The organism is Paenibacillus sp. P5_B5 (genome assembly GCF_056400365.1).
Genome location: NZ_JBFULK010000007.1, coordinates 1 through 57,671, shown reverse-complemented (window position 1 = coordinate 57,671; position 57,671 = coordinate 1). Strand labels below are relative to the sequence as shown.

Here is a 57,671-nt window from a genome sequence, read left to right as displayed (position 1 = left end):
CGCTTCAAAGAGAATGTACGAGTCGACGACATACATGTCATTTACAAAATATTTGCTAATGCAACTACTGTAGTCGCACAAGGTGTGCCCTTGTATCGCTTTACAAAGCATGGTGGGAATATGACTTCTTTTATTTATGACTCTAGTCTTTCACCAACGATTCTAGAGGAATATCTTTCTGCCTTTCGAGAGAGAACGGAATATTTATCAAAGAAAGTGCCGGAAATTGCACCAAGAGTAAAATATTCTGAACTATCTTATATGATCTCAATGTGTGACAAGATCATTCGGAACCGCATTACCGATTGTTCACCCTTGTATCATAGAATGGTTGAAACATTATATCAAAATTATGATGAGTTGAACTGCAGTGCTTTCTTAACGGAAAGAGAAAAGGATATTTTACAACGAGTTACGACTAACAAGGTGAAGTAGGAGCATTTTGCAGACAGTAGAAAAACCACCTAAGTAGCAAACTGGCGTCGGTACTGAACAGGCGTCAGTTTTTTAATTTCCTTTTCGGTCGACTTGCAGTAGAACAAGAGATTAAGTGGATATCATTCAGATATTTTATTGTACGGGCTTCATGGTTGTATGGGGTGTGGGGTTCAAATTTTGTTAAGACAATGTTGCGAATAGCCGCAGAACGTAATACCATAAAGGTTGTAAATGATCAGGTCTTTGTTTTCTTATTTAGATGAACAATCAAACATTATTTCTTGAATAGGGGAAACAGATAATGAATAACAAATTTGCATTAGCACCGGAGTATATGAAGCAATTTCAATGTATCGGTGCAGAATGTGATGATACTTGCTGTGCAGCTTGGAGAATTACAATAGATAAAACAACTTATGATAAATACCAAAATGTCACAGCAGTGAAACTAGTAGATCAGCTAAGAGATAGCGTGACATTAATGGAAAGTGATCAAAGAAATGAACTTGTCTATGCCAGAATGAGTTTAGACCCTAAATTAGGCACATGTACGATGTTAGAGAATGGACTATGCAGTATTCAAGCTGAACTTGGAGAATCCTATTTATCTAAGACCTGTGCAACCTATCCGCGTAGAATTCATTACGTGGATGAACTGCAGGAGATCTCAACAGAAATTTCATGTCCAGCATCTGCTCGATTAGCTCTGTTAAATCCAAGTGGAATCCAGTTTATTGAAATGGATGGAGTAACAGGTGAAAACCTGCATATGGGGAGATTGAAGGTTAGGGATATAGAAGCTAATAATATTAAAGCTTATTTTTGGAATATGAGAGTAGCCATAATCAACATTTTGCAGAACCGTAGCTTTTCAGTTCCTCATCGACTGATTATTGTTGGACTTTTATTAGAGCGTATTCAGGAGCTCGTGGTTCGGGAGTCCTTCAATGAAATTGATGCCGAAATTGAAGCTTACATGCAGTATTATAAGTCTGACACTGAGCTTGCAGACTACAATTCTTTCCCATCGGACAATATGTTTCAATTGAATTTTCTTAACAAGCTTATCATTGATTTTACCGATACATACATTGCACAACCCAAATATAAGGAGTGTATAGAGGACTATTTAAGCGGAATGAGTATGACCAATGACCCTTCAGCTGAGAGTATCCTTGCTCATTTTGAAAAGAGTATTCAAACTTATTACAAGCCATTTATGAAAAATAACGAATATATTTTAGAAAACTACTTGGTCAACTATGTATTTTCTCATCTCTTCCCTTTATCCCATGATAAGAACATTTTTGAGGAATATATCATATTGGTTATCCATTTTTCTTTAATCAAATTACATCTTATTGGGATGTCGGCACATTATCAATGTCTTGATTCAGAAATTGTGGTCAAGCTGATACAGCGATTCTCCAAAAACTATGAACATAATAGTGCTTATATTAATCATGTGTATGAAGCTATTAAAGAGAAAGAATACAATTATATGGGTTACATGTCTCTATTGATCAAAAATTAAAGATTTAACAGTAGGGGGTCCCATGGATAAGTTAATTTCACTCTGTATGATCGTTAAGAATGAAGAAAAAGTCCTTGCACGCTGCTTAGATAGTGTTCAAGGACTAGTTGATGAAATCATTATTGTAGATACCGGCTCAACGGATACGACTAAAGAAATTGCGGCGCAATATACAAAACATGTGTTTGAATTTGTATGGATCAAGGATTTTGCAGCTGCTCGTAATGAGTCGATTCGAAGAGCGACATCGAAGTGGATTTTGGTTCTAGATGCTGATGAATATGTTGAACGTAACGATATACCCTTACTGCGTGATTTTCTACTAAATCAGGATGTTAGTGGGAGAACGCTTGTTAATATTTCGGTAATTAATTACATGGGGTCCAATTTAATAAGGAGTAATGCAGTTGAATCACTGGCTTCTAGAATATTTTCTGCACATCAAGGCATTTATTACACTCAGCCTATTCATGAACAATTAACCATTGATAAAGGGACACTAAGACCAATTAATTTCAAATTTCGTGTATATCATACTGGGTATACAGATGAAACAAGAATGTTGAAAAATAAATCAGAACGTAATCTAGAAATACTCAACAAAATAAAAGAAACCCGCGCTTTTAGAGCAGAGGATTACTTTGCTCTTGCTAATGAATATGCAGCATTGATGGAATATGATAAAGCCATAGATTACTATAAACTTGTACTTGAACAGATTGAGCCAACTGCAGATTGGTATAAATTGTGCTTGTATAAAATGATTGATTCTCTACTCATGCTTCGTAATTATCAAGAAGCATTTAAATTAATCGAAGAAGGTATAAACAAATGGATAAATTATCCTGACTTTTTTTGTCTTAAAGCCAATGTTCTTAATCAACTTGGTTTTTTTGATGAAGCTAAAGGGTTATTTGAACATGCCATGCGAATTGCAAATGAGAACGGAAAGAAAGATTTGAATTTTTGGCTTATTAGTCCAGATTATGGATATACGATTCCGATTCAAAGAATAGCTGATTATTACTACAGGAAACAGGATATACAGCAAACAATCTTGTATTTAATTCAAATCGTATCGTCTAATCCGAAACAAATAGAGTCACTTATGAAGCTAATCGCTATGCTCTCTCAAACTAACGATACTAGCTCTACAACTACGGTATTGCATTCACTTTATCCAAATCAATCGTTATCAGATTTAACGATTTTATTTAATATTTCCCTTAATATAGGCGACCTGAACTTATCGGAATATTACTTAAAAGCAATTCGGGACTCTAGTAAGGATATTTCTTCTAAAGACATGTTGCGATATTCTGTTTTATCGAATAATCAGGAATTATTTAATCAATTTCCTAAGAGTATGACGGATATTAGTGAATTTGATAGTCCAAATACCATTCCCTTCTTCCTAGCAGCATTATTATGGAAGCAAACGACCTATGTTCCTCCAATTCCTGAAGATAATGATTTATATTTTGTGAGACAGCTCATAACAACTACTATTAGTGGAGACGTATCTCCAATCACTCCCTCAGATGAAGAAATCAGGCTGCTATTCGAATTGTTCACCGAAATGTTCACTTATAAGCTCTATAACACTTATGATCAGCTACTGCAACGAATAGACAGCTCGAAGCTAATCAACCTATTAGCTGACTACTTTTACCGCAACAATTTCTTGGATCTAGCGATTGATTACTATTCTATCCTCCTAGACGCTAATGAGTTGCAAGCTCAGGGATATGTGAATTTGACTTTCCTACATTTTAATCTGGATGAAGTGGAAAAAGGATCGGCATTTTTGCAAATGGCAATTGAACTTAAGCCTGATGAGGTATCTTTATACACAATTTATTGTACATATAGCAAAGACCGCAGTATGATTGAAGTCTATAAGAACAAGTTATTTGAGAAGTTTCCACAATATAAGGAAATGCAGATCTTTATAGAGTTATAAAATCAACAGTTTCCACAACACTTATCCACAAATTGTGGATAATGTGCACAACTTTGTGCATAACTCTGTGTGTAAATTTTTCAAAAGCCGTATTTTGAGGTGATTCAGGGTTTTGAGGATGTTATTAACATTGTGGGTATTATAATTTTTTAATTGTTTTATATACAGTTTGAAGTTATTGACATCAAGCAAATGAGAGTGGTATATTACGAAATGTAAGCATAAGCTTATGTTATTTGATTACGAAGGGAATGTTCTTAATGCAAGGTACAGTTAAATGGTTTAACGCAGAAAAAGGTTTTGGTTTTATCGAAGGTGAAAACGGTGGGGATGTATTCGTACACTTCTCAGCTATTCAAACTGATGGTTTCAAATCACTTGACGAAGGTCAAGCAGTTGAGTTCGACATCGTTGATGGCGCACGTGGACCACAAGCAGCTAACGTAATCAAACTTTAATCATCCGGTTCCGAAATCCTAGAGGGAAAGCGTGTTATCTGAAGGATTCGAAGTGAACGACGAGATGGCTTCAAACATATATGCTTTTCTTTTACAAGGTAAATCGTGATCCAGAAGCATCCTAGGGCAATCGCTCTAGGATGCTTTTCTATTTATGGAGCGTATCCGTCTTCAAGAACAGAATAATACCTTCTTTTATTGTGTGATTAATATTAGTTTTTTTGAATAACAAGTTCTCGATTTATGGACAAGTTTATTAGTTTAATTTTGAAGAATGCCTTCGAATATAGTATAATGTGATCAAGAAGGAGGAGTTAGATATGAGATATAGCGTACGCGGAGAACATTTGGAAGTTACAGAAGCCTTAAGAGACTATGTAGAGAAGAAGCTAAGCAGGCTAGGTAAATATTTTGAAACTCCCCTATCCTCTGAAGTAAATGTAACATTAAGTGTGGTTAAAGGCATGCAGTCAGTCGAAGTAACAATTATGTTACCTGGAATGCTGCTACGTGCTGAAGAAAAAAATAGTGATATGTATGCTGCTATGGATTTAGTAACAGACAAACTAGAAGGTCAAATTCGTAAACACAAAACAAAAACGAATCGTAAAATTCGTCAAGAAGGCGGCAAACGTGATTTGTTCAAAATGGACTTCACAGCTTCTAATGGAAATGTTGACGAAGAGGATGACCTGGAGCTCGTAAGAACGAAAACTTTTGATTTCAAACCAATGGGAATAGAAGAAGCAATATTACAAATGAACTTAATTGGACATAGTTTCTTTGTCTTTTCGAACATGGATTCTCTCAAAGTTAACGTGGTATATCGCCGTGATGACGGTAAATATGGTTTGATAGAGCCAAGATAACAATAAATAACATTGAACTTAAGCTTGGTCCTTCGGGATCGAGCTTTTTAAATTATATTAAATGAATCAATTTCATAATACCTTTAGCTGCTTCAATCAAGGCTATATATAGATCAAAACGGTCTAATTTGTCTATATATAGCTTCAATTTAATGGGTTCAATCAGTTATGAAATTGATTCAAATATATAAGTTTTGCAAAAAATGACATGGCATGATTTGCCTAGCTCTGTTGCGACTAGAGCGACAAACTGTTACAATTTATACAAATTGTTTTTTTTGAGGAAGGGGTTCGCCCATGCTGGGATTTGTCAAGAAAGTGTTCGGGGACTATAACGAGAAAGAGCTCAAACGGATGCGTAAAACCGTTGAACAGATCAACTCGTTAGAAGGTCAAATTGAAGTGTTGTCGGACGAGCAGCTTAAAGCTAAGACAGTAGAGTTTCGCGAGAGATTAGAGAAGGGTGAAACGATAGACGAATTGCTGCCTGAAGCTTTTGCAGTTGTACGTGAAGCGTCTAAACGTGTCCTTGGCAAGCGTCATTACGACGTGCAGTTAATCGGTGGTATGGTGCTTCATGAAGGTAAAATCGCTGAGATGCGTACAGGGGAAGGTAAAACATTAGTAGGTACGTTGCCCGTTTATCTAAATGCACTTAAGGGCGAAGGCGTTCACGTGGTAACGGTGAATGATTACTTGGCTCAGCGTGATAGCGCGGAGATGGGACAAATTTATGAGTTCCTTGGCATGACGGTTGGCGTTAACCTCCATGATCTTTCTTCTGAAGAGAAGAGAGAAGCTTATGCCTGTGATATTACGTATGGTACGAATAATGAATATGGGTTTGACTACTTGCGTGACAATATGGTCCTGTATAAGGAACAGATGGTACAACGTCCTCTTTCTTTTGCAGTAATTGATGAGGTTGACTCTATTCTAGTTGATGAAGCGAGAACACCACTCATTATTTCCGGTCAAGCAGCGAAGTCAACGGATATGTATTATGCAGCGGATCGTTTCGTGAGTCGTTTGAAAGAAGAAGAAGATTACACGATCGATATCAAAGTGCGTTCTGTAGCTTTAACTGAAGCTGGGGTCACTAAAGCAGAGCGTGCATTTGGCATAGATAATATGTTTGATCATCAGAACGTACAGCTTAACCATCATATTCAACAAGCACTTAAAGCGCATGCGATTATGAAACTTGATGTTGACTATGTTGCGAGTGAAGGCGAGATTGTCATTGTTGATGAATTTACGGGTCGTCTGATGACGGGTCGTCGATATAGCGATGGACTGCACCAAGCGATTGAAGCTAAGGAAGGCCTGGAAGTACAGAACGAGAGTATGACACTTGCTACGATTACGTTCCAGAACTATTTCCGGATGTATCGCAAGCTGTCAGGTATGACAGGTACAGCGAAGACTGAGGAAGAAGAGTTCAAGAAAATTTACGGACTCGATGTTATTATAGTACCAACGAACCGACCAAACATCAGAAAAGATATCCCGGATGTCGTGTATAAATCGGTCAAAGGAAAGTTCACTGCAGTTGTTCAAGAAATTATTGAACGTCATAAGAAGAATCAACCTATTCTTGTGGGTACGGTTTCCATCGAGAACTCAGAGATTCTATCCGATATGCTCAAAAAGAAAGGTATTCAGCACAAAGTGCTTAATGCTAAGTATCATGCTGAAGAGGCTGATATCATTTCACAAGCTGGGCAACCAGGAGCTGTGACGATCGCTACGAATATGGCTGGTCGTGGTACAGACATTGTGCTTGGTTCAGGTGTTCCTGATGCTGGTGGCTTGCATATCATGGGTACAGAACGTCATGAGAGCAGACGGATTGATAATCAGCTGCGTGGTCGTGCTGGTCGTCAAGGTGACCCGGGTTCAACGCAGTTCTATTTATCACTAGAGGATGAGCTTATGCGCCGCTTTGGTGCAGAGAACATTATGGCTGTCATGAACAAAATGGGCATGGAAGAAGATCAGCCAATTGAGAGTAGACTGGTGAGCCGTGCAATTGAAGGTGCACAGAAGCGCGTTGAGGGTAACAACTTCGATTTACGTAAAGTCGTTCTTCAATATGATGATGTTATGAACCAACAACGGAATATTATTTATAAACAACGTCGTGAGATTCTTGAATCCGAGAATATTCGTGAAGTTGTTGAGGGAATGATTCATTCTGCATTTGACCGTCTAGTGAAAGCACACTGTCCACAGGAGCAAATTCCTGAGGAATGGGAACTGCAGGACGTGGCTGACTATGCGAACAACTTATTATCTGAAGATGCCGTAACAGATAAGACGTTGTGGGGCAAAGAAGGCGAAGAGATCGTTGAATACATCGAAGGCTTGATCAAAGCTAAATACGATGAGCGTGAAGCAACGATCGGTGAAGAGAATATGCGCGAGTTCGAGAAGGTTGTCGTGCTTCGTGCAGTAGATAGTAAGTGGATGGATCATATCGATGCCATGGATCAGCTTCGTCAAGGTATTCACTTGCGTGCTTATGGTGGTACTGATCCACTTCGCGAATACCAATTTGAAGGCTTCGAAATGTTCGGCGAAATGGTTGAGAACATTCAAGATGAAGTCGTTAAATATATCATGAAGGCGCATGTTGAGAGCAATCTTGAGCGTCAAGTGGTGGCAGAGGGTCAAGCAGTTGATCCAAAAGCTGATTCCGCTGGTAAGAAGCCAGTTGTGCGCAAGGAAAGTGACCGTATCGGTCGCAATGATCCTTGTCCATGTGGTAGCGGTAAGAAGTTTAAGCAATGTCATGGTGTGAATGCGAAGTAAAGAGACTCATACGTCCTTAACAGGACGGAGATGTTGTTTCATCTGATTTACATTAGCAAAATATACATTAGCAAAGTTCGGAGTCTTGTGCGTAATCGCCTGACGCCGAACTTTTGCGTACAGAAGAGGTGTAGGTTATGTTTGAACCAGAGGTTAAGAGCAGCTTGCGCGATATGGCGAAGCGATTAATAGAGCTTAGGGGGTCTCTTTGACTTAGATCATAAGTTAGAGCAGATCGAGGATTATGAGGTCAAAATGGGGGCACCCGATTTCTGGGAAGATAACGAACGGGCGCAGAAGCTAATTGCTGAGGTCAACGTAATTAAAGGCTCCGTTGACCAGTTTCAGTTGTTGTCGAGCGAGTATGAGGAGCTCGAGTTGATGTTTCAGCTAGCCGAGGAGGAGAGCGACGAGGACATGGCTGCCGAGGTGACGAAGTCAATCGGCGATCTTGTTCGCAAGCTCGAGGACTTCGAGCTGGGGCTACTTCTTAATCAGCCGTATGATAAGCTGAATGCGATTCTTGAGCTTCATCCTGGAGCAGGCGGAACGGAGTCTCAGGACTGGGCAGAGATGCTGCTGCGGATGTATCGCCGCTGGGCAGAGAAGCGGGACTTCAAGGTTGAAGTGCTTGACTACCTTCCGGGTGATGAGGCTGGTGTTAAGAGCGTGACCTTGTTGATTAAGGGATACAATGCTTATGGTTATTTGAAGGCAGAGAAAGGTGTGCATCGACTTGTGCGTATCTCACCATTCGACTCAGCAGGACGCCGTCATACTTCATTCACCTCCTGTGATGTCATGCCAGAAATTGACGATGATATGGAAGTGGAAATCCGAACAGAAGATTTGAAAATCGACGTATACCGTGCATCTGGTGCGGGCGGACAGCATATTAATACCACTGATTCTGCAGTACGGATGACGCATCTTCCAACGGGTATTGTTGTAACCTGTCAGGCGGAACGTTCTCAAATTAAGAACCGCGAGCGTGCGATGAAGATGCTTCGTTCTAAGCTCTATGAGCGGAAAATTGAGGAGCAGGAGAAGCACCTAGCTGAAATTCGTGGCGAACAGACAGACATCGCGTGGGGAGCTCAGATCAGATCTTATGTATTCCACCCTTATTCCATGGTTAAGGACCACCGTACTAGTGCGGAAACAGGCAACGTAGGTGCGGTAATGGATGGAGATGTCGATATGTTTATTGATGCTTATTTACGTAAACAAATCGGGAATAAGCCCGAGTAGAATAAAGAATCTATAATAACGTAACTATCAGAGCAAGATATCCTCAAACTCCAAGAGAGGATGTTTTGCCTGTTTTTCTTAGTGGTATAGAATTTATATCTTTCGACTCATAAATTCTAAGTACCACCTTAAGAAACGTATCCGTCCTGTATAGACGGTGAAACCGTTTCTTCTTGGTGATATAGAATTTATATCTTTCGACTCCTAAATTCTAAGTATCACTTTAAGAAACGCATCCGTCCTTGTAAAGACGATGAAACCGTTTCTTCTGAGTGAAAAATGGGCATTCGTTCGTTAGCCTTATATAAGTGAGGATGGTTTGATTTGAAAGTAAACGCAAATAAAAAACAACAGATTTCAATAAATTCACGATTATATGTATGGATGGAATACGGATTTTTAATTGTAGGTTCGTTTATTCTTGCCTGTTCCTTCAATTTCTTCCTTAACCCAAATCAGATTGCTTCAGGTGGTATATCGGGTGTATCGACGATCATACAGGATTTGACTGGACTTAATCCGGCGATTTGTCAATGGATATTTAATATTCCTTTATTTATACTTGGATGGGCTATACTTGGCAAAAGCTATGGAATGAAGGTATTAGCGGGAACGATTCTTCTTCCATTCTTTGTATTGATTACAAACCAAACGGAGCCTCTTACAGATAACCTGTTGTTAGCTTCCATCTTTGGTGGACTTGGTGTAGGTCTCGGGATTGGAATTGTATTCCGTGGACGAGGCTCAACAGGCGGGACAAGTGTCGCAGCTCAGATCCTTCACCATTACACGGGGATATCTTTAGGTGTATGCGTTGCTATATTTGATGGCTTGGTTATTTTGCTTGCGGGATTTGTATTCTCGCCAGAGAAAGCCATGTACGCTTTAATTGCACTATTTGTTACAACCAAAACAATCGACCTCGTGCAAACGGGACTTCAGACGTCCAAAGTCGCTTTCATTATTACCGATCATATAGAAGAAATGAGTTCGTCAATTCTGAATGATCTCGACCGTGGTCTCACTCAGCTAAGTGCTGTCGGTGGCTATACAGGGGATAAGAAGACGGTCTTAATGGTTGTCGTATCACAGAATGCGGTCATCAAGCTCAAACACATCGTACGATCGATTGATTCGAGTGCCTTTGTCATTCTTAGCGATACAGCGGAAGTACTTGGTGAAGGCTTTAAACAACATGGCAAATAATCAAAAAAGCTTACTCCTGATTATAACTGGGAAGTAAGCTTTTTTGATGATACGTAGAAACATTTGTCTTCCATGTTGTAGGATCGGAATAGATCTCATGTAAGATTAGTAAGACGAATTTTCTTGGATTCTTATCATACAAAATAGGCGTCTATAGTTATCAGAAAAATTCAATAAAAAAATTACTATTATGAAAAAATATAAATTGAATTTTTATGTATGCTTATGTATAATAATACATATCTTTTTTGTATACGTACGGGGGGAAATCAGATGAATAAAAATCAGAAGATTCGAGCGGCAATAGTAGGTGCTACTGGTTACGGTGGTGTCGAACTAATTAGGTTATTACAAGCACATCCATGGGTGGAGATTACATCGGTTATCTCATCCTCAAGCCCAGGTGCTGGAATAGCAGAAGGTTTTCCACATTTAACGGAGATTATGACAGGTACACTGGATGCAGTGGATCCTGATTTAATAGCAAGTAAAGCGGATGTAGTATTCTTAGCAACACCTGCTGGTGTAGCTGCTGAAATTGCGCCTAAGTTTCTCGAGGTAGGCTTGAAAGTAATTGATATTTCAGGTGATTATCGAATTAAGGACCCAGCATTATATGAACAGTGGTATAAGCACAAAGCAGCAGATGCTTCTTATATACAAGAAGCTGTATATGGGCTAAGTGAAGTATGGGGAAACGATGTGAATGAGGATGTCAGGTTATTATCCAATCCGGGTTGTTTTGCAACATCAGCTTTACTAGGATTAATTCCAGCAGTTGCGGCAGGATGGATTGACCTTAAATCTATCATTATTGATGGTAAATCAGGTGTATCAGGAGCAGGTAGAGGACTTAATTTGTCGGTGCATTTTGCTGAAGCAAATGAGAATTTTTCGGCCTACAAGTTGAATAAACATCAGCATATCCCAGAAATCGAGCAGGCACTTGGTCTTATAGCAGGGCAGCCAGTAGTGACGACTTTTACTACACATCTCGTCCCAATGAATCGAGGTATTATGACGACGATGTATGCCTCAGTAATAGATTCTACTCATAGTGATGCCGATTTTGTTGAGCTATATCGCCAGTATTACGAGGGACGTCCATTTGTGCGTGTTCGTAAAGCGGGTACATGGCCTGCAACTAAGCAAGTAACAGGCTCCAATTATTGTGATATTGGTTTTGCAGTTGATGAACGGACAGGGCGCGTAACTATCATTTCAGTAATTGATAATGTTGTGAAGGGTGCAGCAGGGCAAGCAATTCAGAACTTAAATTTAATGATGGGCTGGGATGAATCAACAGGACTACAATTCACACCGGTTTATCCATAGGAAAGAGGAAACAACATGGGAGCACAATTTACTATAGTGCCTGATGGCTCTATTACAACGCCACAAGGATTCCGCGCAGGTGGATTGCACTGCGGACTTAAGAAGACGAATCGCCATGATTTGGGGGCGATCGTATGTGAGGTGCCGGCAGTTGCGGCGGGTGTGTATACAACCAACGTATTTCAAGCGGCACCACTGACAGTAACGAAGGAGAGCATCGGGCTTTCCGGAGGGAAATTGCAGGCGATGCTCGTTAACAGCGGCAATGCGAATGCTTGTACAGGCGATCAAGGCGAAGCTGACGCCATCGAAATGCGCGATAAGTTCGCTGCAGCGCTTGGTGTAGATCGGACGCTAGTTGGAGTAGCGTCGACTGGGGTCATTGGCGAGCTATTGCCGATGGAGAAGGTGCGCATAGGGATAGACAATATGCCTGCGAAACTGAAAGAGGGCGGCGGCGAAGACTTCTGCCAAGCGATCTTGACGACTGATTTAGTGCAGAAGATGACATGCGTTCAGCTTACTGTTGGCGATTCAGTGGTTCACATTGCTGGAGCAGCCAAAGGGTCGGGTATGATTCACCCGAACATGGCGACAATGCTCGGTTTCATGACAACCGACGCATTAATTGATCACACGCATCTGCAGCAGTTATTGCGTGAGATGACGGATTCCACGTTCAACATGGTGACCGTGGATGGCGACACCAGCACGAACGACATGGTCGTTGTGCTAGCAAGCGGACTCGCAGCAGGCGGCAGCGAGTCATTAACGCCATCGCATCCTAACTGGGATGCGTTCGTAGCGGGCTTCCGCTTCGTGGCCGAGTACCTCGCCAAAGCGATCGCCCGTGATGGTGAAGGTGCGACGAAGCTCATCGAGGTCAGCGTCATTAACGCTGACAATCAGCACGCCGCAGGTGCCATAGCGAAGACGATCGTCGGTTCCTCGCTCGTGAAGTCAGCTTGCTTCGGCGCTGATGCGAACTGGGGACGTATCATTGCAGCGGTTGGCCGCGCAGGTGAGACAGTTAACGTGAATACCGTTGATATTCGCTTGGGTGAAATATCTGTGTTGGAACAATCAAGACCAGTGAAGTTTGATGAAGAGCTTGCACTTGAGTATCTCAAGGGAGACCTTGTTAACATTCATGTAAACTTGAATATGGGTAATGCAAGCGCAACAGCATGGGGCTGTGACCTAACTTATGACTATGTACGGATCAATGCGGCTTACCGCACTTAGTAGTTTTTGATTTAAATATGACTGATTTAATTATTTCTTATTAAGCGAGTTCAATCTAACTTAGATTAAAGCGAAGCGGTAATCTATCGACATACTTAGCAGAAGCACATATAAGGGGAAACGAAGCATATGAACCATTTGAATCATCGAACATTCGTTATGAAATGCGGCGGTTCAACACTAGCAGCTTTACCAAGTCAATTCTTTGAGGATCTCAAACAGCTTCAAGACGAAGGAATCACACCTGTTATTGTGCATGGCGGTGGACCTGCAATCTCGGAGATGCTAGATCGATTAAGCATCGAATCTGTGTTTATCGAAGGCTTACGCAAAACAGATGATGCCGTGCTTGATGTTGTGGAATCGGTCCTTGCAGGACGGATCAATAAGCAGATCGTTCGCCGGATTCAACAAGCTGGTGCCAGAGCGCTTGGCTTGTCAGGCGTAGATGGTCAGCTAATCGAAGTGAAGCCTGTGGCGAATGCAGATCAGGTTGGTCTAGTTGGGGATGTAACAGCTGTTAATAGTGAGCTCATCAAGGGCATTGTGGCAATGGGCTATATACCCGTGATCGCACCTATTGGTGTAGCTCCTGACAGCTCACTACGCTTCAATATCAATGCGGATACAGCAGCAGGCGCGGTTGCTTCACACATAGGCGCCGCACAGATGATTGTGGTAACAGATGTACCAGGTATTATGCGAACTGTTGATGGTGTGAAGCAAGTGCTGCCAACTGTAATCGTTGCGCAGATTGAGCAAATGATTGAATCCGGTGAAATATACGGTGGTATGATTCCGAAAGTACGGGCTGCCGTTCAGTGTATACAGGGCGATGTTCAGGAAGTTGTTATCGTGCATGGGGAAGAGCCGCATGTACTCAGCCGAGTACTGCAAGGCGAGTTAATTGGAACACGGATTAAATTAGCGTAATTTTAGCGTAAATCTAGCGCAAACCTATCATGATTTTATCGTAATTGAAACGCATAGCATTCATTCATTTTTTGGGGAGGTTAGTACAATGGGGCAAGAAGAGCAAAGCTATTTATTTCCGACATTCTCTCGGTATCCAATTCATTTAGTGAAAGGTGAAGGCAGCCGATTGTGGGATGATCAGGGCAAAGAGTATATCGATCTTATGGGCGGCATCGCTGTAACGAATCTGGGCCATGTGCCAGCGAAAGTGAAAGAGAAAGTGATCGCTCAGCTTGAAGAACTCTGGCATTGCAGCAACCTGTTCCACGTACCCCATCAAGAGAGATTAGCACAATTACTAACCGAGAATAGCTGTACAGATGCTGTATTCTTCTGTTCAACAGGAGCAGAAGCGAACGAAGCAGCGATCAAAATTGCAAGACGTTACGCACAGAAAGTGTTAAATACAGAGCGCTATGAGATCATTACCTTCCACCAATCATTCCACGGACGTACGCTTGCAACCTTGACTGCAACTGGTCAAGACAAGGTGCAGGTCGGCTTTAAGCCGCTTATGCCTGGATTTGTATATGCAAATTATAATGATCTTGAGTCAGTACGTGCTCTGGTCAGTGATCGTACTTGTGCCATCATGCTAGAATTGGTGCAAGGTGAAGGTGGCGTTATGCCAGCTGATCCTGAATTCATCAAAGGTGTCTCGAAGCTATGCGAAGAGAATGGGTTACTCCTGATCGTCGATGAAATTCAGACCGGAATAGGTCGTACTGGGAAGCTATTTGCTTATGAACACTACGATATTGAGCCGGATGTTATTACATTAGCCAAAGGTCTTGGAAGCGGTCTTCCTGTAGGGGCAATGCTAGGCAAGAGCAAACTGATCCCTGCATTTACGGCAGGTTCACATGGCTCAACGTTTAGTGGATTGCCAACAATCATGGCAGCAGGAATCGCCACAATGGAAATTATCCTTGAAGAACAGCTACCAGCACGTGCCGCTGAGCTTGGCGATTATGTAATCGAATTGTTAAATGAGAAGCTTGCTAACAATCCACTTGTTAAGGTCATTCGTGGTAAAGGATTGTTAATCGGGATCGAGTTTACAGGACCTGTAGCGAGTCTAGTGACTGAAATACATGAAGCGGGTGTTCTTGTTATTACAGCAGGCACGAATGTGATACGACTTGTACCTTCATTAACCATTACGAAGGAAGAGCTAACAGAAGCTCTAAGTACGATGTGTTCAGTTATTACAACTAGTTCTGCTACAACTACAACAGCTTAGATTAACCTATAGGTGATTGAAGAAGGGAATGAAGATATAATGATAACTTTGGAGCAAACCGAAATGGTTAAGAGCCTTAAGGGTCGTGATTTTCTTGCTTTAGCTGATTATTCGACAGAGGAGCTAGAGTATTTAATACAGCTTGGAATCGAATTGAAGCATAAACAAAAAACGGGTGTTCCCCACGAATATTTAAAAGGTAAAACATTAGGCATGATTTTTGAAAAATCATCCACTCGGACGCGTGTATCTTTTGAAGTTGGTATGTTTCAATTAGGCGGTCATGCACTATTTTTAAGCAAAAATGATATTCAACTCGGACGGGGTGAATCGACTTGGGATACGGCGCAAGTTATGTCACGTTACCTAGACGGTATCATGATTCGTACCTATGGTCACCGCAATGTGATTGAGCTTGCTCGTGGTTCTGCGGTACCCGTTATTAATGGGCTTACGGATGCAGCACATCCTTGCCAAGCGTTGACTGATTTTATGACTGCATATGAGCAAAAAGGTACCTTACGTGGTTTGAAAATGGCCTACATTGGTGATGGTAACAACATGGTTCACTCACTAATGGTCGGTGCAGCTAAGTTAGGTGTTCATATTTCAGTTGCAACACCAGTAGGCTATGAGCCTGATGCTGCGATCACAGAGCAAACGAAGGAATTTGGTAAGTTAACAGGAGCGAACGTTCATGTATGTCACGATCCGCGTGAAGCAATCGAGAACGCAGATATTGTGTATACAGACGTATGGGCAAGTATGGGCTTTGAAGCGGAGCAAGCTGAGCGTATGAAAGCATTCGAAGGCTATCAAGTAAATGAGAGTCTCGTAAAATACGCTAAGTCAGACTATCTATTCATGCACTGCTTACCTGCTCATCGCGGTGAAGAAGTAAGTGAAGGGGTAATTGACGGACCGAATTCCGTTGTCTTCGATGAAGCAGAGAATCGTCTTCATATCCAAAAAGCCATTATGGTTGCTGTAATGTAGGAATGTAAATCATTCTAAACATTCTAAATCATTCAACCAATATCTATTAAACTTAAGCTAAATTCACACATAACAGTTGGGAGAGACGAATCATGGCAAAAGAGAAAATCGTACTTGCGTACTCAGGCGGACTAGATACATCAGTTATTTTGAAATGGCTTAAAGAAACTTATGATGCAGAAATTATTGCATTTACAGCAGATATCGGACAGAAGGATGAGCTTGATGGTCTAGAAGCTAAAGCATTAGCTACAGGCGCATCTAAAGTATATATTGATGATCTACGTGAAGAATTCGCGTCAGACTTTATTTACCCTATGTTCCAATCAGGTGCACTATATGAAGGACAATATTTACTCGGCACTTCAATTGCCCGTCCTTTGATTGCGAAACGTATGGTTGAAATTGCACGTGCAGAAGGTGCGACAGCAATAGCGCATGGCGCAACAGGTAAAGGTAATGATCAGGTTCGTTTTGAGTTGACTGCTGCGGCGTTAGCACCGGACTTGAAAGTGATTGCGCCTTGGCGTTTAGAGAGCTTCCGTGAAGAGTTCCCTGGTCGTGCAGAAATGATCGCTTACGCTGAGAAACACGAGATTCCAGTTCAAGCTTCAGCAGCAAAGCCCTATTCGATGGACCGCAACTTGCTACATATTTCATTCGAAAGCGGTATGCTCGAAGACCCTTGGTTTGATGCAAGCGCAGAGTCTAATGAAGGCATGTATGTATTATCTGTTTCTCCAGAAGAGGCTCCTGATCAAGCAGAGTACCTTGAGCTTGGCTTCGAGCAAGGCGATTGCGTTAGCTTGAATGGTGATAAGATGAATCCACTGCAAGTCATGGATAAATTGAACGAGCTAGGCGGCAAGCATGGTATTGGACGCGTGGATATGGTCGAAAATCGTTTTGTCGGCATGAAGAGTCGCGGTGTATATGAAACACCAGGCGGTACGATCCTTTTCACAGCTCATCGCAAAATGGAATCACTCACAATGGATCGCGAAGTAATGAATTTACGCGACTCCTTAATTACGAAATATAGTACACTTGTATATAACGGCTTCTGGTTTGCACCAGAAAGACTTGCCTTACAAGCTCTTGTTACAGAAAGTCAACGCAATGTAACCGGTACGGTTCGCGTTAAACTATATAAAGGCAATATCATTGCGGCAGGAATTAAGAGCCCTGTATCCTTATACAACCCTGATATCGCAACAATGGAAGCTGATCCATCCCAAGCCTACGATCAAGGCGATGCAACAGGCTTCATTCACCTGAATGCCTTGCGTCTTAAAGTATCAACTGGCGTAGATCAGAACGTTCGTAAATAGTACAAAGCTGCGTAGATCAGAATGCTCCTTAATAGTACAAAACAGCGTAGATCAGAACACTCGTAAATAGTACAAACCGGAGGAGATCAGAACGCTCCTTAATAGTACAAACCAGAGTAGATCAGAACGCTCGTAAATAGTATAAATAAGAGAGCTTGCTAGCGGATAGAAGTCGAGTGCGCTCGCTCATACGCTATCAAGCTCTTTTTTTACAAAACTATTCAAAGCTCTAAATTATTGATCGTAAGGACAATCCGTCTACGCAGCGTTCATCAATCGACACAATTCCATTTGTTCAAGCACTGATTTTAGCGTTGAGCCCTATTCAAACTTACAAAATAAGAAACGCAGCGGTTTATTAACGATCATTTGCAGACGTAGTGGTTGAATACCAGTCAATAGAGAAACGAAGCGGTTGAATACCAATCAATAGAAATACACACAGTGGTTGATTATTGATCGACAAAGAATCGCGACAGTTGTTTAACCACTGATAAGAAACACAATGGTTGTTTAACGACCGATAGAGAAAATGCAACGGTTGATTAATGACGGCAGAGACGTTTCTTCTTGCGTTTTTAACAGATGTGCACATGAAGGCAAAGGAGCTGGAGGGCAACAATGAGTAAATTATGGGGTGGCCGTTTCACAAAAAAAACAGATCAGCTCGTGGAGGAGTATACCGCTTCGATCACGTTCGATAAAGAACTAGCAGTAGAAGATATTCAAGGTTCTATGGCGCATGTATCTATGCTTGGTAAATGTGGCGTATTGCCAGCTGAAGATGTAGAGACAATCAAGAATGGATTACAGCAAGTGCTCGGTATGATCGAGCGTGGCGAGCTGGAATATACGATTGCTAACGAAGACATTCATATGAATATCGAGAAAACACTAATTGATCTCATCGGGCCAGTTGGTGGCAAGCTTCATACAGGCCGTTCGCGCAACGACCAAGTGGCAACTGATATGCATCTCTATTTGCGTAAGCGTGTAGTAGAGCTTGTGGGTCTACTGCAAAAGCTGCAAGAAGCTTTAATCGTACAAGCCAAAGCGAATATAGATACCATTATTCCGGGCTATACTCATTTACAACGTGCACAGCCAATTCTTTTAGCGCATCATTTAATGGCTTACGTATCGATGTTCGGTCGTGATATTGAACGTCTGCAAGATAGCTATAAGCGTATTAACGTGCTGCCACTTGGAGCTGGTGCATTAGCTGGCACAACGTTTGCGATCGATCGTCACTATACAGCCGAGCTTCTAGGCTTTGATGGTGTATATGAAAACTCGTTAGATGCTGTAAGTGATCGTGATTTTATCGTTGAATTCTTATCCAATGCTTCTATGATCATGGTTCATCTATCTCGTTTATGTGAAGAAATGGTGTTGTGGATGAGCACAGAGTTTGGTTTTATTGAACTAGACGATGCGTTCTGCACAGGCTCCTCGATCATGCCGCAGAAGAAGAATCCTGACGTAGCTGAACTTGTTCGTGGCAAAACAGGACGTGTATACGGTAACCTGTTTGGTCTACTGACTGTCCTTAAATCATTACCTCTTGCTTACAACAAAGACATGCAGGAAGACAAAGAAGGCATGTTTGATACTGTTCGTACCCTGCAAGGAGCGCTTCAATTGTTTGCACCGATGGTTGCAACTATGAAGGTTAACCAAGCACGTATGCGTCAAGCTGTTAACCAAGACTTCTCCAATGCAACAGACATCGCTGACTTCCTAGTAGGACAAGGCATGCCGTTCCGAGAAGCTCATGAGGTCATCGGCAAAACCGTACTTTACTGCATCCAAAATGGTAAGTTCCTGCTTGATCTAACGCTAGATGAATTCAAACAATTCTCCGAATTGTTCGATGACCGTATTTATGCCGTTCTTCAACCAGAACGGGTAGTAAATGCTCGTAACGTATACGGAGGCACAGCAACACCTCAAGTGTCCGCTGCCATCACACGAGCAGAATCAAAACTCACTGAAACCGCTGAGTGGCTAGAAGCCTACCTAGCGAAATCACATCAGACAGTCTAGTTAGATTAGTCTCGACAATCATAGTCCATCATGAAGGATCATAATCGATCATGACCAATTACGACTCGACTCAGCCCCACCAATCCAGAATATTTATTCTAATCGGGTCCGGTTCGATTTTATTCGATTTCGTGCTTTCCAGATATACCGAGATCGATTTTCATTATAATTTAACTATATGCATAAAAAATGCGCCTAAATGTCCCCCTACAGTGGACATTTAGGCGCATTTTGTCTTTTCAAAGGAGGACACGAAGGGGATAGTTAAATTGTGAATCATGTCCAATCATCAAATCTACATATAGGTGAATTAGTTTATAAATGTCTATATGTAGTAAATTGACCTGCATCAGAGTCCATCGACATGTGCAACTTGATATAGTGTCCGTGTCCTCCCTTTGAAAGACAAACTATGATTTTTGTCCCTCTCTACGGGACAATTTCAACTTGAGTTAAATTTTCTAGTTCGAAATTTTTATCGCAAGCCACAATCTATCTAAAAATGGGACCTTTTACACCATCTTCGATTTTGTGCTGTTCTTCAGGAGCGTTGAGTGCCGGTGGTGATGCAGGTTCTTTGACCGCATAGATTGTAGGTTGAGGTGCGTATTTGTCTTTGGATATTTTGTCACGTGCAATAACTTGGCCGTTTTTCATGGTGATGCGGTAAGTTTCGACGATGTAACCCTGCTTACCTTCAACGATTTTGACCTGTTCTGTTGGACTGAGCTTAGGGTTGCTGACATATTTAATGGGTATAGGCAGGGTTTCGAGTATATTTGAGCTAATATCATAGCTTATGCCTTCTGGCAAACGACCGAATAGCTTAACTGTAAATTTCTTTGGCTGTGTTTCAGTGCGGATCAGTAGGTGAGATCCTGTATTGTTGCGGAAGCGGAAGTTAATCCAATCGCTTGAGAATGTAGCGTCTTGACCAAGAGGTGCGTACGAGATTGGAAGTGAATGATTACGGCGTTCGAGAATTTCAAGTCCACTACGAAGTGCAACATTATAGAGTGTCGTCGATACTTGACATATGCCACCGCCGATTCCGTTAACGAGTTTGCCGTTGAGAATCACTTTGGACTCTTGAAACCCGAATTGCTGCTTAGCTTGTTCAATTACTTTGGCGTAATCGAATATTTCGTCAGGCTTCAGAATCATGTCCTGAATGACGGTCGCTGGTGCAGTAACGTTGTGCAATCTTCCGGCAGAGAGGTCAATGATCGGTGTACTGAATTCTGCGATTTTGCGGTCTATGCCTTGGGCTCGTAAGATATCGATGGTTGTAGTTGGTTTTTGCGCGACAACTGGTAGTGCAATGCGCATGGTGAATGTCTTGGATGCAGGAGTTGGAGCGGGCGGTGGTGTAGTTGGTTTAGGCTGAGATGTAGATCCAGGTACAGACGAAGGTGCTGGTTTAGATGTTGCAGCAGGTAAAGGTACTGGAACAGGTGCAGGTGAGACTGGTGTGAGCTGAGCACTAAGCGGCTGAAGCGTTGCTTCGAGCCGCGCTGCTAACGCGGCGATGTCGATGCGGGGCTCATAGCGCTCCGCATCATAAGCGATTTCATCGCTAGCGGTGATGACACGCTTAGCGGGTACGGGCGCGCGAGCATATAGCGCGCTCCATTCTTTACGGACGCGGCTCTCTAGAGCCACCGCGTCAATTCGCATTGGCACGGTGATGTGCGCATCACGAAGCAGCCAGCGCTGCTTCGCACGTTCCGCCACCGTGCCCGTGAACAGCCGCTGCAGGGCGGCTTGCAGCTGCGAGTCATCGACTCGCAGCCCAAGCTCACCCAGCGGCAGTGTGCGTGAACCGACCATATCCTGGTCGGTTTGCAGCTGCACGGGCAGCGCATCTAAGCGCTTTAGATGCGCAGCCCAAGCCTGGCGCATGGCGCCTAGCTCCATGCCGCCCGCGTTCCATCCGCCGACGACAAACCCCGTCGGCATCTTCGTTTGTAATCCGTACCATCGTACGGTAATGGTGAATATCATTAATAAGCTAATTAAGCCGACTACAATGAAGGTCATCAGACGCATATTTTTCATCATAATTGTTCTCCTCAGGGCACGAATTCATCAAGAGGCTTAAAGCTTCTTGTAGCCTGTACTCATAATATATTCATCCCTGGAGGCATGTATCACAGCTTTATCTATACAAGTTATAAGATCTATAATTATAAGATCTATAAGTAAGATCTACACAACACAAAAACGCACCCGTCTGGAGATGGATGCGTTTTTGTGTTGTCGTAATATATAAGAGCTTAGGGTACTGTGTCTCTGATCAAGCAACAAGTCTTAAGAAACTCATCAACTAAATCTGGGGCAACTCATCTAACTAGTCTGAATCAGTTAAGCAGATTCACCAGTGTTTGCAATTGGTTTTGCAGGTCTCTTTTTGGAAGGTCTAATCGTTTGTTTGATTAAATAATAGGCTTCGACAATTAACCATGTGCCGAACAACGCAGCGATGAAACCGATAAAGACATTCAAGCTGAATGCAAGAGTTCCTCCGGAAGCTGGGAAATACATTTTGTAGGAGCTGAGTACAGCAGGGTGCACAAGATAGACACCGAAGGATACTTTTCCTAATCGAATAAAGGGCTTTGACAACATGGGACTACGCTTCAATATCCATTTGCCAATACCGATCAAGGCGATCGTCATGAGTAAGGCATAAGCGTTATAGACGAGCATATACCAGGTGTTTTCTATTTTGATACGCCAATACGTACCTGCACTGTGCATGCCTACATGCGTGATTGCGATTAATATCGTTAGTAGAATGATCCATTTCAGATTGCGTTCGATCCATGCAGATATTTTACTATAATGGATTCCAATAGCAGCGCCAATCAGGAATAAGGCAAAGTAAGTTAATGAGATCGATGCACGGTTCGGGATGGTTGTATTAAACCAGTGAATATAGACGTAGAATCCACCCTGAATGAGTAATCCGATTAGAATCAGATAGCGTTCGAATAAACGCGATTGTTTGGCTAGCGTTATAAAGATCGGAAACAACAAGTAGAACTGAATGATAATAATCATATAGTAGAGATGGTAAGCAGCATCCCCCAGAGGCAGAAGGTCTAGGAAAGCTCGTGAATCAAAAAAAATTTTTCCATTATACAGATATTGGTAGAAAAAATAGTATAACAAGGAAAATGCTAGATACGGATATACCACGCTAATGATCCGTTTTTTGTAGAAAGTAAGTGAATCACTTGCCTTCCATTGATCAAAGTATCTATAGAACAATACGATCCCACTCAAAATAATAAAAACTGGAACAGCAAATGCACCTAGCTTATTGACCGTATAGAAGAATATCTGTGTTAAACTACCGGATTCCGGTATCACCGTCGCTTCAGAGGTAGAATGAATGAGAACGACAGCTATAATAGCGAATGCGCGCACAAAATCAAGTTCTGGAATTTTTGATTTTACGGCTAGTTTTGGAGAATGGTTACTCATGAATTTATCACATCCCATTGCACATTATAATGGATAATTAGAATGGTTTCTACAAAAAAACTCCTATGAACGTCGAAATCGCTATCCATATAATGATATAATGAGAAAGTATGTTGAAATAATGGACTAGTAGAGGAATTATGTCAGCTGTGTCGAATAAATAAAGCTATAGAACAGGATGTGGTATTGTGATAGAAATGCAGGATGTATGGAAGACGTATCCTGATGGAACGCAAGCATTACGTGGGATAAGTATCAAAGTAGATCGGAATGATTTTCTGTACGTAGTAGGTCCGTCCGGAGCTGGTAAATCTACGTTCATGAAATTAATATACAGAGAAGAGAGACTTACTAAAGGCCAGATTTTCGTGAATGGATTTAATATTGAGAAGCTCAAACAGCGCAAAATCCCTTATTTCAGAAGAAATATTGGCGTTGTCTTTCAGGATTTTCGTTTGTTGCCTAAGCTAACAATCTATCAGAACATCGCATTTGCTATGGAAGTTATTGAAGCGAATCCGAAGCTAATTAAGAAACGGACAATGGAAGTGTTGGAGCTTGTCAAATTAAGAGATAAGGCTAACTCTCTACCAGGCCAATTATCAGGTGGCGAACAGCAAAGAATAGCAATTGCCCGGGCAATAGTGAACAATCCGTCAGTAATTGTCGCAGATGAACCGACAGGGAATCTAGATCCAGAAACCTCGTGGGGGATTATGAAGCTGTTAGAAGAAATCAATTTCCGTGGAACAACGATTATTATGGCAACACACAATAAAGATATTGTTAACAGCATGCGTAAACGTGTTATTGCCATTGAGAATGGGCTAATCGCTCGCGATGAACTGCGAGGTGATTATGGATATGAAGACTAGAACAATACTTCGACATTTACGCGAAGGCTTCAAGAATATTATCCGCAATGGATGGATGACATTTGCTTCTATTTCATCGATTACAATCTCCTTGTTTATTCTTGGTGTATTCCTCTTGTTAAGTATGAATGTTAACTATTTTGCTGATCAGGTTGAAAGTGACGTGAAGATCCAAGTGTTCCTAGAGGTGAATTTACCTAAGGAGCAAGTAGATGCCATTGGCAAGGAAATTCAGGCGATTCCTGGTGTATGGAAAATTACATATGTTTCAAAAGAAGAAGGACTTAAATACTTACGTGAGCAACTAGGTGATGTACTAGAAGGTACAGAGGAAGATAATCCGCTTATGGATGCGTATACAGTCGAGGTGGATGATCCTCGTAATATTGAGAGTGTAGCGAACAGTTTAGTTGCACTTGATAAGGGCAAGGCTGAACCGCAATTTTTCAAAATTAATTATGGTAAGGGTGTAGTAGAGAAGCTGTTTAAAGTGACTGATACGATTCGTAATGTTGGTTTCGTACTAGTGGCTCTCCTCGCTATTACAGCTATATTCTTAATTGCCAATACGATTAAATTGACAATCATGGCAAGAGATACTGAGATATCAATCATGAAGCTGGTAGGTGCAACGAATTGGTTTATTAGGTGGCCATTCTTCATTGAAGGTGCACTACTCGGATTAATAGGATCTGTCATTCCAACGGCTGTCATTTTATTTGGTTACTACAAGCTTGATAATACGGATTCGCTCGATATCAATCTACTTATGATCAGTTTTAAGCCTTTTGCAGAAGTGTATCTGCCAATTATCAGTATTCTAATCGGATTAGGTATTTTTATTGGTGTGTGGGGCAGTGTCATGTCGGTACGTAAATCACTTAAGGTTTAAAAGAAACCATTATGGAGGTGGGCGTGGGCCAATGAACAAACGAGTACTATATGTAGTGACGGTAGTTGGACTTATTTTTACGTTATCAGTGACGCATACAACATCGAGTTATGCAGCATCCTCGACCAAAAATCTTGATCAACAAATCGCTAATGCGAAGAAGAAAAAAGCTGATTCTCAGAAAAAAGCAAAAGAAGCTCAGTCAAGAATCGCACAAGTTAAATCAGACAAGCAGCTAACTTTGAAGGAAATTGACGATCTGAACAATCAATTGAAAGTCACCTATGAGAAGCTGGAACAATTAAATGTTAAGCTAGAAAAAACAGAAGTTGAACTAGCGAATCAAGAGAAACAATTAGATGAAGCAGAAGCACGAGTTGAAAAACGTGATGGATTGCTTAAATCGAGACTTCGTCTGATGTATACGAATGGTACCGTTTCTTATTTAGATGTATTGTTTAGCGCTACGAGCTTTTCTGACTTTTTGACTCGACTTGATTCTCTCCAAATGGTCTTCACTCAAGACCAAGAGATTCTGGACTCTAACAAGAAAGATCGTGACTTGATAGCAGCTAAGAAGCAAGAGGTCATGATAAGCCTTGCCGAAGCTCAGAAGCTATATGAATCGACAACGGATATAAGAAATGATCTGCAACAGAAAGAGCAGGCGAAGGAAGTTAGAGTTGCTCAGCTTGCTAATGAAGAGCATGTTCTTGAGAAAATCACAGCAGAAGAAGAAGAAAATGTAATCGCGTTTGCTCGTGAGGAATCCAAACTGCAGGCTGAGAAAGCCAAGGCAGCAGGTGGCGGTACAAATAAATATAGTGGCGGTAAATTCGCTTATCCACTGGCTAAGCAAGCTAAAGTAACATCTGAATATGGTAGTCGTACGAATCCGGTTACAGGTAAACAGGGAGAGTTCCATAAAGGAATTGACTTTGGTGCTCCGAGTGGATCGGACATTCTAGCAGCTGATGATGGAATTGTCATTCTAGCAGGTTCTTATAGTGGTTATGGTAACTGTGTTATTATTAATCATGGTAAGGATAAGAATGGTAAAGAAATATGGACGCTATATGGCCATATTCGTCATGGCGGAATTAAGGTTAGTAAGGGAGCTAAAGTGAAGCGTGGACAGAAAATTGCTGAAGTAGGATCAACGGGTCAATCAACGGGGCCTCATTTACATTTTGAAGTGCGAGTAGATGAGAAGGTCGTGAATGCCGGTTCTTACTTAAAGTAGTACAAGCTTCATAAATTGGCAGGGCCTGTCATATACTATACGAAGAACTATGGTCATTGTACAAAGGTGGTGTAACAGGCATTGCAATTCAAGGGACGTACGGTATTAGCGTTTGTATTGTTAGGAATGCTAGCGAGTTCAATCATAACGATTCTTTTTATAAGCCCAGCTAATCCTGCTCTATCCTCTGCATTAGGAGGTATATTTGGGAATAGCAAGAAGCAAACAGAAGCGCAATTATCACCTAGTCCTGGGGCTTCGGACTTGTTGACTAACAAGGACCTGAATAAAATATCCAAAACGTATCAGCTAATTAACAATAAGTATTTAACTAAAGTTGAGCATGACACTATTGTTAATGGCGCTATTAACGGGATGTTAGCTGCACTTGATGATCCTTTCACTACATACATGGATCAAGCAGAAGCCAAGGAGTTTGATGAGTCTATCTCCTCTTCCTTTCAAGGAATTGGCGCTGAAGTGACCATGGATAATGGCAAGGTGAAGGTCGTATCACCTATTAAGGGCTCGCCCGCTGAGAAAGCAGGTATTCATTCCGAAGATATTATCATTTCGGTGAATGGTGAGAAGCTCGATGGACTAACGCTTAATCAAGCTGTTATGAAAATTAGGGGTGCCAAAGGCACACAAGCTAAGCTGGAACTAATGCGTGCAGGAGTTAATGAACCAATTCAGTTGACGATTGTTCGCAGTGATATCGATTTAGAAACGGTATATGCTGAAATGCTGAGTGGCGATATTGGTAAAATTGAAATCACTCAATTCTCTACAAATACAGGCGATCATTTCTTGAAAGAGCTAAGTAGTCTAGAAAGTAAAGGAATGAAGGGGTTAATTATCGATGTGCGTAATGACCCTGGTGGACTACTAGACGTTGTAGTGAAAATTTCTTCTCAATTTGTAGATAAAACGAAGCCGATCGTCATCGTTGAGGATCGCAATGGTAATCGTGAACCAACCTTGTCTATAGGTTCAACTAAGCCTTATCCGGTTGTAGTCCTAACGAATAAGGGAAGTGCGAGTGCCTCTGAAATCCTTGCGGGTGCGTTGCAAGAGAGTGCAGGAGCCAAAGTAGTGGGTGAAACCACATATGGCAAAGGAACTGTTCAAATTACGTTTGCAAAAGAGCTCGGCGATGGTAGTAACATCAAAATGACTGTCTTCAAATGGTTAACACCTAAGGGTAACTGGATTCACAAAAAAGGGATTACGCCTGATATTATCGTAGAACAGCCTGATTTCTTTAAAGTAGTACCTATCTCTAAGAAATCAGATTTGAAATTAAATGATTCTAGTGATGATGTGAAGAATGCTCAAATCATGCTAAAAGCAATTAACTTTAAGCCTGATCGGGTCGATGGTTATTATAGTGAAAAGACGGCAAGTGCTGTTAAGAAGTTCCAACAGTCCGTTAAGTTACCTGATACAGGTGTCGTTGATTCGGAAACAGCTACGAAGCTTGAACAAGCCGTACTAACGGAGATCAAAAATCCGGAGAACGACTTACAGCTCAAAGCTGCAATTAAAGAAGTAAACAAACAAATCGTCCGTTAAGGAGTTACGTTATGGATGTTTGGATCGACTTGTTGGGAGAATTCGCATATGCCATTATGCAATTGCTTCTAAATCCATTTTTGTATATTGCGATTCTCTTCTTAGTACTACAATATAGCAAGCAAATTCGCCTTGAGCGAACGCTGTTTCATGCGCGTCTGCACTCGCTCAAGGGCGAAGTGCTGCGCGCGGTAGCAGCTGGAGCAATTGGCGGTATTGTGCTATCACTTATTATGATGGCATTTGGTGCACAGCTGACAAACGGAACGATTATCATATTATGGATGATTTCGCTCATTATGATGTTATTCCGCGTGCGTTTCCTTTGTCTTGCCTATTCGGTAGGCGTGCTAGGATTGACGCACGCGATTTTTTCATTTTTCCCTAGCTCAGTTGAATGGCAGGTTGTTGGCCCCATGATCCGCTGGATCATGGATACTCAAATGGCGAGCTTACTCATGTTAGTTGGACTCTTACATCTATTAGAAGGCATATTAGTTGCACGACAAGGCGAGCGGATGGCTTCTCCGATGTTCTTCTCAGGCAAGCGTGGGAAAATTGTCGGAGGTTACTCTTTGCAAGGATTTTGGCCTGTACCTTTGTTTCTATTAATGCCTGTAGTAGCAAGTGGTAATGGTTTTGTGTTACCTTGGACGCCGCTATTCGGTGGGGATGCATGGGGAGCTGGCTTTATGATGATTGGATTCCCAATTATGATAGGGTTTAGTGAAGTAAGTGTTGCTCGTCTTCCGAAGCAGAAGGTTCAACTAAGCTCACGTGGCTTGCTAGCCTACGGACTTATCATGATCATCTTCGCAATTGGTTCGTATTACTGGACACCATTAGTAGTCGTTACTTCAATTCTAAGCATAGCGCTACATGAAGGACTGATCTGGTACTCAATTTGGAGAGAGAAGAAAGATGCGCCATTATTCGTAAGCGATCCTAGAGGGCTTCGAATTCTTGCTGTTATTCCGGGTAGCCCTGCAGCAGAAATTGGGCTCAAGACGGGTGAGATCATTAGTAAAGTCAATGGTAGCTTCATTCATAGCCGCACAGATTTACATGAAGCGATGCGCATCAATCCTGCTTTCTGCAAATTAGAAGTGCTTAATACGCAAGGAGAGATTAAGTTTGCTCAACGTGCGATTTTTTCAGGCGATCATCATACACTTGGTATTATTATCTCACCTGATCAAGAGGCAAGGCACTACCTGGAGCTAAGACAGTCTAATTTCATTGCATTTATCAAAGGTAAACTAAAGGGCCAGCAGGCTAATAGTTAACCTCATCCGAATGTGATGAGCTATATGATATAAATTCTATATAACTAAATAAGACACAGAGCCCGACTATTCTCGGTATCTGTGTCTTTGTGTTTTATCTAAGGATTGTAATTTCAACTCTTCGATTCTTGGCGCGATTCTCAGCTGAATCATTCTCAACCTTAGGCATTGTGTCAGCATAGCCAGTAGCGATAAAGTTTTTTTCATTCAATTGCACTTTACCAGTCAAATAACGTAGTACTGATAGTGATCTTTGAATGGATAGTTCCCAGTTGTCCTTGTAGTATGAACCTGTCAAGAATGGCACGTTATCTGTATGACCTTCAATCGCAACCTTGCTATTGAGCTCTGGTAATAATGTTGCTAGTTTATCCATAATATCAAAGGCAGGAGGCTTCAGATCCGCCTTGCCTGTATCGAACAGGAACATGTCATTCATTGTGATGGTGATACCTCTAGTTGTATCTGCGATCGCAATTTGTGATTCTAGCTTATTCTCTTGAATATAGGAATCGATCTTGTACTTGAAATCGGAAAGCTCTTTCTCTTTCTTTTCTTTATCTGCAATATCGATGTTATCTTGTGGTTTAGATCCATGCTGATTTAGGGCTCCATCTGATACAGTAGGATTCATGGTACCTGAGAGTCCACTATTCATTTCTAGAATCGAATCTGATTTATTAAACTGCAAGTTCAAAGAACGAGCTAATACATCATATTTAGCAACATCGACTTGACTCATCGAATACATAACAACGAAAAAGATGAGTAGCAATGTTATAAGATCTGAATAAGTAATAAGCCAGCGTTCACTGTTTTCATGTTCTTCTTGCTTCTTACCTCTCCTCGCCATCGAGAGCACCATCCTCTCTTTGCTGCTTACTCGAAGTAGGTTTGTCATGAATAAAGGAGTTTAGCTTCTTTTTGATTAGCTGTGGATTCTCACCTGCTTGTAAGGCAAGAATACCTTCGAGCATAAGCTCCATTTCCGCAATTTGTTCCTTTCCACGAATCTTGATTTTGGAGCCGATTGGAAGGTAAATTGCATTCGCGCTCATAACACCATACAATGTCGCAGTAAATGCGACAGCAATAGCTGGAGCAAGTAATCCTGGATCTCCACTTAAGCTACCGAGTACGTGAATCAAACCCATAACCGTACCGATAATCCCCATTGTTGGAGCGTATCCGCCAGCAGATTCAAACATCTTAGCCATGCCTTCTGCTTTATGCTCGACAGCATCCATTTCAAGCTCGAGAATTTGGCGAGTTAGTTCAGGATCTGTACCGTCAACTACCATCAATAATCCATCTTTGAGAAAAGGATTCGTATGCTCCTGAGCGCGCTGCTCTAAGGCAAGTACGCCTTCTCTTCTCGCGATTGTTGCCATCTCGACGATTTCCTCGATTGTGGTAGAAGGATTGCGATTTGGTTGTTTAAAAGCAATTGAAAAAGCTTTAGGTAATGTTTTGAGCGTACTCGATGGGAATGAAATTGCAACCGCAGCGAATGTTCCTCCAAATACGATGAGCATCGCACTAGGTACATACAATGCATTTAAGTGCCCACCATCCCACATAAAGCCGCCTATCAATGAACCAAGTCCCACTATAAGCCCAATTAATGTTGTTAAATCCACGTCTCTACCACCCCTAGATCACTTATGAGCTTTACCTGACATGTCACGTTTGATTGCAACAAACAAGAAATAATTGTATAATCAAATGAGAACAAACATTCCTATGCGAAGCCGGAAAATGTTTTTTTGTCGGAATGTCTACTTTTATATCGGAAAGATGGGCATAAAAGTTTATAGAAGGAATTAACCGCAGTTTCTTAACAGAAATAATTACGTATCAAGCTAAGAAGAAGCTATGGAACTATGGGGTAGTTTGGAGGGTCATGATGAGTGAGATTAGTGAGATTAAGGTAAGTGATAAGAAATTTGAGTTGATTTCAGATTTTTCTCCACAAGGGGACCAACCGCGGGCTATTATCGAATTGGAACAAGGAATACGCCAAGGTCTCAAGCATCAGACACTGCTTGGTGCAACAGGTACAGGCAAAACGTTTACTGCAGCTCAAGTTATCGCAAAGCTGAATCGTCCAACTCTCGTAATTGCTCATAATAAGACACTAGCTGCTCAGTTATGCTCAGAGTTTAAGGAGTTTTTTCCGAACAACGCAGTGGCATATTTTGTTTCCTATTACGATTACTATCAGCCGGAGGCTTACATCCCTTCTTCTGATACATTTATTGAGAAGGATTCAAGTATCAATGATGAGATCGATCAGCTTCGACACTCAGCGACATCATCGCTGTTTGGTAGACGTGATGTGATCATCGTAGCCTCTGTTTCTTGTATATATGGTCTCGGTTCTCCATCTGACTATGGATCGTTATTACTTGATCTGAGAGTTGGAATGGAGAAGCCACGCAATGAAATTCTGCACCGGCTAGTAGATATACAGTATCAACGCAATGACATTAATTTTGTGCGCGGATCATTCCGTGTCCGTGGTGATGTAATTGAGATTTTCCCAGCATCAGGGAGCGAACAAGCGGTGCGAGTAGAATTGTTCGGAGATGAAATTGAACGTATAACAGACATTAATGTAGTTACTGGAGAAATTGTTGGTGAACGAGATTATATTGCTATTTTCCCTGCTTCACACTTTGTGACGCATGAAGATAAAATGAAGATTGCCATTGTAAATATAGAACGTGAATTAGAAGAGCGATTGGCGGTACTGCGAGATAGGGGTAAGCTGCTTGAAGCACAGCGACTAGAACAACGTACAAGATACGATATCGAAATGATGCAGGAAATCGGTTTTTGTTCTGGTATTGAGAACTATTCCGGACCATTGACGTTCCGTGAGCCAGGAGCTACGCCTTATACATTACTGGACTACTTCCCAGATGATTGGCTCGTCATGATTGATGAATCCCATGTGACATTACCGCAAATTCGGGCGATGTATAATGGGGACCGAGCACGTAAAGAAGTACTTGTCGAACATGGCTTCCGGTTACCATCTGCACTGGATAATCGACCTCTTCGATTTGAAGAATTCGAAGCTAAGGTTAATCAGACCATATATATATCAGCGACACCAGGGCCTTATGAGCTAGAGCATTGCCCGACTATGACTCAACAAATCATTCGTCCAACTGGCTTGCTCGATCCAATTATTGAAGTGCGCCCAACTAAGGGTCAAATCGATGATTTAATTGAAGAGATTCGCAAGCGGATCGCGGTAGATGAGCGCGTACTTGTAACGACTTTAACGAAGAAAATGTCCGAGGATTTGACTGATTATCTCAAAGAAATCGGGATTAAGGTGCGCTATTTGCACTCGGATATTAAGACGCTTGAACGGATGCAAATTTTACGTGATTTACGATTAGGTGTTTTTCACGTTTTAATTGGGATTAACTTGTTAAGAGAAGGACTTGATCTGCCTGAAGTATCACTGGTTACGATTCTAGATGCAGACAAAGAAGGGTTCTTGCGTTCTGAACGTTCGCTGATTCAGACAATCGGGCGTGCAGCACGGAATTCTAGCGGGATTGTAATCATGTATGCAGATAAAATGACGGATTCAATGACCAAGGCGATTCAAGAAACGGAGCGTAGACGTGAAATTCAGCATGCTTACAATGTGAAGCATGGTATAACTCCGCAGACAATTAACAAGAAGGTTCGCGATGTGATTGAAGCGACGAAGGTTGCGGAATCCAAGGCAGATTACCTAGGTAGCATGAAGGATGCCAGCACTAAGATGAGTAAGAAGGAACGACTTAGTCTGATCGAACGTCTAGAGAAAGAAATGAAAGATGCAGCGCGAAACTTGCAGTTTGAACGAGCCGCAGAGCTGCGCGATGTGGTATTGGAGTTAAAAGCGGAAAGCTGAGAGAGGTGCTATTGGGTTGGCTAGAGATCAAATTGTTATTAAAGGTGCACGTGTTCATAATCTAAAGAATATCGATGTAACGATCCCTAGGGATCGATTTGTAGTGTTAACAGGACTTAGTGGCTCGGGTAAGTCTTCTTTGGCATTCGATACGATCTACGCTGAAGGTCAGCGTAGATATGTAGAATCCTTGTCTGCTTACGCACGTCAATTTCTAGGTCAGATGGATAAACCTGATGTGGATTCAATAGAAGGATTATCTCCAGCAATTTCAATCGATCAGAAAACAACAAGTCGCAATCCTCGATCAACGGTAGGTACAGTGACTGAGATTTATGACTATCTGCGGTTATTGTTCGCACGGATTGGTCGTCCGCATTGTCCGACTCATGGAATTGAAATCACCTCACAGACGGTTGAGCAGATGGTTGACCGGATTATGGAATATCCTGAGAAGACACGTTTGCAAATTCTTGCGCCTCTCGTATCGGGGCGTAAGGGGGAGCATACTAAGCTTCTAGCTGATATGCAGAAACAAGGCTTTGTTCGGGCACGAATCAACGGTGAAACGGTGGATCTATCCGATAAGATTGAGCTAGAGAAGAATAAGAAGCATAGTATCGAGATCGTGGTTGATCGGATTGTGGTTAAACCAGATGTTGCATCACGTTTGGCTGATTCGCTAGAGACTGCTTTGAAGCTAGCTGATGGTAGAGTCATTGTGGATATCATCGATCAAGAAGAATTGCTGTTTTCACAAAACTTAGCTTGTCCTGAATGCGGCTTCTCAATTGAAGAATTAGCGCCTAGAATGTTCTCATTTAACTCTCCATTCGGTGCATGCCCGGAATGTGACGGGCTTGGCTCACAGATGATTGTCGACCCGGATCTACTCATCCCTAATCCGCAGTTAACTATTGAAGAGGGTGCTTTTGAAGCGTGGGCAGGCGCAACATCGAATTACTACCCGCAATTCTTAGCTTCAGTCTGCGCTCATTACAAAATTAAGCGTGATGCTCCTGTAGCTGAACTGTCACCTGAGCATATAAAGGTTATTCTTTATGGAACAGGCGGAGAGAAGATTAAGTTTAAATATGAGAGTGATTTTGGTGTGACGAAAGAGGCTATTGTGCCTTTTGAGGGTATTATACGGAATTTAGAACGCCGATATCGAGATACGTATTCCGATTCCATGAGAGAACATATCCAGAACTATATGAGCTCTAAGAATTGTCCGAAATGCAAAGGACAGCGTCTAAAGCCGGAGTCACTTGGCGTGACAATTGGCGGGAATAATATTGCCCATGTAACGTCTTTATCAATTGGTGATTCACTTGACTGGTTTGCTCAGCTAGAGCTCTCTGACAAAGAGAAGACCATTGCGCAATTGATTCTCAAAGAAATTAAGTCGAGACTTGGCTTCCTAGTGAATGTAGGACTTGATTACTTAACCATGCATCGTGCGGCAGGTACATTGTCTGGTGGAGAAGCGCAGCGGATTCGACTAGCGACCCAGATTGGTTCATCTCTAATGGGTGTACTGTATATTCTGGACGAGCCTAGTATTGGACTGCACCAACGGGATAATGCGAGATTAATTCAGACGCTTGAGCATATGCGAGATCTCGGTAATACCTTGATCGTTGTTGAGCATGACGAAGATACGATGATGGCAGCAGACTATATTATCGATATTGGACCAGGTGCAGGAATTCACGGTGGTCAGATTGTTGCTGAAGGAACACCTGAAGAAATCATGAATAACCCGAACTCACTTACGGGCCTATACCTCAGTGGTAAGAAGTTCATTCCAATTCCACTCGAAAGACGTAAACCTGACGGTAAGTGGTTAGAGGTTAAAGGTGCTAAGGAAAATAACCTGAAGAACGTGACCATGAAGGTGCCTATTGGCTTGTTTACATGTGTAACAGGTGTATCAGGTTCTGGCAAAAGTACATTAATTAATGAAATATTATATAAGAGCTTAGCACGAGAATTAAACCGTGCGACGAAGCTAAGACCTGGCCAGCATAAAGAAATTACTGGGATGGAGCATGTGGAGAAAGTGGTTGAGATTGATCAATCCGCGATTGGTCGTACGCCACGTTCGAATCCAGCTACGTACACAGGTGTGTTTGATGATATCCGGGATGTATTTGCTTCGACCAATGAGTCCAAGGTTCGTGGGTATAAGAAGGGCAGATTTTCTTTTAACATTAAGGGTGGGCGCTGTGAGGCGTGCAAAGGAGATGGCATCATCAAGATTGAGATGCACTTCTTACCAGATGTATATGTCCCTTGTGAGATTTGCAAAGGCAAACGATACAATCGCGAGACACTTGAAGTGAAGTATAAGGGTAAGAATATATCCGAGATTCTTAATCTAACGGTTGAGGACAGTTGTGAATTCTTCCGCAACATTCCGCGCGTACATCGCAAGCTGCAGACGCTCTTTGATGTGGGGCTAGGCTATATGAAGCTTGGTCAGCCAGCGACAACGATGTCTGGCGGTGAGGCACAGCGTGTGAAGCTAGCGGCAGAACTGTATCGCCGCTCTACTGGCAAGACGATCTATATTCTCGATGAGCCGACCACGGGTCTGCATATCGATGACATCGCTCATCTGTTGAAAGTGCTCCACCGTCTCGTAGATAACGGTGATAGTGTACTTGTCATCGAGCATAACCTCGATGTAATCAAGACCGCGGACCATGTCATCGACCTAGGTCCGGAAGGTGGATTTCGCGGCGGTACGATTATCGCCGCAGGCCCTCCAGAAGAAGTCGTTCGCGTAAAGGGTTCTTATACAGGCCATTACCTTGGACCTGTTCTAGAACGCGACCGTACAAGAACGCTTGACTTCACGGAGCGGCTTGCTGAGCTAGAGTGTACTCCTGAGCCGCAGTTATAGGCTAGTTAGTTTAGCCGAGCAATTCATATTCATGAAAAGACTAACCCGAAAGTAGATCATTCTACTTTTGGGTTAGTCTTCTTATGTTAATGATATAGAATTGATATCTTTCAGCTCATAAATTATTTGAAGTATAGTTTTGAGACAAATATCATTGCAAAAATAAGTAGAATTCTTGACAAACTTGTTACACCATCGAAAATCACTTGCAACATAAGAAAGTTAAGGATAACATAAAAAATAGAATAAAATGAATATTGGATCTAGTATGAGGGAGGTCTACCCATGTTTTTAGCTGAAGAAGCTTCGAAAAGTTCGTTTACTATGTTCGATCCGTTTATCCTTATCTTTACCGTTCTTATTGCAATTGGACTCGTACGTTTAATGATGGCTACTAAGAAGAACAAACTTGCAATTGGTTTTGCAGGCGTTAGTTTAATCGTATTTATCGCAATGGATTTTATCATGATTTCAGGGTGGTAAGAAATACATCCATGATAAAATAAAAGCCCTAGGCTAAGGAATCGTTAAGAACTGGACCCATCCAATCAGGACGGCATATCCGCTTCTATTTGATCCCATAGTTCTGAGGGCTTTTTGTACTTTTATATGTATGATCTCTTAACTTCTGTAAGTCCTATTTAGCTTTATCGTTGTATGTTCGCATTTTAGCTAGTAAATCTCTTGCTGAATAACCGTTAACTCCTGCATTAATTCGAGTGGCAACTAAATCACCGGGATTGTTAATCCCTTCTTTGATCGTGATATATAAGTTGATTCCTAATTCTTTGCCTACTTGTAGAGTAGTATCGGAGTAACTACCATACGGGAATGATAATATTTTACTTGTATTACCTAACTCTGAGACCAAAAGATCATTAGCCTTTGATAAATCTTCTTTTAATCGATTATAATATTCTTCTTGCGTCTCTACTCGCTTCTGTTCTTTTAAATAAATTGGACCTGCTAGTAGAGGGGCGGAATTACCCTTCTTGTCTACGGGTACGTATTTATGACTATCATAAGTATGACTGTAAAAGCTCATGCCTTTAGCACGCATTTCACGCATTTGCTCCCACTTTAGATGAGGAATAATATCAGGGTTATAAATATCTGTCGATTTCACGATGATGAAATTCGTTGCTGGCATCTTATGTTTTTGTAAAATCGGATATGCATTCTCGTAAAAATCCTCATACCCATCATCGAATGTTAGCACAACCGCATTTGGTGGAATTTCTTTCTTTTTCCCTGTTATAAATTCTTCGAACTGTTCGATAGAAATCACGTTATAACCGTTATCTTCTAGCATTGTTAAATGCTTGTCGAACAAATCAGTGGATACAGCAATTTTTCCATCAGTATTCTTGATTTCGTGGTACATGAGGACGAGTGCCTTGTCCTTGTAGTGGATGGGTCCGTTCGCGACATTCGTTTGATCCATAGCAGGACTGAGCGTATTTGTCGTTAATAATAGGAATAATAATAATGACTTAATCATGAAACGACTCCTCATTCATTATAATATTTGGTAATTATAGCATATAACTAAGATGATGTGGTCAGGTATGTTGCCAAAAGTTAAGTTGCAAGCGTACACTTAAGCTAGCGGAACTTTACGCTATCAAGGAAAGGAAATGAATATGTCGAGTATACAAATTGAAGATATAGAATTATTAGCTCCTGCGGGAGATTGGGATTGCATGCGTGCTGCTGTAGCAAATGGCGCTAATGCTATCTTTTTTGGAGTGGAGAAATTTAATGCAAGAGCAAGGGCGCATAATTTTCGGATGGAGGATCTACCCGATATTATGTCGTTCTTACATTTATATGGTGTTAAAGGCTTTCTTACGTTTAATATTCTCGTTTTTGAGGACGAGCTTGCGGATGCCAAATTATTAATTGAAGCATGTATAGAGGCAGGTGTGGATGCTGTCATTGTGCAGGATCTTGGACTTGTTCGAATGATTCGTGAGCTATCACCTGATTTTCCGATTCATGGATCAACACAGATGACGATAACTTCACCTGAAGCCGTGGAATTCACAAAGCCTTATGGGCTTGAGCGAGTTGTACTTGGACGTGAAAACAACCTGAAGCAAATTAAGATGATTGGTGATCAAGCTAGATTGCCGATGGAAGTGTTTGTGCATGGAGCATTATGTGTGTCTTATTCTGGTCAGTGCTTAACCTCTGAAATGTGGGGAGGTCGATCAGCGAACCGTGGTGAATGTGCACAAGCATGTCGCTTACCGTATGATTTGATGGTAGATGGCGAGCAGAAGCCAATGGGTGATGTAACTTATTTGTTATCACCGAAGGATTTAGCTGCGTTAGATATCGTACCTGAGTTAATTGAAGCGGGTGTAAGATCGTTTAAAATCGAAGGTCGGATGAAACAGCCTGAATATGTAGCGAATGTGGTGAGTAAATACCGCAAGGCGATCGATCGTTATTTTGAAGGTAAGGGTGAGCGTGCAACGCAAGAGGAATTACGTGAGCTTCAGCAGAGCTTCTCTCGTGGCTTTACACATGGCTTCTTAGAAGGAACGGATAATAAGAAACTAGTTGAAGGTACATTCCCTAAGAGTCGTGGTGTATTTCTTGGCCGTGTGAAGCAATTGCTTCGTGATGGAGCCATTGTCGAGCTTGAAGCACCAATTAAACGCGGAGATGGAATCGTGTTTGATGCTGGCGATCCGACGAAGAAGGAAGAAGGCGGTCGTGTCTACGACATTCGTCGCAATGGCGTTAAGATTGAAGGCGAAGCAGAAGGCGGTCTCATTGAGATAGTACCTGGACGCAATGACGTTAATCTAACGCGCGTACACGTAGGTGATCGCGTGTGGAAGACGAGCGATCCTGCGCTTGAGAGACGAATGCGCGCTACGTATGAGACAGACAAGCCGTACCGTGTGTTCCCGGTACAGATCGAAATAAGCGGCGCCGAAGGCCAGCCGCTTGTGACACGGTGGACGGACATGTCCACCGGATACAATGTGCGCATTGACTCCGAGCTATTGCTCGAGTCTGCGCTCAAGCGCCCCATGAACGCAGAGCTGTTCATGGAGCAGTTTGGCCGCCTCGGGGGCACGGTGTTTGCCCTCGAGGCAGTTGACGTGCATCTGGACGGGGACTTACTCGTCCCGATGCGCGAACTGAACGCAATGCGCCGCCGTGCGGTCGCATTGCTCGAAGACGCACGCCAGGCACCGCCGGCGTACGAGAAGCACCGCATCGATGCCTACGGCGATGCGCGTATTGGCCAGCAGCAGAATCTGCTGGCTGAGCGTCACACAGCACAGATGACAGTGCTGTGCCGTAACATCGACCAAGTCCATGCGGCATTGGCCGAAGGGGTTGAACTCATCTATGCAGATTTTGAGTTCATCAAGCAATTCCCTGCTGCTGTTGAGGCTGCGCGCGCAGCCGGTAAGCGAATCGCGCTTGCTACACCGCGTATTCATATGCCGAAGGAGAATGGCTATTTCCACAATATCCTGAAGCTGAAGCCTGACGCAGTGCTCATCCGCAATACAGGAGCCTTATATTTCTTCTTGAAATATCGCGCTGAGAATCCTGATGAGCCAATGCCTGAGCTTATCGGTGACTTCTCATTGAATATTGCTAACCATAAGGCAGCGGCTCTGTTCTTAGATACAGGTTTAAGTCGTGTAACGCCGTCTTATGATCTGAATATCCAGCAGATGGTTGATCTACTGCAAAACTCAGATACAAGTAAGCTTGAAGTTGTTATCCATCAGCATTTACCAATGTTCCATACCGAGCATTGCGTGTATTGTACCTTCCTAAGTGAAGGAACGGACTATACGAATTGTGGTCGTCCTTGTGAAGAGCACCGAGTATCGTTACAAGACCGCATTGGGATGTCCCATCCAGTTCGTGTCGATGAAGGCTGCCGGAACACGGTATATAATGCAATCGATCAATCTGGTGCTGAATATCTCAATCACTTCCTAGAGCTAGGAGTACCTAGCTATCGTGTTGAATTCCTTGAGGAAACACCAGAGAAGGTTCAAGAAGTACTACGCCTTTATCGCAGCGCGATTGCTGGTGAGATTTCGGGGACACAAGTATGGAAAGCACTTAAAGCAACCAATCAGCTTGGTGTTACTCGTGGCCAGTTAGTTAAATGGGGCCGTGTAGATAATATCGATTAATAATGTTTAATGAACATAGCAGTAAATAAGCCGGAGTGTCCTTGAGGGGACATTCCGGCTTTTTTTGTCTTTTGAAAAGAGGATAAAGCTATTGTTGGCGTTACCTTAGTGTCGATGTTGTATCTAATTGATACAGCACAGCGCATAACAACACAGCGCAGTACATCAGATCGCCCTATTTGCGTTTATTTTAAACAGATGGAATTAATGTGATGTTCCAGTACGTTTCTCATACGTTCATAGTTCACGCGTCTAGGCTCGAGCATTGCATGCAGCGCAAGTCCATCAACAATGGCATACAGTTTCTCTGCTTCAAGCTCTTGATCGATGTCATTCTTCAGTAGATTAACTTGTTCTAGGTAGCCAAGCAGCTTTTGGATACTGTTATAAATACCGTCATGCTGTGCATCATAATGATCTTCTTTATGCCTTAAATGAGCGGTAAATGCAAACCAAACCTCCATTTCAGCTAGTGTTTCATTTGTAGTAGGTACGAGCTCATATAGTATTTGTATGACTTTTTCTTTAGGAGGCAGTTCTTGCATGGCAATTCTCGTAATTCGAGCTGTGGCTCGCTCCTTTACAAGCTCCATGGCATAGTTAAGCAATCCGTCTTGGGTTGGGAAATCATGACGTAGTGAACCTAGTGATAGATTAGCTTCTTTGGCAATGTTTCTTAATGTAGCACCTGCCATACCCTGTTCCAGAATAACGTTCCACATGGCTTCTGCAATTCGTTGTTTACGTTTATCATGATCTACTTGTTTTGGCATGTCCTTAGTGTAACAGGAATGAATCTCTTTTTCTATTTTTTAGTACAATTGTATTAAATAAAACCAAATGCTATAATGACTTCAATATTCAGTTATTTTAGGGGGTAAATTTTGAATTTTATCATCGCACTTATTATCGCTTGTGAAGTTGCTTTTTGGATCGTTATTATTGCTGGACTTATGTCTCGGTATGTGTGGAATCGGGCTAAGCTAGGCGTGTTTTTCTTAGCCTTGACCCCTGTTATTGATCTTATCTTACTGATCGCAACTAGTATTGATCTATACAACGGTGCGACAGCAACTATTGCTCATGGGATTGCCGCTGTATATATCGGGGTATCGATTGGTTTTGGTAAATCCATGATTAACTGGGCGGATGAGATGTTTCGGTATTATGTGACCAAGCAAGGCTTAAAGCCTGCTAAGCGCTACGGCATGGAGCTCGCGAAGCATTACTTGCAAGGCTTCGTTAGACATATCGCAGCATTTTTTATAGGTGCGGGACTTTTGGTCGGCATGATTTATTTCATCCAGGACCCGGTTCGGACAGAAGCCTTATATGAGATCTTAAGGGTATGGGGAATTGTACTCGGGATTGATCTGATCATAACAATCAGTTACTTTATTTGGCCTAGGCAGGCAAAGGTTTAACTGTCAGGTTGAAGATATACCTACGTTATAAGGAGCCGTCCTTGATCTGAACTGCACCCCAGTGGTTAGAAACAACTAACAATTTGGGGTGAGGTTCAACCTGTTGTTGATCAAGGACAGCTCTTTTTTCTTTTGCTATAAAGCATTTCTTCTTGGTCACTTAATCTGCACGCGAAATGGCTTTTTGATAAAAGACGGATAGCTGGTAATAGGGAATGTTAATAAACCCTCATATTCTGCTTTAGGAATGCTGAATTCCGTATCTATTGAGCCTTCGGCAGTGTTTGAAGAAGACGTTCTGTAGGGTTCTATATTAAATTTTGTGCCGCTCTCATCTTGAAATTCACCCTCGACGATAGTATACATCGTGTTATCCCAAGGCTGGATTCCAGTGATCTGAAGGTTAAATGATGACATGGACGCTTGATGATCGACTCTGGTTATTTTGACCTGATCATCAGGACTTGTAATGATCTCCCCTTTGACTGGATCAATAACTAGCTTGAGTTGATCACGATCCAAGGCGGATAGAGTACTTCCTTCAAGATATAGGTGTGTGGGCTTGTCAAAATAATTACTTTCAAAGTAAAAGATGGCTTCACCACTCTCTGTTGGTCCTGATGCTAAGGGCCAGTTGAGGACTTCTCCCTTATCATTGATTATTTTCAAATCACGGTAGCCTAGAATTTGCTTCGTGTTAGCTGGATCTGCTGTAACCTTAACAATAATTCGAGTTGGATAGATGGTTGCTTCTGTGAATGTTATTGTTTGTCCTTCGATTTCGATGGTCTCGTGAACGTTAAGCACTTCCTTAAGTCCCTTGAACTTATCTACATCAATTTCGAATGGTATTTCCCATTTCGTATCGTAACCAGGCAGTTCAGCGCGAAAAATAGCTTGTTCAGGATAAATAGCTTCATTTTCAGTAAATTGGACATCCGCTACGCCGGTCTGGAAGTGAGCATTATCTTTACCCTCAGGCGTTATAGTGGGGCTGCCAGAATGTGAGATTGCGTGTTCAATATCAGGAAAAGCAGAATTTTCAAAGCTGATCTGTATTCTGGCAAAGTTCTCGATAAGTACCACTTGGGGATCAATCGTTTCGATTGTATAGAAAGCATTCATTCTAACTTCATCCATAATGATGGCATCTAATGTGATTCGAATACCGTCATGCTCATCGGATTTACCAATCGCTTGCATAAAGTCATTTTCTACAGCGGAGTTAAGCCCGCGGTCATACTGAATCAGTTTTACTATCTCATTTAGTCCAGGAATTTGGCTGACCAGAGATGCAAAGGCCGTAGATACTCGTACAGAAGTAACAAATACGGTGATCAACGCTATACTGGCGACTGCTGACCATACACGTCTGAATATTTTTTTGCGACGAAATTGAGCTTGACGAATGCCACGATAAATATAATCATCCAGTAATTCAGGTATGGGGATTTCTTGATACTGCATCCGGGTTTCATGAAAATCAGTTGAATTCCCGGTTGTTTCGTGCCGTTGGTCAGACATAGGTTTCACCGTCCTTTACCATCTGCTTGCGAAGCAGTGTTAGTGCTTTAGTTAATCTTGTTTTGATGGTGCTGTCTGGAATGCCGAGCAGCTCCGCTATCTGTGCGGTTGTCAGATCTTCTAAGTATTTTAAAATAACCAATTGTTTAAGTTGGGGCTCTAATCGATCGATTTGCATGCGTACATTTATAAAATCAACATTGAATGTGGTTGCTTGCTCAATGAATTCGTCGTTCGTATGGGTTCGGCTGCGATGCTTTAACTCATCCATGCAATAGTTGAGTAGGATTCTTGTGATCCATGTGCCGAAGTATTGAGGCTCCCGTAGCTTGCGAATTCCTTTATAGGCACGATAGGTAGTTTCTTGAATCGCTTCAAGAGCATCCTGCTCGTTCTGCAAATGCGCATAAGCAATACGATATAGCTTGTCTTTCTCAGTGTTCATTAGCTTGGTGAAAGCTGTGTCATTGCCTTTACATGCAAGCTGTACTAGCTGTGTTAACTCTTCGTTCACATTTTTCCTCCGTTCTCTGTATAATCTAATCGTTTTTGTTCTCTATATTTGTTAGACTGTAAAGTAGGAAAAATAGTTTTAATTTTAAAATTACTTACTAGTCATAAGCTACTAAAGGGGATGCTACAATGTTACTAGCAAAGAACGATAAACTTGTTCTGATTGGTGATTCTATTACTGATTGTGAACGGCAAAGACCATTTGGTGAAGGGCGTAATGGCGCTCATGGCAAAGGCTATGTATCGATAGTCGATAGCATGCTGCAGGCTGTATATCCAGAACTAGCGGTTCGAGTTATTAATATGGGGTCTAGCGGTAATACGGTAAGAGACTTAGCAGCGCGTTGGCAAACAGATGTAATTGATTTGGAACCGACTTGGGCTTCGATTATGATCGGGATCAACGATGTCTGGCGTCAGTTTGATTCCCCGTATCAGACCGAAAAGCATGTATATATAGAAGAGTATGAACGTACTTTGCGAGAGCTTATAGAGCAGACGCTCCCTAAGGTCAAAGGTCTTATTCTTATGAGCCCTTTCTATATAGAGCCAAGTGAGCAGGATGCGATGCGCATGAAGATGGATCAATATGGACAAGTCGTTAAGCGGATTGCGGATGAATATAACATTGTTTATATCGATACACAAGCTGCATTCGCTGAGGTGCTGAAGCACTTATACCCTGGTGCAATGGCATGGGACCGTGTACATCCGAATCCAACTGGACATATGGTTATTGCTAAAGCATTCTTGGATGCGATCGGATTTGAGTGGAAGAAATAAAACAAATTCATGAACTTGAATTGGGATAAGAAAGATCGGATGGCCTTTTATAGCTGTCCGATCTTTTTTTATTTTAATAAGAAGTTTAGACAATCAGTGAAGGTTTGTTATATACCTCTGATAAGAGTGCAGTAAATGACAGTAACCATAACAATAGATGTAGTACTCTTTGATTAGCGATTCTATTATTAGAAATCGTATGTATAAGTTCAGCCAATAAAAGAACTTGATTATTATAACTCATTAGTTTATTGTATAAATAAAGTTAATTACTTAAAGTAAGTTAATGCAAGGTTAAAGTAAACATAAAAAAGAAAGCATATAAAGAAAGCATAAAGGGAGCGTACATAACATGACAACATTCGAAGCACTAGTTAAAGAACGCCGATCTGCAATGAAATTTATACCTGATGTTGAAATTTCAGATCGCGATTTAGAGGATATATTCGCACTAACCAAATTTGCACCTTCTGCATTTAATTTGCAGCATGCACATTATGTTGTTGTTAAGGACTCAATAATTCAGGATCAACTATATGAGGTTGCCAATAAACAGCATAAGATTAAGAGCGCTTCGGCCGTTATTATGGTGCTCGGAGATAAGCTTGCTTATCAGGATGTGGCCCGTATGAACGAGGGTTTCTTGCATTTGGGGGTAATGAGCAAGCAAGAGTATGATGCTGAAGTGAATAATGTAACTCAGTTCTATGAAATGCGTGGTCAGGAGTTTATGAAGGAAGAGGCGATTCGTAATAGCAGTATTTCAGCAACTCACTTTATGTTGACTGCCAAGTCTAAGGGATGGGATACCTGTCCTATGATTGGATTTGATCCAGAGGCCATTAGACAAATTCTCCATATTCCGGATCGCTATGAAATTACAATGATGATTACCCTTGGTAAGGGTGATAGTACAAGGCTTAGACCTAGAGGCTATCGCAAGCCAGTTGGCGAGTTTGTTACGATAGGCTCTTTCTAAGATAAGTAAAGATGATATAGACACTCTAATAGAGATCACCGTTAAGGAAAATAGTGTAAATAGTGGATATATGTATTATATTGATATTTGTATCTAACTATTTATAACTATTCATTAATGGGGAGTCGAATGGATTGAATGTGTTCTTTATAAGAAATGCTTGGCGCTATAGGAAGGTGCGGCATCCGCTTCTACTTGTTGTCATTGTCTGCTTATTATTCACGACAGCATGTCAGACTACATCAACGTTTAATTCAACAGCATCACCTAATAAGGGACCTTATGTAGAGTCATTAGAGAATGTGCCTAGCTTAGCTTCACCAGTTGTAACTGATCCTGCAGAATCACTAGCTTCGCCAACGCCTTCGGTTACACCGCAGGAAATCGCAACATTGGCGCCAACACCAACTCCCAAGGATGAAGAAGTGTCTATCGTTATAATGGGTGACATCCTACTTGGTGATACGGTATATCCGCATCTGGAGCGTAATGGACTAGATTATCCTTATCGGGAAATTAAACCGATCTTAGAGAAGGCGGATGTTGCAGTTGGCAACTTGGAATTTGCAGTAACAACCAGAGGGGTTAAGGAGAATAAAACGTGGACCTTTCGTGCAGGTCCGGAGGTATTACCTCCTATGAAGGAAGCGGGCTTTGATGCCGTAAGCTTGGCGAATAATCATGCAATCGATTATGGACGTCAAGGTCTACTCGACACTTTGGACAATGTTAGCCAAGCTGGAATCGGCTTGTTCGGGGCTGGGCATAACGAGGAAGAGGCTTATTCGCCGTGGGTTGTCGAGCAGGGAGGCAAGAAGTTCGCCTTCCTCGGCTTCAGTAGAATCGTTCGCTCTGAGACATGGAAGGCGATCGGTGATCAGCCTGGTGTTGCCGAAACCCATCAACAAGAGCGTGCGGTTGCAGCGATTAAGCGAGCGAAGGAAACTAATGATGTCGTGATTGTTTATCCTCATTGGGGGACAGAAAATACGACGAAGGTAGAACCGTATCAGCGTCATTTGGCACAAGCTTATATAGATGCGGGTGCTGATCTTATCATTGGTGCTCATCCTCATATGCTGCAGGGCATAGAGCAATACAAAGGTAAATGGATCATGTACTCACTCGGGAACTTTATTTTTCAAACAATAGAAGAAAGACCATTAACGTGGGAAACAGTTATTTTTGAAGCGAGATTTGCTAAGGATGGGGCGGTCAGCATTAAGCTTCATCCGTTCATAACGACCGCTGCACAGCCGAAGAAGATGCAAAGAGAAGCAGAGAGACGATTGTTTGAACGATTAACGGACATTTCATTTGGTGTTAAGATTAACGAAGATGGTGATGTTCAGGTATCTGCACCATAATGGCATCTGTATTAAAGGAAGAATGCTCTCTTGATCCGTATTGGATTAAGGGAGCTTTCTTAGTTATATAGGTTTATATCGCAGAGCTCGTCAAATTGTCACGGTCTATTCACAATATTCGTTTAATATAGCCCAAGTGAGTCATAGGCAAGGTTTTATAATTAGAGCTATTCTTAATTAAGAATGAAGTCTTTAATAGGGGGTAGGGATGATCGGCCGTATAACAAAGATAAGATGGTTTGTTATCCTGCATAGTATTCTTGGTATTGGATACCTGAGTTTAAGCTCGGGTGTGCAAGCAGCAGATCAATCTACATCACTTCAACAATGGATTGATCAGTCGGAACCTGGCGTAACCTTGAAAGTTCCATCAGGGACTTATCAAGGACCTGTTACAGTTAATAAGCCTCTCAAGCTTCTCGCAGATAAGGATGTCATTTTGCAAGGTGACGGAGATGAACCACTATTAACGATTCAGTCTGATCATGTTTCGATTAATGGTCTTCAATTGGTTGATGAACGGGATCGCGATCCTAAAGAAGCAACTGTACTGGTGATGGGTAGCGATAACGTAATAAGCCAAGTCTCCATACGGACGAATGGGACAGGTATCCAGCTGCGCGAAGCTAGTCGGAATACACTGGATAACGTAAACATTGAAGGTTTAACTTCAGCTAAAGGGATAGATGGTTCGGTTATGCGAGGCAATGGTATCGATTTGTGGGAATCTTACAGTAATCAAATTGTTAATAGTTATATTGACAATATGTATGATGCCATTTATTTGGAGAATAGCAACGACAACCAAATTCGTCATAATGAAGCACGTAATTCTCGTTATGGCTATCATCTCATGTTTACGAAGAACAACGTGATTGAAGACAATGTTGGGTTCCATAATGTAACAGGTGCAATGGTTATGGGTTCGGAAAGCATTCGTGTACAGAACAACAACTTCGCTAAGCAGAACGAGAATGTGAACTCGCAGGGGATTCTGCTGTTCGATGTGAAGCAAACCGTAGCAAAAAATAATCGAGTCGAAGGCAATCGTGTAGGGCTCTATGTTGAATCATCGAGCGATAATCGAATCCTTGATAATGAACTAACTCTGAATTTTATCGGCATTCAAATGATTGATTCTTCAAACAATGAATTAACGGGTAATGAATTTATTTCTAATGTTATTCAGGCGCAGGCTGAAGCTAGCTCAGACAATAAGGTTGAGGCTAACTACTGGGATGATATGCAGGGGATTGATCTTACTGGAGCAGGTAGAAGTGATATTGCCTATCAAATCAATCCGTTTTACATAACGTTGACGAATGAGGTTAAAGCCTTCCAATTATTTTTTGGATCTCCTGGTATGGAATTTCTCGAAAGCTTATTTTATAATCCGAACGAATCATGGCTGAAGGATAGCTCACCGCTTATGCAGTCGCATATAGCCAAGGGGGCTGAGAGTGGGGCTTCAGATCCAAGTGCATTATGGCTTGGCGCAATACTTTTGTTGTTAAGTGTATTTGCTATATATAAATGGGGGGTTATACAAAAATGAAAAAAATGTTGATGGGAATCTTATTGGTGGCTGTACTGGCGATTATTACTACTGGATGTGGCTCGAAAACTGCGGCACCTGTAGAAATTAATGAAGCTGTTGATAAATGCGATATTTGTAGTATGACAGTAAAGAATGATCACAATGCAACTGAAATTATATTAAAGAATGGGAAGGCATTAAAGTTCGATGATATTGGCGATATGTTTGTATGGACGAAGAAGAATGGTACAAGCGATGTCGATGTACAGTTTGTTCGTGATTATAAGTCGCAAGAGTGGATTCAACTGCAAGACGCTACTTTCGCTTATGACCCAACCTTCAAGACACCTATGGCATATGGCGTAAATTCTTTTAAAGATAGCAAAGAAGCCGAAGCATTTATTAGTGAACAGAAAACAGGCAAATTGCTGACAGTGAAAGATTTGGATAGCCACAGCTGGGAAAGAAGTAAGGGTATGATGATGGAGAAGATGGGCGATATGAAGGACGGTCATGGTGATGCTGGTCATAAGAAGGCAGAGCATAGCGACGTCAAAAAATAAAAAGGTGTGAAATGCGTTGAACGTTCTTATTGTAGCGTTACGTGAGGTCAAACTAGGTTTTCGGAATCCATGGGCTTATTCTTTTCTAGCCCTTTTTTCTTTTTTTAGTCTTGCTCTTTTGTTGATTCAGTCTCAGAGTAGCCTGCAAGGCTATACGCATACCACAGGAACGATGCTGAATTTAATCCTGTATTTGTTACCTCTGATGACCTTGTTACTTGGATCGTTTGCAGTTACTGCAGAGAAGGAGGAGGGCGGATGGGCTCTTCTATCGACATTCTCTCTATCCACATTCGCTTTCTTATTAGGTAAGTATATTGGATTATTTCTTGTCTTGTCTGTTATTGTAGCGTTCGGATATGGTGTGTCAGGGGTGCTTGGTACTTTTCTAGGACAAGGCTATTCATTGTCGTCACTTGCTTTCTTCTTTTCATTTTCACTACTTATTGTATTTCTATTCTTAAGCATTGCTGTATGGATTGGAACCTTATCACGCAATCGTTGGCAAGCGCTAACCATTGGTGTAAGCGTTTGGTTTATTTATATAATTGGCTGGTCTAGCTTACTTATTGCTGTACTAGGTTTTGTTCAATATAGTCTGATTAAGCCTGTACTTGTAGGGTTGACCTTTCTGAATCCCGCAGAGTTAATCCGTGTGTTTATGGTAGTTAAAATGGGCGGCGGTTCGATTTTTGGACCGGAGTATTTTCAGTGGATCAAGTGGATTCAGAGCCCGTGGGGTGTGCCGGTATTTATTGGTGTATGCTTGTTATGGGTAGCAGTTGCCCTAGGAACAGCGATGCTGGTCTGGGAAAGGGGGAGGCGTCGTGGCTAATGCAATGGTGCATATGCTCGGGGTTAGCAAAACAATCGGTAAGCAACAGGTTGTCGCCCCATTTGATTTAGATCTTGGGCAAGGTCAAGTGCTCGCCTTATGCGGAGGCAATGGTGCCGGCAAGAGTACAATTATTCGCATGATTGTAGGTCTTTCTGAGCCATCCACGGGTACGGTAGAAGTAGGCGGTGTACAGTGGAAACGAGATCGCAAGACTTATGCAGAGACAATTGGCTATATGCCAGATGATTTTAATTTTGGTGCAACACTTACGGCGTGGGAGACGATCCGGTTCTATGCCTCGCTTAAAGGTGTGAATGAAGCAAGAGCGCTAGAGACACTTAAGATTGTTGATCTCGCAGAAGTGCGTCACAAGAAGGTTGCTGCTTTCTCGAAGGGTATGCGTCAGCGATTACTGTTCGCACAAGCACTGCTGGCTAAGCCGCCATTACTCGTTATGGATGAGCCAACTAATGGACTGGATCCTTATTGGACATCAACTTTCGCGAAACTTGTCTTACAGCTTAAAGCAGATGGACATACGATTGTATTCTCCACGCATCAGCTTGATGTGGCAGCAGAAGCAGCAGATGAAGCTATATTCTTAAATCAGGGTCATATATTGAGCCGGGGTTCAGTAGATGGGTATATCTCCACACATGGTGAACACGGACTGAACCATGTATTTGCTCAATTAATTGCTGGAAACAAGTAATTAATTGTATGATAATTAATCTAACGACAATAGAATCAATTTAATGGTTTCAATGAGTTATGAAATTGATTCAATCAAGCGTATTTAGGAAGGGAGTTAGTATGGGATGAAAAAACGCCAATCATGGATTATGCTGGTCTGTCTCCTTACGCTAAGCTTCTTGCTTGCTGCATGTAGTTCAGAAACAGATAGCGGTAAAGTTGATGCTGATCTTACTACAGATCCAGCTGTTGTTAAAATAAATGAAAGTGTCAGACTGACAACCAAAGTAACAGGACTTAAGACTTTTGATGATGTTGAGGTATATTTTGAAATTAAAAATCAAGATAAGAGTAAACGTGAACTAGTTCGAGTAGATAAATCAGATAAAGGTGTTTATTCAGGACCGACCAAGTTTACTGAAGCTGGAACACATGAAGTCATCGTTCATGTCATTAATCCAGATATCCATGCAACTATTAAGAAATCAGCTGAAGTCGTCCAATAGGTCATTTAGGTCATCCACATAAATAATGCACATCTCATCGCTATAGATTAGAATAGAAGATAGGGCTAAATTTATTTCATAACGTATTAGAATAGCTTAATTCAAGCTATATATAGACAAGTGTAGCAGTTCGATCTATATATAGCCTTGATTAAGTAGCTAAGGTTGTGATGCGGCTTATTATTTCTGAATATTCTAATAATAAGAGGTGACGCAGATGAATGGCAAAGTAGTTATTGTAACGGGCGGCTCGAATGGCATGGGTAAAGCTATGGCAGCACGATTTGCACAGCAAGGTGCAAGAGTAGCTATTACAGGGCGTACGCTGGATAAGCTGGAAGCGACGAAGCGGGAAATCGAGACCGCTGATGGTCAAGTGCTTGCGATTCAAATGGATGTACGTAATCCAGAAGATGTACAGCGGATGGTCGAACAAACAGTCGAGGCCTTTGGCACAATTGATTATCTCGTCAATAATGCTGCCGGTAATTTTCTAGTCGCTGCAGAGGACTTATCGATTAATGGATGGAATTCAGTAATTAATATTGTATTGAATGGAACGTTCTATTGCAGCTCGGCTGTCGGCAAGTATTGGATCGCGAATGGAATTAAAGGTAGTATTACGAATATGGTTGCAACCTATGCTTGGGATGCAGGTCCGGGCGTTATTCATTCTGCTAGTGCCAAGGCAGGCGTGCTGGCCATGACACGTACACTCGCTGTGGAGTGGGGGCATAAGTACGGTATTCGTGTGAATGCGATTGCTCCAGGTCCCATTGAACGGACTGGTGGTGCTGAGAAGTTGGCTTTCTCTGACGAAAATGCCAAGCGTATTATACAAGGTGTACCACTAGGGCGACTTGGAACGCCAGAAGAAATCGCAGGGCTTGCGGCATATTTATTTTCAGATGAAGCAGCCTATATCAATGGTGCATGTATCACAATGGATGGTGGCAGCTCGCTTCATCAGTATTTTGCATAACGGAAAAATACCTAAGAAAAGTATACTATACAATATGAATAGAACTTATTAGAAGCGCCGGTGCCTGAACTTGAGGTATCGGTGCTCTCTTTAATGCATACTCATCTAAGAAACGCCTCCATCTTATAAAGATAGGTAAAAGCCTTTCTCATGTTTGACAGCTAATTAAGGGTAGACTAGACTGAGATTGGTATGGTTTATTGTGTTAATCAGAAAGCAGAAAATTTCACTATACTTTCTCTGATTAACATTAAGAAACGCATCTGTCTTTAAGGACGGTGAAACCGTTTCTTCTTGGGATATAGAGCGGAGGGAAATTATTGATTGTCGACATCACATCGTGGAAACACGTATTTAAATTAGATCCTGATAAAACGTTATCAGATGAGCAATTAGAGCAAATTTGTACATCTGGAACCCATGGAATTATAGTAGGTGGCTCAACAGGGGTTACTTTTGATAATACAGTGGATTTACTATCTCGCATTAGGCAATATGAACTGCCATGTGTACTTGAAATTTCTCATAAAGAAGCGATTGTACCTGGTTTTGATATGTATCTAATTCCTGTTGTGCTCAATACGACTGATCCGAAGTGGATTGTAGGTCAACATGTGGATGCACTCAAAGAATACGGAGCCATTATCGATTGGGATGAAGTCCTGACAGAGGGGTACGTAATTTTGAATGCAGATTCGGCAGCGGCACGGATTACGAATGCAGAAACAACTGTTGATGTACAGGACGTGGTGGCGTATGCTAGAATAGCAGAACATTTGTTCCAAATGCCTATCTTCTATATTGAATATAGCGGGAAGTTTGGTGATATGGAGCTAGTAAGGCAAGTGCGAAGAACACTTCGGAATACACAGCTCTTTTATGGTGGGGGCATTGATGGTCTTGATAGAGCTAATGAGGCGGCAGCGGTTGCAGACACAATTGTTGTTGGCAATGCGATCTATGAGAACTTAGAGGGTGCCCTTCAAACGCTGGAGGTCCTGGGATTGGAGAGAAAACAATATGTTTAATTTTAGTAACAACATGAATATACAGCAATCTATTGAGAAGCTTAATCCACCTCAACGTAAAGCTGTCGAGGCTGTTGATGGCCCCTTGCTTATTATGGCGGGAGCGGGAAGTGGTAAGACACGGGTGCTAACACATCGCATAGCGAATTTAATTGCAGCGCGTAAAGTCGCTCCGTGGAGCATTCTTGCAATTACTTTTACGAACAAAGCAGCAAGAGAAATGAAAGAACGTGTGGACAAGCTCGTTGGTGGTTCTGGTAACGATGTTTGGGTATCAACTTTTCACTCCATGTGTGTACGGATTCTACGTAAAGATATCATTAGGATAGGATACGCGAGTAATTTCTCCATTCTAGATTCTTCTGATCAACTGTCCGTTATTAAAGGCTGTATGAAGGATTTTAACGTAGATATTAAGAAAGTCGAACCCAAAGCAGTCCAAGCAGAAATCTCTACGGCGAAGAATGAATTAATCTCCCCTGATAGCTATGAGAATAAAGCTGGTGCGGATTATTTCTTAGGCATTGTGGCTAAAGTATACAAGTCCTATCAGCGCAAATTAAAGAACAACAACTCGCTCGACTTTGATGATTTAATTATGAAGACGATTGAGCTGTTTAAAGAAGTACCTGAGGTCTTAGACTTTTATCAAAATAAATTCCAATACATTCACGTCGATGAGTATCAGGATACGAACCGTGCCCAGTATATGCTGTGCCGCATGCTTGCTGATAAACATCATCGCATTTGTGTAGTTGGAGATAGCGATCAATCCATTTACCGTTGGCGGGGCGCCGATATTACGAATATTCTGAACTTCGAGAAGGATTATCCTGAAGCGGAGACAATTCTCCTTGAGCAGAACTATCGTTCAACAGGCAATATTCTTCAAGCAGCGAATGCCGTTATTTCACTTAATACAGGACGTAAACCGAAGAATCTCTGGACGGATCAAGGCGAAGGAGCCAAAATCAAGCTGTATCAAGCAGATTCGGAGCATGCAGAAGGATACTTTATAGCTAGTGAGATTAATCGTAACCGTGCTCGCGGCAAAAATTTTGCTGATCATGCGATTCTATATCGTACGAATGCTCAGTCGCGGGTAGTCGAGGAAATTCTGATCAAGTCGGATATTCCGTATCAAATCGTTGGCGGAATCAAGTTCTATGATCGCAAAGAGATCAAAGACATTCTAGCCTATCTACGACTACTATCGAATCCGAATGATGACTTGTCTCTACAGCGTATTGTCAATGTACCTAAGCGTGGGATCGGTGATACGAGTGTGGAGCGGGTTGCTGAAGCGGCAGCTCGTCATGATGTATCGATGTTCTCGATGCTCGAAGCGATTGACTCTATTGAAATTACCCCTAGAGCCAAAAATGCACTGAGTGATTTCTATGAGGTTGTACTATCGCTTCATCATATGGTGGATTATTTATCCGTAACGGAATTAACGGAGAAAGTGCTAGAGCTCACGCAGTACCGGGAAGAATTAAAGAATGAGAAGACTTTGGAATCTAAGGCACGTCTAGAGAATATAGAAGAGTTTCTGTCAGTAACGATGGAATTTGAGAAACGTACAGAAGAGAAATCACTTGTAGCATTTCTTACAGACCTTGCACTGATTGCTGACATTGACACGGTTGATAAGGAAGAGGGACCGCAAGATTCCGTTACCCTCATGACCATGCATAGCGCCAAGGGCTTAGAATTCCCTGTGGTATTTATCGTCGGTATGGAAGAAGGCTTATTCCCAAGCTCACGTTCCCTTATGGACGAGGAAGAGCTTGAGGAAGAGCGTAGACTTGCATATGTAGGGATTACGCGGGCAGAAGAGGAGCTTCATCTGACTTGTGCGCGTATGCGCATGTTATATGGACGCACGAGTGCGAATCCGCCATCTCGCTTCTTGAAGGAGATTCCAGAGGAGCTAATGGAAGATGCTGTTCCGAAAGAACGTCAACGCGAACGCGATCTCGGCAGCTCTGCAAGTGGAAGCAGCCTGCGCGGCAGCTTCGCAAGCCGCGCGGAGAGCCGTGCCCCCTCATGGGGCACGGGGAACAGCACCACCGGCTTCGGTCAAGCCGGTGGCATCACTGGCGGTTCGGGCGGCGGCAGAGCGTCCGCCCGCAAGTCACCGAGCACGATGAATGCCGTGCTCAATTATGCCGTGGGCAACAAAGTGTCCCACGTGAAGTGGGGCACCGGTGTCGTGGTAGCCGTTAAAGGTACCGGCGACGACACCGAAGTGCAGATTGCGTTTCCCGCGCCAGTCGGCGTGAAACGCTTACTTGCCAAGTTCGCTCCGATTACGAAAGAATCGTAAAAGAAAGGGAGAATGCATATGTCCGACGCTTTAAACGAAATGCGTTCGCTCATCGAGCAGCTTCTACACTTTAATTATCTCTACTATACACTTGACGAGCCTTCTATTTCAGATGCTGAGTACGATAAGATCTATGATCGACTTGTAGAATTAGAGCGCACAACAAATACAATTCTACCTAACTCGCCAACACGGCGGGTTGGTGGTGATATAATTGAGGGTTTTACACCGCATCGACACTTAGCGCGTTTATGGAGCCTAGATAAAGCACAGAATACCGAAGATCTTACAGCTTGGTATACCCGTGTATTAAAGCTAATAAACGATTATAACGTACAGAATCCAGATACTCCGCTACCTGATCCTTCTTTTGTCGTGGAGCTTAAATTTGACGGCTTAACACTTAACCTAACCTATGATGAAGGTGATTTAGTACAGGCATCTACTCGGGGTAATGGAACAGTTGGTGAAGGAATACTGCCACAAGTACATACGATCCGCTCCATTCCGTTATCTATTCCGTATCAAGACGGGATTATTGAAGTGCAAGGCGAAGGCATTATGAATTTGTCTGTCCTAGAGAAATACAACCAGACAGCAACCGATCCACTGAAAAACGCGCGTAATGCCGCGGCAGGCGCACTTCGTAACCTGAATCCCAAAGTAACAGCTGAGCGTAAACTGAACGCTTACTTCTATAATGTGGGCTACTCAGATGCACGGACGTTTACGACACATCTAGAGATGATTCAGTTTTTGCGTGACAATAAGTTTAAAGTGAGTCCACATATTAAATTCTGTGACACATTAGAAGAGGTCAGTGTTGAATTAGATCAGATCGCGTTATCACGTGGGGAGCTTGATTTTCTCATTGATGGTGGTGTGGTTAAGCTGAACGATATGCGAACTCGAGAGGTTCTTGGTTATACGGAGAAATTCCCGCGTTGGGCGATTGCTTTTAAATTCGAGGCAGAGGAAGCAGAAACGATTCTTGAATCCGTGTCGTGGAATGTAGGACGTACAGGCAAGGTAACACCGATAGCCAAAGTGGAGCCAGTTGAGTTAGCGGGTGTAACGGTTCAGAACTGTACGCTTAACAACACAGGTGATATCGAACGGAAGAATTTAAAGTTTGCATTAGGTACACATGTCTTTATTAGAAGATCGAATGATGTGATTCCCGAAATTCTTGGTAAAGTTAGTGAAGAAGCAGATGGTAGCGAAATTGTTTATCCTGAGCATTGTCCGTCCTGCGGAACAGAGCTTGAGACAAGAGGGGCGCATTTATTCTGTCCGAATCGACTAGGTTGTGCACCACAGCTAGTGAGCCGGATCACCCATTTTGCATCACGTGATGCGATGGATATTGAGTTTTTCAGTGAAAAAACAGCGGAACAGCTATATGAAGAGCTTGGTGTTCGAGATCCAGCTGACCTATATGTTCTTCAATATGAAGATCTAGTTAAGTTAGAACGGTTTGGGGATAAGAAGGCTAATAACCTCTTAGATGCACTCGAAAAATCCAAAACACGTGATCTATCCTCGTTCTTGTTCGCGCTTGGTATTCCTAATGTAGGCAAAACGACGACAAAGGTACTTGCTGATCATTTCCGCTCACTTGAAGCATTGATGGCAGCTACAGCAGAGGAATTAATAACTCTCTCTGACGTTGGTGGGATTATGGCTGATTCTATCCATACATTCTTCCGTAGTGAAACAGCGGTCGCGAGCATTCAGCGGTTACTTGCTGCAGGGGTGAATCCAATTACTCAGTCAGCGGTAGAGACGGCACCAATAAGCACAGACAATCCGTTCTTCGGCAAAACAGTCGTTCTCACAGGTACGCTCAGTTTGATGAGTCGTGACGAAGCTGCCCGCAAGCTCGAAGCACTCGGTGCTAAGGTGACAGGCTCTGTATCGAAGAAAACTGATTTTGTTATCGCGGGTGAAAGCGCAGGTTCTAAATTAACGAAGGCGCGTGATCTCGGGATTACAGTTATAGATGATGAGCAGGAGTTATTGCAACTGCTAGGTGAGAGTTAGGGAAGATAAGAGATTAAGAAAGCAAATCAAGCCAGAAACAAAGACAGCCCAGTCTCTGAAGTGTCAATTATGACATGTCAGAACTAGCTGTCTTTTCTATATAAAAAGCATTAAATCAACTGTAATATTTTGCCTAATAAAAAGTTGAGAAAAAACATTGCTTTTTGTAATAAAAGCTGATAGTATTAGTTCTTGTCACCGCGGCACACACGCTTCGGAAGAGGCGCCAACCGGTGAGTGACATGAAAACAAAAGCTCTTTGAAAACTGAACAAATGAATTGCAATTAGCAAAATGATTTTTGTCTTTTGGACAAATATCAAATGAGATGTAAATCTCGCTAGCAAGAAATTTTGAGCAATCAGCTCTAATTATAGCAAGTCAACTTCGGTTGATGAGCACTTTAATGGAGAGTTTGATCCTGGCTCAGGACGAACGCTGGCGGCGTGCCTAATACATGCAAGTCGAGCGGATCTATTCCTTCGGGG

46 protein-coding genes and 1 rRNA gene (1 of these 47 running past the window's edge) are annotated in these 57,671 nt (G+C 42.1%); 39 read left to right on the top strand and 8 right to left on the bottom strand.

All coding sequences use genetic code 11. The features are described from left to right. From AC1DOK_RS11410 to argH, 16 genes are all read left to right on the top strand, one after another. On the top strand, nucleotides 1-435 hold the 3' portion of the coding sequence (locus AC1DOK_RS11410; protein WP_477554401.1) for a glycosyltransferase family 2 protein. The gene continues 525 nt to the left of window position 1, outside the view; 435 of the gene's 960 nt are visible here — the last part of the coding sequence; its start codon lies beyond the left edge, outside the window; it ends in the stop codon at nucleotides 433-435. Nucleotides 436-476: 41 nt separating this feature from the next. After that, nucleotides 477-701, top strand: coding sequence for a sugar nucleotide-binding protein (locus tag AC1DOK_RS11405; protein ID WP_477554552.1), 225 nt, complete (start codon nucleotides 477-479; stop codon nucleotides 699-701). Between the two features lie 38 nt (nucleotides 702-739). Beyond that, nucleotides 740-1,972, top strand: coding sequence for a flagellin lysine-N-methylase (gene fliB, locus AC1DOK_RS11400; RefSeq protein ID WP_477554400.1), 1,233 nt, complete (start codon nucleotides 740-742; stop codon nucleotides 1,970-1,972). 22 nt (nucleotides 1,973-1,994) lie between these two features. Then, complete coding sequence (locus AC1DOK_RS11395; RefSeq protein ID WP_477554399.1) at nucleotides 1,995-3,935, top strand: tetratricopeptide repeat-containing glycosyltransferase family 2 protein; 1,941 nt, start codon at nucleotides 1,995-1,997, stop codon at nucleotides 3,933-3,935. Between the two features lie 260 nt (nucleotides 3,936-4,195). Next, the gene (locus AC1DOK_RS11390) at nucleotides 4,196-4,393 is read left to right on the top strand and encodes a cold shock domain-containing protein (RefSeq protein WP_477554551.1); all 198 of its coding nucleotides are present in this window, start codon (nucleotides 4,196-4,198) and stop codon (nucleotides 4,391-4,393) included. A 320-nt stretch (nucleotides 4,394-4,713) separates the two neighbouring features. Then, a complete protein-coding gene (hpf, locus tag AC1DOK_RS11385) occupies nucleotides 4,714-5,262 on the top strand; it encodes a ribosome hibernation-promoting factor, HPF/YfiA family (protein WP_477554398.1) in 549 nt (182 codons plus the stop codon). 297 nt (nucleotides 5,263-5,559) lie between these two features. After that, nucleotides 5,560-8,076 (top strand): preprotein translocase subunit SecA, encoded by a 2,517-nt coding sequence (gene secA, locus AC1DOK_RS11380; RefSeq protein ID WP_477554397.1) that lies wholly within the window; start codon nucleotides 5,560-5,562, stop codon nucleotides 8,074-8,076. Nucleotides 8,077-8,213: 137 nt separating this feature from the next. Then, a protein-coding gene (prfB, locus tag AC1DOK_RS11375) for a peptide chain release factor 2 (protein WP_477554396.1) occupies nucleotides 8,214-9,327 on the top strand; the annotation gives its coding sequence in 2 pieces (ribosomal slippage) (nucleotides 8,214-8,285 and nucleotides 8,287-9,327; 1,113 coding nt in all). 384 nt (nucleotides 9,328-9,711) lie between these two features. Next, the gene (locus AC1DOK_RS11370) at nucleotides 9,712-10,533 is read left to right on the top strand and encodes a YitT family protein (protein WP_477554550.1); all 822 of its coding nucleotides are present in this window, start codon (nucleotides 9,712-9,714) and stop codon (nucleotides 10,531-10,533) included. A gap of 273 nt (nucleotides 10,534-10,806) precedes the next feature. After that, nucleotides 10,807-11,868, top strand: coding sequence for an N-acetyl-gamma-glutamyl-phosphate reductase (argC, locus tag AC1DOK_RS11365; protein ID WP_477554395.1), 1,062 nt, complete (start codon nucleotides 10,807-10,809; stop codon nucleotides 11,866-11,868). A 15-nt stretch (nucleotides 11,869-11,883) separates the two neighbouring features. Continuing rightward, entirely contained in the window at nucleotides 11,884-13,113 is a 1,230-nt protein-coding gene (argJ, locus tag AC1DOK_RS11360; RefSeq protein WP_477554394.1) for a bifunctional glutamate N-acetyltransferase/amino-acid acetyltransferase ArgJ, read from the top strand. A gap of 129 nt (nucleotides 13,114-13,242) precedes the next feature. Beyond that, nucleotides 13,243-14,046 (top strand): acetylglutamate kinase, encoded by an 804-nt coding sequence (argB, locus tag AC1DOK_RS11355; RefSeq protein WP_477554393.1) that lies wholly within the window; start codon nucleotides 13,243-13,245, stop codon nucleotides 14,044-14,046. 88 nt (nucleotides 14,047-14,134) lie between these two features. Beyond that, nucleotides 14,135-15,331 (top strand): acetylornithine transaminase, encoded by a 1,197-nt coding sequence (locus tag AC1DOK_RS11350; RefSeq protein WP_477554392.1) that lies wholly within the window; start codon nucleotides 14,135-14,137, stop codon nucleotides 15,329-15,331. A 63-nt stretch (nucleotides 15,332-15,394) separates the two neighbouring features. After that, the gene (argF, locus tag AC1DOK_RS11345; protein ID WP_477554391.1) at nucleotides 15,395-16,327 is read left to right on the top strand and encodes an ornithine carbamoyltransferase; all 933 of its coding nucleotides are present in this window, start codon (nucleotides 15,395-15,397) and stop codon (nucleotides 16,325-16,327) included. A 92-nt stretch (nucleotides 16,328-16,419) separates the two neighbouring features. Beyond that, nucleotides 16,420-17,658, top strand: coding sequence for an argininosuccinate synthase (locus AC1DOK_RS11340; RefSeq protein WP_477554390.1), 1,239 nt, complete (start codon nucleotides 16,420-16,422; stop codon nucleotides 17,656-17,658). A gap of 621 nt (nucleotides 17,659-18,279) precedes the next feature. After that, the gene (gene argH / locus AC1DOK_RS11335; RefSeq protein ID WP_477554389.1) at nucleotides 18,280-19,704 is read left to right on the top strand and encodes an argininosuccinate lyase; all 1,425 of its coding nucleotides are present in this window, start codon (nucleotides 18,280-18,282) and stop codon (nucleotides 19,702-19,704) included. A 492-nt stretch (nucleotides 19,705-20,196) separates the two neighbouring features. Here the strand turns inward: argH and AC1DOK_RS11330 are convergent, their stop codons facing one another. Together AC1DOK_RS11330 and AC1DOK_RS11325 are read right to left on the bottom strand one after the other, a co-directional pair. Continuing rightward, nucleotides 20,197-21,762: a VanW family protein gene (locus AC1DOK_RS11330; RefSeq protein ID WP_477554388.1), complete on the bottom strand. Its 1,566-nt coding sequence runs from the start codon at nucleotides 21,760-21,762 to the stop codon at nucleotides 20,197-20,199. 306 nt (nucleotides 21,763-22,068) lie between these two features. Further along, the gene (locus tag AC1DOK_RS11325; protein ID WP_477554387.1) at nucleotides 22,069-23,193 is read right to left on the bottom strand and encodes an acyltransferase; all 1,125 of its coding nucleotides are present in this window, start codon (nucleotides 23,191-23,193) and stop codon (nucleotides 22,069-22,071) included. 188 nt (nucleotides 23,194-23,381) lie between these two features. On the opposite strand from AC1DOK_RS11325, the gene ftsE reads away from it, so the two are divergent. From ftsE to AC1DOK_RS11300, 5 genes are all read left to right on the top strand, one after another. Then, complete coding sequence (gene ftsE / locus AC1DOK_RS11320; RefSeq protein ID WP_477554386.1) at nucleotides 23,382-24,068, top strand: cell division ATP-binding protein FtsE; 687 nt, start codon at nucleotides 23,382-23,384, stop codon at nucleotides 24,066-24,068. After that, complete coding sequence (gene ftsX / locus AC1DOK_RS11315) at nucleotides 24,058-24,960, top strand: permease-like cell division protein FtsX (RefSeq protein ID WP_477554385.1); 903 nt, start codon at nucleotides 24,058-24,060, stop codon at nucleotides 24,958-24,960. Before ftsE ends, ftsX begins: the two co-directional genes overlap by 11 nt. A gap of 31 nt (nucleotides 24,961-24,991) precedes the next feature. Further along, nucleotides 24,992-26,203: a murein hydrolase activator EnvC family protein gene (locus AC1DOK_RS11310; protein WP_477554384.1), complete on the top strand. Its 1,212-nt coding sequence runs from the start codon at nucleotides 24,992-24,994 to the stop codon at nucleotides 26,201-26,203. An 81-nt stretch (nucleotides 26,204-26,284) separates the two neighbouring features. Continuing rightward, entirely contained in the window at nucleotides 26,285-27,778 is a 1,494-nt protein-coding gene (locus AC1DOK_RS11305; protein ID WP_477554383.1) for a S41 family peptidase, read from the top strand. Nucleotides 27,779-27,789: 11 nt separating this feature from the next. Next, nucleotides 27,790-29,064, top strand: a complete 1,275-nt coding sequence (locus tag AC1DOK_RS11300; RefSeq protein WP_477554382.1) for a PDZ domain-containing protein — start codon at nucleotides 27,790-27,792, stop codon at nucleotides 29,062-29,064. 94 nt (nucleotides 29,065-29,158) lie between these two features. Here AC1DOK_RS11300 and AC1DOK_RS11295 read toward each other — a convergent pair whose 3' ends face one another. Then, entirely contained in the window at nucleotides 29,159-29,917 is a 759-nt protein-coding gene (locus AC1DOK_RS11295; RefSeq protein WP_477554381.1) for a flagellar motor protein MotB, read from the bottom strand. Beyond that, complete coding sequence (locus tag AC1DOK_RS11290; protein WP_477554380.1) at nucleotides 29,901-30,704, bottom strand: flagellar motor protein; 804 nt, start codon at nucleotides 30,702-30,704, stop codon at nucleotides 29,901-29,903. The genes AC1DOK_RS11295 and AC1DOK_RS11290 overlap by 17 nt, the downstream gene beginning before the upstream one ends. Before the next feature lie 266 nt (nucleotides 30,705-30,970). Here AC1DOK_RS11290 and uvrB point away from each other — a divergent pair, with 266 nt between their 5' ends. From uvrB to AC1DOK_RS11275, 3 genes are all read left to right on the top strand, one after another. After that, a complete protein-coding gene (uvrB, locus tag AC1DOK_RS11285; protein ID WP_477554379.1) occupies nucleotides 30,971-32,983 on the top strand; it encodes an excinuclease ABC subunit UvrB in 2,013 nt (670 codons plus the stop codon). A gap of 16 nt (nucleotides 32,984-32,999) precedes the next feature. Continuing rightward, nucleotides 33,000-35,894: an excinuclease ABC subunit UvrA gene (gene uvrA, locus AC1DOK_RS11280; RefSeq protein WP_477554378.1), complete on the top strand. Its 2,895-nt coding sequence runs from the start codon at nucleotides 33,000-33,002 to the stop codon at nucleotides 35,892-35,894. A 285-nt stretch (nucleotides 35,895-36,179) separates the two neighbouring features. Further along, a complete protein-coding gene (locus AC1DOK_RS11275) occupies nucleotides 36,180-36,377 on the top strand; it encodes a hypothetical protein (RefSeq protein ID WP_477554377.1) in 198 nt (65 codons plus the stop codon). A gap of 154 nt (nucleotides 36,378-36,531) precedes the next feature. Here AC1DOK_RS11275 and AC1DOK_RS11270 read toward each other — a convergent pair whose 3' ends face one another. Beyond that, a complete protein-coding gene (locus AC1DOK_RS11270) occupies nucleotides 36,532-37,395 on the bottom strand; it encodes a polysaccharide deacetylase family protein (RefSeq protein WP_477554376.1) in 864 nt (287 codons plus the stop codon). Nucleotides 37,396-37,537: 142 nt separating this feature from the next. On the opposite strand from AC1DOK_RS11270, the gene AC1DOK_RS11265 reads away from it, so the two are divergent. After that, the gene (locus tag AC1DOK_RS11265) at nucleotides 37,538-40,075 is read left to right on the top strand and encodes a U32 family peptidase (protein WP_477554375.1); all 2,538 of its coding nucleotides are present in this window, start codon (nucleotides 37,538-37,540) and stop codon (nucleotides 40,073-40,075) included. Nucleotides 40,076-40,260: 185 nt separating this feature from the next. On the opposite strand, the gene AC1DOK_RS11260 is transcribed toward AC1DOK_RS11265, so the two are convergent. Beyond that, nucleotides 40,261-40,848, bottom strand: a complete 588-nt coding sequence (locus AC1DOK_RS11260; RefSeq protein ID WP_477554374.1) for a TetR/AcrR family transcriptional regulator — start codon at nucleotides 40,846-40,848, stop codon at nucleotides 40,261-40,263. Between the two features lie 180 nt (nucleotides 40,849-41,028). On the opposite strand from AC1DOK_RS11260, the gene AC1DOK_RS11255 reads away from it, so the two are divergent. Next, on the top strand, nucleotides 41,029-41,499 hold the full coding sequence (locus AC1DOK_RS11255; RefSeq protein WP_477554549.1) for a hypothetical protein: 471 nt from the start codon (nucleotides 41,029-41,031) through the stop codon (nucleotides 41,497-41,499). Between the two features lie 156 nt (nucleotides 41,500-41,655). Here the strand turns inward: AC1DOK_RS11255 and AC1DOK_RS11250 are convergent, their stop codons facing one another. Further along, a complete protein-coding gene (locus AC1DOK_RS11250; protein ID WP_477554373.1) occupies nucleotides 41,656-43,023 on the bottom strand; it encodes a DUF4179 domain-containing protein in 1,368 nt (455 codons plus the stop codon). Continuing rightward, nucleotides 43,016-43,537 (bottom strand): sigma-70 family RNA polymerase sigma factor, encoded by a 522-nt coding sequence (locus AC1DOK_RS11245; protein ID WP_477554372.1) that lies wholly within the window; start codon nucleotides 43,535-43,537, stop codon nucleotides 43,016-43,018. The genes AC1DOK_RS11250 and AC1DOK_RS11245 overlap by 8 nt, the downstream gene beginning before the upstream one ends. 128 nt (nucleotides 43,538-43,665) lie before the next feature. On the opposite strand from AC1DOK_RS11245, the gene AC1DOK_RS11240 reads away from it, so the two are divergent. From AC1DOK_RS11240 to AC1DOK_RS11180, 13 genes are all read left to right on the top strand, one after another. Then, a complete protein-coding gene (locus AC1DOK_RS11240; RefSeq protein ID WP_477554371.1) occupies nucleotides 43,666-44,319 on the top strand; it encodes an SGNH/GDSL hydrolase family protein in 654 nt (217 codons plus the stop codon). 352 nt (nucleotides 44,320-44,671) lie between these two features. Continuing rightward, nucleotides 44,672-45,298: a nitroreductase family protein gene (locus AC1DOK_RS11235; protein ID WP_477554370.1), complete on the top strand. Its 627-nt coding sequence runs from the start codon at nucleotides 44,672-44,674 to the stop codon at nucleotides 45,296-45,298. Between the two features lie 140 nt (nucleotides 45,299-45,438). After that, nucleotides 45,439-46,665, top strand: coding sequence for a CapA family protein (locus tag AC1DOK_RS11230; RefSeq protein WP_477554548.1), 1,227 nt, complete (start codon nucleotides 45,439-45,441; stop codon nucleotides 46,663-46,665). 208 nt (nucleotides 46,666-46,873) lie between these two features. Further along, nucleotides 46,874-48,220 (top strand): right-handed parallel beta-helix repeat-containing protein, encoded by a 1,347-nt coding sequence (locus AC1DOK_RS11225; protein WP_477554369.1) that lies wholly within the window; start codon nucleotides 46,874-46,876, stop codon nucleotides 48,218-48,220. Beyond that, a complete protein-coding gene (locus AC1DOK_RS11220; RefSeq protein ID WP_477554368.1) occupies nucleotides 48,217-48,765 on the top strand; it encodes a nitrous oxide reductase accessory protein NosL in 549 nt (182 codons plus the stop codon). The genes AC1DOK_RS11225 and AC1DOK_RS11220 overlap by 4 nt, the downstream gene beginning before the upstream one ends. A gap of 16 nt (nucleotides 48,766-48,781) precedes the next feature. Continuing rightward, on the top strand, nucleotides 48,782-49,600 hold the full coding sequence (locus AC1DOK_RS11215; protein ID WP_477554367.1) for an ABC transporter permease: 819 nt from the start codon (nucleotides 48,782-48,784) through the stop codon (nucleotides 49,598-49,600). Continuing rightward, nucleotides 49,593-50,315: an ABC transporter ATP-binding protein gene (locus tag AC1DOK_RS11210; RefSeq protein ID WP_477554366.1), complete on the top strand. Its 723-nt coding sequence runs from the start codon at nucleotides 49,593-49,595 to the stop codon at nucleotides 50,313-50,315. Before AC1DOK_RS11215 ends, AC1DOK_RS11210 begins: the two co-directional genes overlap by 8 nt. Before the next feature lie 106 nt (nucleotides 50,316-50,421). Further along, complete coding sequence (locus tag AC1DOK_RS11205; protein ID WP_477554365.1) at nucleotides 50,422-50,802, top strand: hypothetical protein; 381 nt, start codon at nucleotides 50,422-50,424, stop codon at nucleotides 50,800-50,802. Nucleotides 50,803-51,019: 217 nt separating this feature from the next. Further along, nucleotides 51,020-51,784: a 2,4-dienoyl-CoA reductase gene (fadH, locus tag AC1DOK_RS11200; RefSeq protein ID WP_477554364.1), complete on the top strand. Its 765-nt coding sequence runs from the start codon at nucleotides 51,020-51,022 to the stop codon at nucleotides 51,782-51,784. A 320-nt stretch (nucleotides 51,785-52,104) separates the two neighbouring features. Continuing rightward, entirely contained in the window at nucleotides 52,105-52,812 is a 708-nt protein-coding gene (pcrB, locus tag AC1DOK_RS11195) for a heptaprenylglyceryl phosphate synthase (RefSeq protein WP_477554363.1), read from the top strand. Continuing rightward, nucleotides 52,805-55,141 (top strand): DNA helicase PcrA, encoded by a 2,337-nt coding sequence (gene pcrA / locus AC1DOK_RS11190; protein ID WP_477554362.1) that lies wholly within the window; start codon nucleotides 52,805-52,807, stop codon nucleotides 55,139-55,141. Before pcrB ends, pcrA begins: the two co-directional genes overlap by 8 nt. Before the next feature lie 18 nt (nucleotides 55,142-55,159). After that, a complete protein-coding gene (ligA, locus tag AC1DOK_RS11185; protein WP_477554361.1) occupies nucleotides 55,160-57,184 on the top strand; it encodes an NAD-dependent DNA ligase LigA in 2,025 nt (674 codons plus the stop codon). Nucleotides 57,185-57,586: 402 nt separating this feature from the next. Next, a 16S ribosomal RNA gene (locus AC1DOK_RS11180) occupies nucleotides 57,587-57,671 on the top strand; the annotation flags it as partial.

What these genes read in the sequence shown, in the direction of transcription:
- fliB (WP_477554400.1), top strand. Translation starts at nt 740, where the DNA reads ATGAATAACAAATTTGCATTAGCACCGGAGTATATGAAGCAATTTCAA.
- AC1DOK_RS11395 (WP_477554399.1), top strand. Translation starts at nt 1,995, where the DNA reads ATGGATAAGTTAATTTCACTCTGTATGATCGTTAAGAATGAAGAAAAA.
- AC1DOK_RS11390 (WP_477554551.1), top strand. Translation starts at nt 4,196, where the DNA reads ATGCAAGGTACAGTTAAATGGTTTAACGCAGAAAAAGGTTTTGGTTTT.
- hpf (WP_477554398.1), top strand. Translation starts at nt 4,714, where the DNA reads ATGAGATATAGCGTACGCGGAGAACATTTGGAAGTTACAGAAGCCTTA.
- secA (WP_477554397.1), top strand. Translation starts at nt 5,560, where the DNA reads ATGCTGGGATTTGTCAAGAAAGTGTTCGGGGACTATAACGAGAAAGAG.
- AC1DOK_RS11370 (WP_477554550.1), top strand. Translation starts at nt 9,712, where the DNA reads ATGGAATACGGATTTTTAATTGTAGGTTCGTTTATTCTTGCCTGTTCC.
- argC (WP_477554395.1), top strand. Translation starts at nt 10,807, where the DNA reads ATGAATAAAAATCAGAAGATTCGAGCGGCAATAGTAGGTGCTACTGGT.
- argJ (WP_477554394.1), top strand. Translation starts at nt 11,884, where the DNA reads ATGGGAGCACAATTTACTATAGTGCCTGATGGCTCTATTACAACGCCA.
- argB (WP_477554393.1), top strand. Translation starts at nt 13,243, where the DNA reads ATGAACCATTTGAATCATCGAACATTCGTTATGAAATGCGGCGGTTCA.
- AC1DOK_RS11350 (WP_477554392.1), top strand. Translation starts at nt 14,135, where the DNA reads ATGGGGCAAGAAGAGCAAAGCTATTTATTTCCGACATTCTCTCGGTAT.
- argF (WP_477554391.1), top strand. Translation starts at nt 15,395, where the DNA reads ATGGTTAAGAGCCTTAAGGGTCGTGATTTTCTTGCTTTAGCTGATTAT.
- AC1DOK_RS11340 (WP_477554390.1), top strand. Translation starts at nt 16,420, where the DNA reads ATGGCAAAAGAGAAAATCGTACTTGCGTACTCAGGCGGACTAGATACA.
- argH (WP_477554389.1), top strand. Translation starts at nt 18,280, where the DNA reads ATGAGTAAATTATGGGGTGGCCGTTTCACAAAAAAAACAGATCAGCTC.
- AC1DOK_RS11330 (WP_477554388.1), bottom strand. Translation starts at nt 21,762, where the DNA reads ATGAAAAATATGCGTCTGATGACCTTCATTGTAGTCGGCTTAATTAGC.
- AC1DOK_RS11325 (WP_477554387.1), bottom strand. Translation starts at nt 23,193, where the DNA reads ATGAGTAACCATTCTCCAAAACTAGCCGTAAAATCAAAAATTCCAGAA.
- ftsX (WP_477554385.1), top strand. Translation starts at nt 24,058, where the DNA reads ATGAAGACTAGAACAATACTTCGACATTTACGCGAAGGCTTCAAGAAT.
- AC1DOK_RS11310 (WP_477554384.1), top strand. Translation starts at nt 24,992, where the DNA reads ATGAACAAACGAGTACTATATGTAGTGACGGTAGTTGGACTTATTTTT.
- AC1DOK_RS11300 (WP_477554382.1), top strand. Translation starts at nt 27,790, where the DNA reads ATGGATGTTTGGATCGACTTGTTGGGAGAATTCGCATATGCCATTATG.
- AC1DOK_RS11295 (WP_477554381.1), bottom strand. Translation starts at nt 29,917, where the DNA reads ATGGCGAGGAGAGGTAAGAAGCAAGAAGAACATGAAAACAGTGAACGC.
- uvrB (WP_477554379.1), top strand. Translation starts at nt 30,971, where the DNA reads ATGAGTGAGATTAGTGAGATTAAGGTAAGTGATAAGAAATTTGAGTTG.
- AC1DOK_RS11275 (WP_477554377.1), top strand. Translation starts at nt 36,180, where the DNA reads ATGTTTTTAGCTGAAGAAGCTTCGAAAAGTTCGTTTACTATGTTCGAT.
- AC1DOK_RS11270 (WP_477554376.1), bottom strand. Translation starts at nt 37,395, where the DNA reads ATGATTAAGTCATTATTATTATTCCTATTATTAACGACAAATACGCTC.
- AC1DOK_RS11265 (WP_477554375.1), top strand. Translation starts at nt 37,538, where the DNA reads ATGTCGAGTATACAAATTGAAGATATAGAATTATTAGCTCCTGCGGGA.
- AC1DOK_RS11260 (WP_477554374.1), bottom strand. Translation starts at nt 40,848, where the DNA reads ATGCCAAAACAAGTAGATCATGATAAACGTAAACAACGAATTGCAGAA.
- AC1DOK_RS11255 (WP_477554549.1), top strand. Translation starts at nt 41,029, where the DNA reads ATGTCTCGGTATGTGTGGAATCGGGCTAAGCTAGGCGTGTTTTTCTTA.
- AC1DOK_RS11250 (WP_477554373.1), bottom strand. Translation starts at nt 43,023, where the DNA reads ATGTCTGACCAACGGCACGAAACAACCGGGAATTCAACTGATTTTCAT.
- AC1DOK_RS11240 (WP_477554371.1), top strand. Translation starts at nt 43,666, where the DNA reads ATGTTACTAGCAAAGAACGATAAACTTGTTCTGATTGGTGATTCTATT.
- AC1DOK_RS11235 (WP_477554370.1), top strand. Translation starts at nt 44,672, where the DNA reads ATGACAACATTCGAAGCACTAGTTAAAGAACGCCGATCTGCAATGAAA.
- AC1DOK_RS11225 (WP_477554369.1), top strand. Translation starts at nt 46,874, where the DNA reads ATGATCGGCCGTATAACAAAGATAAGATGGTTTGTTATCCTGCATAGT.
- AC1DOK_RS11220 (WP_477554368.1), top strand. Translation starts at nt 48,217, where the DNA reads ATGAAAAAAATGTTGATGGGAATCTTATTGGTGGCTGTACTGGCGATT.
- AC1DOK_RS11205 (WP_477554365.1), top strand. Translation starts at nt 50,422, where the DNA reads ATGAAAAAACGCCAATCATGGATTATGCTGGTCTGTCTCCTTACGCTA.
- fadH (WP_477554364.1), top strand. Translation starts at nt 51,020, where the DNA reads ATGAATGGCAAAGTAGTTATTGTAACGGGCGGCTCGAATGGCATGGGT.
- pcrA (WP_477554362.1), top strand. Translation starts at nt 52,805, where the DNA reads ATGTTTAATTTTAGTAACAACATGAATATACAGCAATCTATTGAGAAG.
- ligA (WP_477554361.1), top strand. Translation starts at nt 55,160, where the DNA reads ATGTCCGACGCTTTAAACGAAATGCGTTCGCTCATCGAGCAGCTTCTA.